41 protein-coding genes and 1 tRNA gene (1 of these 42 cut by a window edge) are annotated in these 48,403 nt (G+C 72.2%); 20 read left to right on the plus strand and 22 right to left on the minus strand.

What is annotated here, in order from left to right; translation table 11 throughout:
- Positions 1-937, minus strand: the 5' end (the start) of a protein-coding gene (gene lanL, locus WN71_RS31790) for a class IV lanthionine synthetase LanL (protein WP_046583802.1). It extends 1,754 nt beyond the left edge of the window; 937 of the gene's 2,691 nt are visible here — the first part of the coding sequence; its start codon is at positions 935-937; its stop codon lies off the left edge, out of view.
- Positions 938-1,570: 633 nt separating this feature from the next.
- Here lanL and WN71_RS31795 point away from each other — a divergent pair.
- The gene (locus WN71_RS31795) at positions 1,571-2,308 is read left to right on the plus strand and encodes a phosphotransferase (protein ID WP_046583801.1); all 738 of its coding nucleotides are present in this window, start codon (positions 1,571-1,573) and stop codon (positions 2,306-2,308) included.
- A gap of 514 nt (positions 2,309-2,822) precedes the next feature.
- Here the strand turns inward: WN71_RS31795 and WN71_RS31800 are convergent.
- From WN71_RS31800 to WN71_RS31815, 4 genes are all read right to left on the minus strand, one after another.
- Positions 2,823-3,560 (minus strand): glucose 1-dehydrogenase, encoded by a 738-nt coding sequence (locus tag WN71_RS31800; RefSeq protein ID WP_046583800.1) that lies wholly within the window; start codon positions 3,558-3,560, stop codon positions 2,823-2,825.
- A gap of 116 nt (positions 3,561-3,676) precedes the next feature.
- A complete protein-coding gene (locus WN71_RS31805; RefSeq protein WP_052742929.1) occupies positions 3,677-4,240 on the minus strand; it encodes a hypothetical protein in 564 nt (187 codons plus the stop codon).
- A 132-nt stretch (positions 4,241-4,372) separates the two neighbouring features.
- Positions 4,373-4,843, minus strand: a complete 471-nt coding sequence (locus tag WN71_RS31810; RefSeq protein WP_046583798.1) for a hypothetical protein — start codon at positions 4,841-4,843, stop codon at positions 4,373-4,375.
- Positions 4,844-4,961: 118 nt separating this feature from the next.
- Entirely contained in the window at positions 4,962-5,885 is a 924-nt protein-coding gene (locus WN71_RS31815; RefSeq protein ID WP_046583797.1) for an AraC family transcriptional regulator, read from the minus strand.
- A gap of 104 nt (positions 5,886-5,989) precedes the next feature.
- Here WN71_RS31815 and WN71_RS31820 point away from each other — a divergent pair, with 104 nt between their 5' ends.
- Entirely contained in the window at positions 5,990-6,982 is a 993-nt protein-coding gene (locus tag WN71_RS31820; RefSeq protein WP_046583796.1) for a zinc-dependent alcohol dehydrogenase family protein, read from the plus strand.
- A 67-nt stretch (positions 6,983-7,049) separates the two neighbouring features.
- On the opposite strand, the gene WN71_RS31825 is transcribed toward WN71_RS31820, so the two are convergent.
- Positions 7,050-7,364 (minus strand): DUF6980 family protein, encoded by a 315-nt coding sequence (locus WN71_RS31825; RefSeq protein ID WP_046583795.1) that lies wholly within the window; start codon positions 7,362-7,364, stop codon positions 7,050-7,052.
- Between the two features lie 372 nt (positions 7,365-7,736).
- On the opposite strand from WN71_RS31825, the gene WN71_RS31830 reads away from it, so the two are divergent.
- Positions 7,737-8,348 (plus strand): DUF6058 family natural product biosynthesis protein, encoded by a 612-nt coding sequence (locus WN71_RS31830; protein ID WP_046583794.1) that lies wholly within the window; start codon positions 7,737-7,739, stop codon positions 8,346-8,348.
- Here the strand turns inward: WN71_RS31830 and WN71_RS31835 are convergent.
- Positions 8,343-9,353 (minus strand): NADP-dependent oxidoreductase, encoded by a 1,011-nt coding sequence (locus WN71_RS31835; protein ID WP_046583793.1) that lies wholly within the window; start codon positions 9,351-9,353, stop codon positions 8,343-8,345. The two genes, WN71_RS31830 and WN71_RS31835, sit on opposite strands and share 6 nt — an antisense overlap.
- A 101-nt stretch (positions 9,354-9,454) precedes the next feature.
- Here WN71_RS31835 and WN71_RS31840 point away from each other — a divergent pair, with 101 nt between their 5' ends.
- The 5 genes from WN71_RS31840 (at position 9,455) to WN71_RS31860 (ending at position 14,129) form a co-directional block, all read left to right on the plus strand.
- Positions 9,455-10,348: a LysR family transcriptional regulator gene (locus WN71_RS31840; RefSeq protein WP_046583792.1), complete on the plus strand. Its 894-nt coding sequence runs from the start codon at positions 9,455-9,457 to the stop codon at positions 10,346-10,348.
- Positions 10,349-10,458: 110 nt separating this feature from the next.
- Positions 10,459-11,079 carry a dihydrofolate reductase family protein gene (locus WN71_RS31845; RefSeq protein ID WP_046583791.1) on the plus strand — a complete coding sequence of 207 codons (621 nt, stop codon included), beginning with the start codon at positions 10,459-10,461 and terminating at the stop codon, positions 11,077-11,079.
- 88 nt (positions 11,080-11,167) lie between these two features.
- Positions 11,168-11,491, plus strand: coding sequence for a YciI family protein (locus WN71_RS31850; RefSeq protein ID WP_046593098.1), 324 nt, complete (start codon positions 11,168-11,170; stop codon positions 11,489-11,491).
- A complete protein-coding gene (locus tag WN71_RS31855; RefSeq protein WP_071369899.1) occupies positions 11,488-12,723 on the plus strand; it encodes an RNA polymerase sigma factor in 1,236 nt (411 codons plus the stop codon). The genes WN71_RS31850 and WN71_RS31855 overlap by 4 nt, the downstream gene beginning before the upstream one ends.
- Positions 12,724-12,860: 137 nt before the next feature.
- Entirely contained in the window at positions 12,861-14,129 is a 1,269-nt protein-coding gene (locus tag WN71_RS31860; protein WP_052743252.1) for an alpha/beta hydrolase family protein, read from the plus strand.
- A gap of 45 nt (positions 14,130-14,174) precedes the next feature.
- Here WN71_RS31860 and WN71_RS31865 read toward each other — a convergent pair whose 3' ends face one another.
- The 7 genes from WN71_RS31865 to WN71_RS31895 form a co-directional block, all read right to left on the minus strand.
- Complete coding sequence (locus tag WN71_RS31865) at positions 14,175-17,387, minus strand: TIM-barrel domain-containing protein (RefSeq protein ID WP_046592762.1); 3,213 nt, start codon at positions 17,385-17,387, stop codon at positions 14,175-14,177.
- 162 nt (positions 17,388-17,549) lie between these two features.
- Positions 17,550-18,635, minus strand: a complete 1,086-nt coding sequence (locus WN71_RS31870; RefSeq protein ID WP_046592779.1) for an aldose epimerase family protein — start codon at positions 18,633-18,635, stop codon at positions 17,550-17,552.
- A gap of 118 nt (positions 18,636-18,753) precedes the next feature.
- Complete coding sequence (locus WN71_RS31875; protein ID WP_046592763.1) at positions 18,754-19,779, minus strand: LacI family DNA-binding transcriptional regulator; 1,026 nt, start codon at positions 19,777-19,779, stop codon at positions 18,754-18,756.
- 61 nt (positions 19,780-19,840) lie between these two features.
- Positions 19,841-20,845, minus strand: coding sequence for an ABC transporter permease (locus WN71_RS31880; protein ID WP_046592764.1), 1,005 nt, complete (start codon positions 20,843-20,845; stop codon positions 19,841-19,843).
- Positions 20,842-21,813 (minus strand): ABC transporter permease, encoded by a 972-nt coding sequence (locus WN71_RS31885; RefSeq protein ID WP_046592765.1) that lies wholly within the window; start codon positions 21,811-21,813, stop codon positions 20,842-20,844. Before WN71_RS31885 ends, WN71_RS31880 begins: the two co-directional genes overlap by 4 nt.
- Positions 21,810-23,549, minus strand: coding sequence for a sugar ABC transporter ATP-binding protein (locus tag WN71_RS31890; RefSeq protein WP_079178258.1), 1,740 nt, complete (start codon positions 23,547-23,549; stop codon positions 21,810-21,812). Before WN71_RS31890 ends, WN71_RS31885 begins: the two co-directional genes overlap by 4 nt.
- Positions 23,550-23,708: 159 nt before the next feature.
- Positions 23,709-24,812, minus strand: coding sequence for an ABC transporter substrate-binding protein (locus WN71_RS31895; RefSeq protein ID WP_046592766.1), 1,104 nt, complete (start codon positions 24,810-24,812; stop codon positions 23,709-23,711).
- 632 nt (positions 24,813-25,444) lie between these two features.
- Between WN71_RS31895 and WN71_RS31900 the strand changes: the two genes are divergently transcribed.
- The 4 genes from WN71_RS31900 to WN71_RS31915 all read left to right on the plus strand — a co-directional run bounded on the left by WN71_RS31900 (position 25,445) and on the right by WN71_RS31915 (position 31,173).
- Positions 25,445-27,697 (plus strand): glutaminase family protein, encoded by a 2,253-nt coding sequence (locus WN71_RS31900; protein ID WP_079178259.1) that lies wholly within the window; start codon positions 25,445-25,447, stop codon positions 27,695-27,697.
- 226 nt (positions 27,698-27,923) lie between these two features.
- Positions 27,924-28,712, plus strand: coding sequence for a hypothetical protein (locus WN71_RS31905; protein WP_240529833.1), 789 nt, complete (start codon positions 27,924-27,926; stop codon positions 28,710-28,712).
- 212 nt (positions 28,713-28,924) lie between these two features.
- A complete protein-coding gene (locus WN71_RS31910) occupies positions 28,925-30,280 on the plus strand; it encodes a COG1361 family protein (RefSeq protein WP_052743253.1) in 1,356 nt (451 codons plus the stop codon).
- A 74-nt stretch (positions 30,281-30,354) separates the two neighbouring features.
- Positions 30,355-31,173, plus strand: a complete 819-nt coding sequence (locus WN71_RS31915) for an isocitrate lyase/PEP mutase family protein (RefSeq protein WP_046592767.1) — start codon at positions 30,355-30,357, stop codon at positions 31,171-31,173.
- Positions 31,174-31,180: 7 nt separating this feature from the next.
- Here WN71_RS31915 and WN71_RS31920 read toward each other — a convergent pair whose 3' ends face one another.
- Both WN71_RS31920 and WN71_RS31925 read right to left on the minus strand, forming a co-directional pair.
- Complete coding sequence (locus tag WN71_RS31920; RefSeq protein WP_240529834.1) at positions 31,181-32,332, minus strand: serine hydrolase domain-containing protein; 1,152 nt, start codon at positions 32,330-32,332, stop codon at positions 31,181-31,183.
- Positions 32,333-32,424: 92 nt separating this feature from the next.
- Entirely contained in the window at positions 32,425-33,114 is a 690-nt protein-coding gene (locus WN71_RS31925; protein WP_338058713.1) for a TetR/AcrR family transcriptional regulator, read from the minus strand.
- Positions 33,115-33,179: 65 nt separating this feature from the next.
- Between WN71_RS31925 and WN71_RS31930 the strand changes: the two genes are divergently transcribed.
- The 6 genes from WN71_RS31930 (at position 33,180) to WN71_RS41595 (ending at position 37,833) form a co-directional block, all read left to right on the plus strand.
- A complete protein-coding gene (locus WN71_RS31930; RefSeq protein WP_046592769.1) occupies positions 33,180-34,871 on the plus strand; it encodes an FAD-binding oxidoreductase in 1,692 nt (563 codons plus the stop codon).
- 71 nt (positions 34,872-34,942) lie between these two features.
- Complete coding sequence (locus WN71_RS31935) at positions 34,943-35,779, plus strand: alpha/beta fold hydrolase (RefSeq protein WP_240529835.1); 837 nt, start codon at positions 34,943-34,945, stop codon at positions 35,777-35,779.
- Positions 35,776-36,288 (plus strand): GNAT family N-acetyltransferase, encoded by a 513-nt coding sequence (locus tag WN71_RS31940; RefSeq protein WP_046592771.1) that lies wholly within the window; start codon positions 35,776-35,778, stop codon positions 36,286-36,288. The genes WN71_RS31935 and WN71_RS31940 overlap by 4 nt, the downstream gene beginning before the upstream one ends.
- A gap of 73 nt (positions 36,289-36,361) precedes the next feature.
- Positions 36,362-36,436, plus strand: a tRNA-Met gene (locus WN71_RS31945).
- A 108-nt stretch (positions 36,437-36,544) separates the two neighbouring features.
- Positions 36,545-37,060 (plus strand): putative immunity protein, encoded by a 516-nt coding sequence (locus WN71_RS31950; RefSeq protein ID WP_046592772.1) that lies wholly within the window; start codon positions 36,545-36,547, stop codon positions 37,058-37,060.
- A 113-nt stretch (positions 37,061-37,173) separates the two neighbouring features.
- Positions 37,174-37,833, plus strand: a complete 660-nt coding sequence (locus tag WN71_RS41595; protein ID WP_046592773.1) for a hypothetical protein — start codon at positions 37,174-37,176, stop codon at positions 37,831-37,833.
- Positions 37,834-37,920: 87 nt separating this feature from the next.
- On the opposite strand, the gene WN71_RS31960 is transcribed toward WN71_RS41595, so the two are convergent.
- A complete protein-coding gene (locus WN71_RS31960) occupies positions 37,921-38,580 on the minus strand; it encodes a TetR/AcrR family transcriptional regulator (protein WP_046592785.1) in 660 nt (219 codons plus the stop codon).
- A 148-nt stretch (positions 38,581-38,728) separates the two neighbouring features.
- Between WN71_RS31960 and WN71_RS31965 the strand changes: the two genes are divergently transcribed.
- Together WN71_RS31965 and WN71_RS31970 are read left to right on the plus strand one after the other, a co-directional pair.
- Complete coding sequence (locus tag WN71_RS31965; RefSeq protein WP_079178260.1) at positions 38,729-40,117, plus strand: MFS transporter; 1,389 nt, start codon at positions 38,729-38,731, stop codon at positions 40,115-40,117.
- Between the two features lie 11 nt (positions 40,118-40,128).
- Positions 40,129-41,907, plus strand: coding sequence for a glycoside hydrolase family 3 protein (locus WN71_RS31970; RefSeq protein ID WP_046592774.1), 1,779 nt, complete (start codon positions 40,129-40,131; stop codon positions 41,905-41,907).
- A 447-nt stretch (positions 41,908-42,354) separates the two neighbouring features.
- Here WN71_RS31970 and WN71_RS31975 read toward each other — a convergent pair whose 3' ends face one another.
- The 5 genes from WN71_RS31975 to WN71_RS31995 all read right to left on the minus strand — a co-directional run bounded on the left by WN71_RS31975 (position 42,355) and on the right by WN71_RS31995 (position 48,314).
- Positions 42,355-42,699 carry a hypothetical protein gene (locus tag WN71_RS31975; protein ID WP_046592775.1) on the minus strand — a complete coding sequence of 115 codons (345 nt, stop codon included), beginning with the start codon at positions 42,697-42,699 and terminating at the stop codon, positions 42,355-42,357.
- A 312-nt stretch (positions 42,700-43,011) separates the two neighbouring features.
- Positions 43,012-43,530 carry a DUF1203 domain-containing protein gene (locus tag WN71_RS31980; RefSeq protein ID WP_046592787.1) on the minus strand — a complete coding sequence of 173 codons (519 nt, stop codon included), beginning with the start codon at positions 43,528-43,530 and terminating at the stop codon, positions 43,012-43,014.
- Between the two features lie 165 nt (positions 43,531-43,695).
- Positions 43,696-45,204 (minus strand): APC family permease, encoded by a 1,509-nt coding sequence (locus tag WN71_RS31985; RefSeq protein WP_240529836.1) that lies wholly within the window; start codon positions 45,202-45,204, stop codon positions 43,696-43,698.
- A 124-nt stretch (positions 45,205-45,328) separates the two neighbouring features.
- On the minus strand, positions 45,329-46,681 hold the full coding sequence (locus WN71_RS31990; protein WP_046592776.1) for an aminotransferase family protein: 1,353 nt from the start codon (positions 46,679-46,681) through the stop codon (positions 45,329-45,331).
- A 154-nt stretch (positions 46,682-46,835) separates the two neighbouring features.
- Positions 46,836-48,314 carry an aldehyde dehydrogenase gene (locus tag WN71_RS31995; RefSeq protein WP_071369900.1) on the minus strand — a complete coding sequence of 493 codons (1,479 nt, stop codon included), beginning with the start codon at positions 48,312-48,314 and terminating at the stop codon, positions 46,836-46,838.
- Positions 48,315-48,403 lie beyond the last annotated feature (89 nt).

The following is a 48,403-nucleotide window of genomic DNA, read 5'->3' on the forward strand; positions in this document are numbered from 1 at the left end:
CGACCCAGGTGCGCAGGGGAACGCCCGGCACCTCCTCCTGGGCGAGGAACAGGTGCCCGCCGGTCTCGAACATCGCGAGCGGTTCCGGTGCGAGGCCCGTGCCCTTGAGCTTGGCCAGCGTCCTGGCCTCGGCCCGCAGCCAGTCGCGGACGTCGGAGCCGGACGCGTCGCCCTCGACGTGCGGCCGGGCCTCCTTGATCACCACAGGTGCGCCCGAGGTGACGTCGGTGCCGCGGTAGACACCGCCCTTGTTGGTGTGGCGGATCGCCTCCCGGACCGCGAACCGGCCGCCCAGCACCACAGGACGGCTCGCCGCCTTCGTCTGCCGGGGCGGCAACGGCACCGAGGCGGGAAAGGGGCTGACCGCCCAGGAGGGCGGGGCGTACTGCCCGGTGCGTTTGTCCTCCACGGGATTGCCGTCGGGGTCCTCGATGAACCACACCATCAGCCCCTGGTCCGACAGCCGCCGCCGGCCGACGAAGGCGCCGTAGCGGTAGTGCACCAGGCTGTGCGGGGCGTACGGCTGGTCGGAGAGGATGCGGGGGCCGGGCAGTCCGGCCGTGGCCCGGTGCAGTTCCAGCGCGATGCGCGCCGCGTCGCCGTCGGAGGCCGGGTACACGGTGATGAACTTGCCGGAGCTTCCCCGCGGAGTGGCACGGGAGTTGAGCACGCCCACCTGGTCGAGCGTCCGGACGAACTTGAATCCCGACTCCTCGCGGAGCAGGACTCCGAGGGCCTTCACGAGCACTTCGGGCGCGGAGGCGGCCGTCGCGGACACATGCAGCTTCCAGCCCTGCCGGCGCCGGATGCCGGACTCGGGGGTGAGGCGCCACCACATCTCGTCCGCATCGGCTCTCCAGTGCTCGGCCGTGTCCGCGGCGTGCAGCGCCTCACGGAGTAACCGTTCGAGGTCGACATCGGTTGCATGGCTCGTCATGGTTTCCCTCCCCACGGTGAGAACCGCCAACGGTGAGAACCGCCGGCGATGAGAACCGCCGATCGGAATATGCCTTCATCAAGAAGACACGCACAATATGCACCCGACATACGTCACCCGGTTCGACGAGCGCCCGAGGTTTTCACGACGACGGATCGCACAGTCCGGCGCACATCGGAGCGCGCGTGCGCCCCGGTCCGAAATACACCGCCCGTTCGACGAATTGACGGCCCGACCGGCGTTTTTCCGTCGTCGCCCCGGATGCCTGACCCGCAGCCGAGACGCCTGCCGACCGACCGCGGCCGCCGACCCCGGGAATTTCGAGAAAACCCCGCCCGGGCCTGCGCACAGATCGGAAATAATGGATCCCTACGCCGAGTACCGGCTCCATGGATTCAGAAGAATAGCCATGACTCGCCAGTCCCAGCTTTCCCGCACGTTCCGACGTACTCCGCGGTAATGACACGCGTATTGACGATGCGAAAGGCGGGAAACAGACCGTTTGACATCCCGGCCGCCTGGATTTCGGCCCGGAATGCCAGGCCTCGTACGGTGCCGGTACCGGGGAACTGCGGACGCGGACGGAGCCGCCGTTCCCGCCGCCGCGAGGTACCGGTCGTGCAGGATGGAGGGATGCCTGAGTCGTCCCTGCCCGGAGGGTTCGTCAATGCCGTCGTCCGTGTCGGCGACACGGTGCGCCGTCCCGCCTCCGCTCGCACGGCGTTCGTACGTGATCTGCTGAGGCTGCTCGAAGCCGGGGGCTGGAACGGGGCTCCGCGGTATCTCGGCGTGGACGACAAGGGCCGCGAGGTGCTCGACCACCTCGACGGCCACGTGGCGTGGGAACCACGGCAACCCGCTGAAGTGTCGTCCGACGAGAGCCTGTTGGCCGTCGCCCGGCTCGTGCGCGAGTTCCACGACCTGACCGCCGGCACCCCGCTGGCCGAAGACCACGAGGTGGTCTGTCACAACGACCTGTCACCCAGGAACACGGTCTACCGGCCGGCCGGTGGCCTCCTTCGGCCCGCGGCATTCATCGACTGGGACCTCGCAGCACCGGGCGCCCGGATCCACGACGTCGCCCATGTCTGCTGGCAGTACCTCCGTCTCGGCCCCGCCGTGACCGACGTCGGTGAGGCGGCCCGGCGTATACGGCTGATCGCCGACGCCTACGAACTGCCGGACCGACAACGCCTTGTGACCACGGTCCTGTGGTGGCAGGACCGGTGCCGACGGGGCATCGAGGCCGGGGCCGACGCGGGAGACGTCGCCATGGTCCGGCTGCGTGAGGCCGGGGCGGTACGGGAGGTCGAGAGGGCGTGGAAGTGGGTCTCCGACCACCGGGGCACTCTGGAACGCGCGCTGCGCTGAGCGCGCGGATCGGCGTCGTCGCGGCAGGGTGGCGGCGGTACCGGGCCGCCCGTCGCGTTCACATGACCGGGCTCGCCGGTCCACGTCGCCCCTGTGCCAGTCGCGGATCGCCGAGTAGCGTCCGTGGCCGCCGATGGCGACCGTGACCTCCACGCCGCAGTGCGGGCAGGCGACCTGGTAGAAGTCGTCCGAGAAATCGCCGAGCACCGCACTCCAGTGGTACTGCTCCTCGACCGCGAGCAGGGCGACGAAACTGGCGGGGAACACCAACTCGCCCTCGAGAACGAGTCGGCGCCCCAACTCGTCCCATGCGGCCACGTCCTGCTGCCGTTCGACCCGAGCGAGGAGTTCGGGAACGCGGTCGACGTCCCCGCGACAGTCGTACATCTGGGCCCAGTCCACGGCTCGACATTCAACCAGCCCGAGCCGGGCGGTCGATCAGTCAGCGGCCGACGGCCGAACGGGCGCGCATCCGGCACCGCTCGACGGGTTGCCGACGACGCCCGCACCGACCTCAGCCGAGTCCGCCCGTCGCCCGCAGGTTCTGACCGGTGATCCACCCGCCGTCCGGGCCCGCGAGGAACGCGACGACGTCGGCCACGTCGGAGGGTTGCCCCAGGCGGCCGAGGGGGGTCATGCCGGCGACCGCCTGGAGGGCTTGCGGGGGATTCGTTCCACGGAGCAGTTCCGTGTCGGTGGCGCCGGGAGAGACGGTGTTGACCGTGATGCCACGCGGCCCGAGTTCCCGGGCGGCGACCGCGGTCAGCTGCTCGATCGCGCCCTTGCTGGCGGCGTAGGGTCCGATGCCCGGTACGGGTCGCACGGTGTTCAGGGTGGAGATGTTCACGATCCGCCCGCCGTCGCGCAGGTGCCTGGCGGCGTGACGCATCGTCAGGAAGACCGACCGGGTGTTGACCGCCATCACGCTGTCGAACACCTCGACTTCGGTCTCGGCGATCGGGGCCGGGCTGAAGGACAGCGCGGCGTTGTTCACCAGGATGTCCAGGCCGCCGAGATGCTCCTCGGCGACTTCCATCAGCTGCTCCGGCGCATCCGGCTCCTTCAGGTCCAGACGTACGGCGCGGACCTTCCCGCCGTCGGCCTGGACGGTGCGGACGACGTCGGCCGCGGCCTCCTCGCTGGTGGCGTAGTTGAAGACCACGTCCGCTCCGTCACGGCACAGCCGTTCGACGATCGCCCGGCCGATCCCTCGGGATCCACCCGTGACGACGGCGGTCTTGTCCTTGAGCACGGTTCCTCCGCGTCGACGAGAAGCAGATCCGGGAGGTCGACCGTACTGGTGCCGCTGCTCCTGTTCGAGGGTGTTCGCCGAGCGCGATACGAACCGTCGACCCGGTCCGGGCGCGGTCAGAGGGAGGGCGACCGCTGCGGCTCAACAGCCTTGAGCAGGCACTCGCGGTCGTCCGCGCCCATCAGTCCCTCCGGAAGAGTCTCCTCCGCCAACAGCCCGCGCAGCGCGGAAGCGTGTGCGGCGAAGGCGGCCCTGCACCGTTCACGTTCCGGGTGGTCGCGATCGTTGCCGAGCAGCAGGACCTGACGTTCGTTGTCCGCGTCGACAGGTTGAGACAGCTCCGCGGCAACGATCAAGAGGTCGACCAGGCCGGAACGCACCGAGAGGTCAGGCAGGGCCGCCAGCCGGATCAGGAAGGGCAGGGCCGGCGCCATCGCGCCGCTCACGTGAACAACGCCGTTCATCAAGACGTTGCCCAGCACGCGCAGAGCCTCGGGACCGGCTGCCGGATCGAGGAGACCGCGGAACAGGAGCGGGATCCCCGCGGGACACCCGGGAATCCGCGACCAGGCGACATCGGCGCAGCCCTGCAGCGCGTGGTGGCCGCCTTCGGCTTGCTCCAGCCGCGGATACTCGCGGAGGAACCGAGCGACGGCAGCCTCCTTGGCCGCCGCATCCACTGCGCACATCCCTCTGCCCCACCGCCATCGCGCACGACATCGCCCCGAACGACGTCCGCCGGGTGGAACTCTTCCCGGGGCGGGCGTCGAACGCAAGCGGCGAGATCGACGGACTCGACCGGACGCAGTCGTTCAGCAGCCCTTGCTCGGGTGGGTGACCGGCGGTGCCGTTGCCTGGAGGTCCCAGTCGGGTGGCTGCGTGTGGGGGCCTCCGAGCAGGTGGGCCGACGCCCGGGCGCCGTCGGTCAGCTTCTTGTGCCAGGTCCACTCGCCCTGAGCGAGCGAGCCTTCGTCGAGCGTCCATCCCAGGCGCCGCATGGCGGCCTCGACCTGCGCGGCCACCTGCCGCGCGGACCCGCCTCCCGTGAAGTCCACGGCGACGGTCGCCGGATCCCAGCCGTAGGTCGACTTCATGCCGTCGCAGGAGTCCCATCGCGGCGCAACACTCTGTTTCAGCGTGACGTGCGCACCGGGCGGCACGACGGACAGCACCGGCTGGATCGCCTTGAGCCGCCGGTGCCCGGGATCAGGGTCCCCGACCGGCCGCGGACTCCCGTCGCATCCGGTCAGTGACATGACGGCGACGACCACGGCGGCGGACATCACACCGTGCGCCGGACGAGACGCGACCCCCCACATGCAGGCCATGATCACACGCCCGGGGAGAAGAGTCGTGCCCGGGGACCCCTCGGCGGTCGTGACCTGCCGGGACGGGCCGCCGTCAGGCCGCGTGTCTGCGGTACTGGCCCGGTGCCACGCCGTACTCCCGTTTGAAGGCCTTGGCAAAGGCGAACTCCGAGGTGTACCCGGTGCGTTCGGCGATCTGGCGCAGGGAGAGGTCGTCATGGCGCAGCAGCCGGCCCGCCATGGTCATGCGCCACCAGGTGAGGTACGTGAGCGGCGGCTCGCCCACCAGGGTGGTGAAGCGGCGGGCGAAGGCGGCGCGGGACAGGCCTCCGACGGCGCCCAGTTGCTCGACCGTCCAGGCGTGCGCCGGGTCGCCGTGGATCGCGCGCAGGGCCGCGGCGACGGCCGGGTCGGTGAGGGCGGCCGCCCAGCCCCGCCGCCGCCCGGCCTCGCACTCGCTGTGCCACCAGGCGCGCAGGATGTAGAGCAGCAGGGTGTCCAGGAGCGAGGTGACGATCGCCTCCGAACCCGGGTGGGCCTCCTCCAGTTCCAGTCCCAGCAGTTCCACCGCCGCGTGCAGCGAACGGTGGGTGCCGACCCGGGCGGGCAGGTGCATCACCTCGGGGAGTTCGGCCAGCAGTCGGTGGGCGCGGGAGCGGTCGAAGCGGTAGGTCCCGCACAGGGTGACGGTGTCGGGGCACCGTGACGGCGCTTCGGCCGACGCCGCGGGCCGACTCCAGGTGCCGTCCGGGAGCAGTCGTACCTCCTCCATCGGTACGTCGGGACTGCTGGCCAGGGCGTGTGCCTGCCCGTGTGCCAGGAAGACCACGTCCCCGGGGGCCAGTGCCACCGGCTCGCCGTCCGCCGGGATCAGCCACGCGGACCCGCGCAGCACCACGTGGAAGCCGGCCTCCTCGGCCGCCGCGAAGCGCAGGCCCCAGGGCGCGTGGTTGTCCCGGCGGGCCGAGTGCGGGCGCCCGGTGCGCATGGCGGCGATCGCGTCGCTGAGCACGTCCATGGCCTCAGCGTATCGAGGGGCGGGAGCGGGCGAAGACGTACGGACATGAAACCGAGGCCGGTGGACATGGATCGCCTCGTCGCCCGCGGCATAGCGTCCTTGGCATGTCAACCACCGCACGCACAGTGCTCTTTCATGAAATCGGCGGCCCCGACGTCCTGACCGTGGAGGACGTCGAACTGCCCGCACCCGGGCCGGGCGAGGTGCTCGTGAGGTTCGAGGCGCTGGGCCTCAACCGGGCCGAGGCCATGTTCCGCGCAGGCACGTACTTCTACCAGCCGGCCCTGCCGGGCTCCCGCAACGGCTACGAGGCGGCGGGCGAGGTCGAGGCGGTCGGTGAGGACGTGACCGCGTTCGCCCCGGGCGACCTCGTCCTCGCGGCGGCCAACTTCGAACTGAGCGCCCACGGTGTCCACGCCGAGCGGGTCGTGCTGCCGACGAGCGCGCTCGTTCCGCGGTCCGCCGGGACCGACGCGGTCACGGGGGCCGCCGTCTGGCTCACGTACACCACGGCGTACGGCGCCCTGATCGAGCGGGCCGGTCTGGTCCCGGGCAACCACGTGCTGATCACCGGCGCGTCCAGTGGCGTCGGCACAGCGGCGATCCAGGTCGCCCGCCGGGCCGGCGCGGTCCCGATCGTCACCACCCGCACCGAGGCCAAGCGGCAGGGACTGCTCGACCTGGGCGCGGAGCACGTCGTCGTCAGCGGCGAGGAGGACGTGGTCAAGGAGGCGAAGCGGCTGACCGGCGGGCGGGGCGTGGACATCGTCCTGGACGCGATCGGGGGCTCCGGGTTCGCCGCCCTGGGCGAGACGGTGGTCCCCGGCGGGACGCTGGTCAGCTACGGCTGGCTGGACGAGCAGCCCATCCTGCTCCCGAGGCAATGGCCCCTCACGGTCCACGGATACGCCAACGTCGCCCTCACCGCCACCGAGGCCGGGCGCCGGCGCGCCGCCCACTACGTCGACTCCGGCCTCGCGGACGGCACCCTCCGCCCCGTCATCGGCGAGGTCTTCGACGGCCTGGACCGCATCGGCGACGCCCACCGCCTGATGGAGTCCAACCTGCACACGGGGAAGATCGTCGTACGGGTCTGAGGACGATCACGGGGTGCGGTCGGGGCGACTCGGCGCCCCCCGGTCCGGGTCCGGGACGGCCGGCTCGTCAGGCCTGGGGCGGAGCGGCGAGCCAGCGGCCGTCACGGAACTCGGCGGGCAGCTCGTCCTCCCAGGGGTCGATCCCCCGGCGCTCCAGTTCGTCGAACCATCGATCCCGCTGCGACTCGGGCAGGCGCCGTCCGCACCAGGGGCAGAAGTCGATCGTGATGCTCGACGTGCCGCCGTCATGGATGATCAGCCCGTACTCCTGGAACTGGGGGCTGAAGTCGACCAGTGCGTCCGGGCAGGCGTAGGGGTCGTCGTGCTGGTCGCAGCCGACGTTCACGTGGGTCGTCATCGCCTCGCAACAGTGATCGGTCATGGCCTCGGCTTCCCGTGATCGGCGGCGTGGGCTGAAGTAGACCACGGCGGCTGGTACCCACCGCGGGCGTACTGTATGATTGATCTTGAAGCCGCCGCCGGAGAAGTCCGGGGGACGGCCGATGCGTTGGTGGTCCAAGGAAAGACGCCCCGCTTCCTGCGGGGAAATGCAGGTGCAAGGCCTGCCCGGCGCTCCACAAAGAGATCCCCGCCCCGGTCACCGGGGCGGGGATCTCTGCGTTCACGGCCGGCTTCGGGTCGTCGTCGCTCAGGTGCTGTGGCGACGCTTCGGTGAGGGCCGAACGATACAGCGGATAGCGTGCGGCGACCCGCGCGGAGGCCCCCGCGCCGACACGCCGGAGGTACCGCCCCCATGCCGGACCCATCCCTGAGGCACCAGCTCGCCGCACGCTTCCGCGAGGTCAACGGAGACCACCCGATGACCGACGCCGACGACGTCTACGTCGACACGCAGTGCGTCCCCCTGGAGGATCTGTGCGCACTCCACGGCCGCGACAGCGACGCGGTCCGCCGGCTGATGCTGGGGAGGCGGCTGCCGCTCCCGGGGTATCTGCGTTCCGACGGCACCGAGATGGTGCCCGCCGACCTCTTCGCCCTCGCCGACGCGGCGGGCGGAGTGGACCGGCTCGAAGCGTGGTTCACCGCGCACTGGTCCGATCCGGCGACCGGGAGTTCCGAGTGGAGTGCGTATCTCAGCGGGCAGTACGTCTGCCTGCACTCGGTGACCCCTGCCGCCATCCAGCGCAAGGACCTTCTGACGGCCGCGATCACCGACGCGGCGAACGCACTCGACACCGGTTCGACGCGGTCGACGGAGCGGCTGCACACCCTGATCGATGAACTCGACGCGCTGGAACCGGCCTTCACTGCCTATGACCGGCTGCGGTTCGGCGGGCCCACGTCCCGGGACACCTGCGTCACCGCGATGCGCGCCCGTTTCCCGCGCTCGCGAACCCGGTCATGACGGTGCGGGGTTCCGCACGATGGTCTTCCCGCTGTTCCGGCCGCGCAGCATGCCGAGGAACGCGTCCACGATGTGCTCGAACCCGTCGACCACCGTCTCGTCCAGAGCGAGCCGGCCGCTCTGCAGGTGCGGTACGGCGAATTCGTACAACTCGTCCTGCACGTCGAGGTAGTTGCGGACCAGGAAGCCCTCCATGCGCAGGCTCTTCTCCACGATGTCGGCGTGGTCGAAGCGGGGCACCGACCGGGTCGGGGTGTTGTACTGGCTGATCGTGCCGATCCGCACGATGCGCCCGAAGTCGCGCAACGCCCCGACCGCCGCCGCCAGTTGTTCGCCGCCGACATGGTCGACGAAGACGTCGATGCCGCTCGGCGCGGCTTTGGCGAGGAGTTCGACGGCGGGGCCCTCGTGGTGGTCGAAGACGGCGTCGTAGCCGACCTCGCGGGTGAGCCGGTCGGCCTTCGCCTTCGTGCCCGTGCTGCCCACGAGCCGCCCCGCGCCGAGCAGGCGGGCGAACCGCCCGGTGGCGGTGCCGACCCCGCCCGCGGCCGCGGACACGAACAGGTCCTCGCCCTCCTGGAGCCGGGCGATCCGGGTCAGGCCCACATAGGCAGTCAGCCCGGTGCCGCCGAGGACGCTCAGGTAGGCGGTCAGGGGCACCCCGTCGAAGCGGGGCAGCCGCCGGATCTCCTCCGGCGTCACCACGGCGAGGGTGCGCCAGCCTTTCCGGTGGAACACGACCTCGCCCTCGGTCAGGCGGGGCGTGCGCGAGGCGACGACCCGGCCGAGGGCACGGCCCTCCAGCGGTGCGTGCAGCGCGAACCCGCCGGGCAGGTCGTCCATCATCTCGCGGTGGTAGGGATCGACGGACCAGTAGAGGTTCTCCACCAGCGCGCTGCCCGCCTCGGGGACGCGGAGCGGCGACTCCACGAACGCGAAATCCGCTGCGGTGGGAAAGCCGTGGGGACGGGCGGTCTGGTGCACGGTGAGCGCGGTCTGCTGCATGACCGGGACCGTAGGACGGGAATGCCGTGCCCCGGCAGTCCGTTGGGCTCATGCGACGGCCCGTTCCATGAGCAGTTCTCATAGTGTGAGGTGAACGCCCCGTGGCCCGCTCGGCCAACTCCGACCTCGCCGCGCACGAACTGCGCGTCCTGGTGGCGGTCGCGGACAGCGGCGGCTTCTCGGCCGCGGCCGCGGCCCTCGGTCTGACCCAGTCGGCGGTCTCCCACTCGGTGCGCGGCAGCGAGCGGAAGATCGGCGCGGTCCTCTTCGCGCGCGGCCGCACCGGGGCCCGCCCCACCGCGGCGGGAAGGGTGGCCGTCGCGCACGGCCGCCGCGTGCTGCGCCTCCTGGACGCGCTGACCACCGAGGCCCGCGCGGCGGCCCGGCCCGACACCGTCGAGGGCCCGCTGCGCATCGCGGCCTTCCGCAGTGCGGCCCTGCACCTGCTGCCGCCCGTCCTTCAGCGGCTGCGCGCCCGCCATCCGCGCATCGAGCCGCAGGTGCGGATCGTGCGTGAGGTCGGGCGCGGCACCGCGGGCGAAGTGGCCGACGGGAAGGCCGACTTGGCGATCGCCACCCTGGGCGGCTCCCCGCCGCTGCCCCCGGACCTGGTCGCCGGCGCGCTCTTCGAGGAGCCGTACGCCCTGGTGCACCCGGCGGGACATCCCACCCCGCGCTCCCTGCCGTTGATCGACTGGGCCGAGAACTGCGGCTCGTACACCCGCACTTGGTGGGCCGACCAGGACTGGATCCCGAAGGCGACCGTCGAGGCCGAGGACGACGGCGCGGTCCTGTCCCTGGTGAGCGGCGGGCACGGCATGGCGATCATGCCCGCGCTCTCCCTGACGGCGGCACCGGAGTCGGTCGACATCCGCGATCTGGGCCCGGCGCGCCCGACCCGCCGGGTCGGCTACGTGACCACCGCGGAACTCGCCGCGTCCGCGGGGGTGCGTGCGCTGGTGAGGGAGCTGCGGGGCGCGGCCGGCGCGAGCTGAGCACGTCCGCGAAAAAATCCGGGAGGCGGTGTCGGATCGGGACGGTCGCGTTCGTAGCAGGGGTGAAGGCGCCCACCAGCGGGCTCCACCGAGACCGAGGAGACGCGATCATGAAGCTGACCACCATGACCCAGGTCACCGTCGACGGTGTGATGCAGGGAAACGGTCACGCGTCGGACGAGGACCGCAGGAACGGATTCGAGCGGGGCGGATGGGCCAGGGGAAAGGGCGACCACGACACCCACGCGTTCATCAACGAGACCTACCGGCGCGCCGACGCGTTCCTGCTCGGCCGGCGGACCTACGAGCTGTTCGCCGACTCGTGGGGGACCTTGACAGAACAGGACGTACCCGGCTGGGAACCCGTCCTGCGGGCGCTCAACGCGCGGCCCAAGTACGTGGCGTCGACCACGCTCACCGACCCCGGGTGGTCCGGCACCACCGTCCTGTCCGACCGGCTCGCGACCGCCGTGGCGGAGCTGAAGGCCAAGCCGGGGGGCGAGGTGCAGGTGCACGGCAGTGGCACCCTGACCCGGTGGCTGCTGGAGAACGGTCTGGTCGACGAGATGACCCTGCTCGTGGTCCCCGTCGTCCTGGGCCAGGGCGCACGCCTTTTCCCGGAGACCGGCCCGGATCTCGCGCTTCAGCTGGTCGAGTCGCGAATCGATTCGAAGGGCGTGACGATCCAGGTCTACCGCCCGGCCGGACGCCCGACCTACGCGGCGGCTTGAAGTCCCTGGCACAAGGACACGCAGGCACCCTCTCCCCCGGCAACGCACACCGCACCGCACCGCCCCGACACCAGGAGATGATCTCCCCATGCAGTATCTGGTTTCCGTGATCGACGACAAGAGCAACCCCGGCCGCACGGACCGGCAGCCCGCCATCAGCGCGTTCAACGAGCGGCTGATCGCCGAGGGCCACTGGGTCTTCGCGGGCGGACTCGCGGACACCACCACCGCCACGGTCGTCGACAACCGGGGCGAGCAGGCGGTCTTCAGCGACGGGCCGTTCGTGGAGTCCAAGGAGTACCTCGCGGGCGTGTGGGTGTGGGAGGCGCCCGATCTGGACGTGGCGCTCGGGCTCGCCACCGAGGCGTCGCGGGTCTGCGACCGGAAGATCGAGGTGCGGCCGTTCCTGTGAGCGACGTCGAGAAGGCGATCACCCGGGTGCACCAGGAGGAGTGGGCCCGCGTGGTCGCGGCGCTGACCAGGCGTTTCGGCGATCTCGACATCGCCGAGGAGGCCGCGGCGGAGGCGTTCGCGGCCGCCGTCGAGCGGTGGCCGGGCGACGGCGTGCCACCCAATCCCGGCGCCTGGCTGACCACCACCGCGAACCGCAGGGCCATCGACCGGATCCGGCGCGAGAGCAAGCGCGAGGACAAGCACAGGGAGGCCCGGACGGTGTACGACGACGACCCGCCGGAGCCCCTCGGCGCCATCGACGACGACCGGCTGCGGCTGATCTTCACCTGCTGTCACCCGGCGCTGGCGACGGAAGCCCGTCTGGCGCTGACGCTGCGCATGGTCGGCGGTCTGACCGTGGCCGAGATCGCCCGCGCCTTCCTGGTGACCGAGGCTGCCGTGGGACAGCGGATCACTCGCGCGAAGGCCAAGATCAAGGCGGCTCGCATCCCCTACCGCGTGCCGTCCGCCGAGGATCTCCCGGCACGCGTGTCGGGCGTTCTCGCCGTCCTCTATCTCGTCTTCAACGAGGGCTATCTGGCCACCGGCCCGGACTCCGGTCCCCTGCGGCACGACCTGACGGCCGAGGCGATCCGGCTCACCCGCCTGATCCGCGCGCTCCTGCCGGACGACGGTGAGGTGGCCGGGCTGCTGGCGCTGATGCTCCTCACCGAGGCCCGCCGCCCGGCCCGGGTCTCCGCGGGCGGCGAACTGGTCGCACTCGACGAGCAGGACCGCGGCTCCTGGGACGCGGCCCTGATCGCCGAGGGGCACCGGCTGGTGCGCGAGCGCCTGGCCGCTGCCGCCGCCGGGGTGGCGCCGGGTCGCTACCAGATCCTCGCCGCGATCAACGCCGTGCACACCTCCGCCCGGGACATCCGTGACACCGACTGGTCGCAGGTCCTCGCGCTCTACGACCAGCTCGTCCGTCTCGACCCCTCCCCGATCGTCGCCCTCAACCGGGCCGTGGCCGTCGCCGAGCTCGACGGCCCGGAGGTGGCCCTGGCGGCCGTCGACCGCCTCGAACCCCGGCTGGCGGGCTACCACCCCTACCACGCCACCCGCGCCGACCTGCTGCGCCGGCTGGGCCGCAGCCAGGAGTCCCGCGCGGCGTACACCAGAGCCATCGAGCTGGCGGGCAACACCGCAGAGACCGCCTACCTGACCCGCCGCCGCGACCAGCTGGGGTAGCCCCCGGGGACCAGGTGGGGCTGGGGTATGGCTTTCCCCAGGGGTGAAACGCCTGGTGGCACGATGGCTCGCGGGGACGCTCGTTGCGAGGATCGAGGGGACCGAAGCCCGCAGCGCCGTATCCGAGGGGTCCTCGTATGCGCAGTTCCCGTCTCCGTCTCGTCGCCGTCTCCCTGGCCGGGATCGTCGTCTCCGGACTCGCCCTGTCGGGCGCGGTGCCGGCCTCGGCCGCGTCCGCCACGCCGGCGCCGTCCGCGTCGCAGGCTCCCGCCGACGGCCGGACGCTCACGCTGCCCGCGCCGCGGGGCCGTTACGCCACGGGCGTCTCGACGTTCCGGCTCGTCGACGACCGGCGCGCGGACCCGTGGACGCCCGGCCGGTCGTATCGCGAGCTGATGATCAGCGTCTTCCACCCGGCGGCGCACACCGGCGGCCGGCCGTTCACGCACCAGTTCCCCGCGGCGGTGGCCGCGGCGTTCGGTCCGGCGGTCGAGCAGGGCGACGATCTGCCCGCCGGTCTGGTGGACTGGTCCGAGACCAGGACGCACTCGGTGCGGGACGCCGCGACGGCGCCGGGCCGCTTCCCTGTCGTCCTGTACTCGCCCGGCGCCGGGGACCCCCGGGACTGGAACGTGTCGCTGGTCGAGGACCTCGCCTCACGCGGTTACGTGGTGATCACCGTCGACCACACCGGGGAGGCCCCGGCCACGCAGTTCCCGGACGGCCACGTGGTCGGCAACCAGCCGATGCTGGCGGCCTGGGCCCAGGCGTACCGGGACGGCACCACACCGGCGTTCTTCACGAAGCTGATGGACGCGCGCACGGCCGACACCCGACTGGTGCTGGACCGGATGGCAGGCCTGCCGCACCGGCTGACCGCCGCCATGGACCCGCACCGGATCGGCATGTTCGGGCACTCCGGCGGCGGGTTCACCGCGGCGAGCACGATGTACGGCGATCCGCGGATCACGGCCGGTATCGACATGGACGGCACCCTGGCGTACTCCTCCGAGCCCGACGGCAGCAACCTGAGCGAGGTCGCGCTGCACGGACTGGACCGGCCGTTCCTGCTGATGGGCAGCAGCTCCGCGGACGGCGGGAGCGACGTGCGCCGCGAGCCCTCCTGGGCGTCGTTCTGGCGGCACCAGCGAGGCTGGAAGGCCGACGTCACGCTCGACGACTCCGTGCACGCGTCGTTCACCGACGCCGAGGCGCTGCTGCCGCAACTCGCCGACCGGGTCCCCGCGGCGACGCTGGCCGCCGCGGTCGGCACCGTCGACCCGCACCGGGCCGTGTCGGCGAACCGGGCGCTGGTGTCCTCGTTCTTCGACCGGTTCCTGAAGGGCCGCGACGACCACCTGCTGGACGGTGGTCCGTCGCGGTACCCGATCAGCTTCGTGCGGTAGCCCGGTTCCCCGCGCGGGGTGGCCGGACCGGGGGCGAATCCGGCCCTACTCGTCGTACGTGACCGTGATCGGCGCCCGCACCGTCTGGCGTGGCAGGGTGATCGTGAGGGTGTCGGTGGCGCTGTTCCAGTGGTAGGCGGACGCGGCCAGGCGGGTGCCGGCCGCGGTCACCGCGGTGGGGGCGTGGGCCGTGCCCAGTAGGGACAGGGTCCACCGGCGCGCGGTGACCTGGCCGTGGAACGAGCCCCGCGCCGGGCCGATCGTCACGGTGTGACGCGAGCCCTCGGCGCCGTAGCGGATGGTCGTGGTGGCGCTGTGCCCCTTGCGGCCGGTCGTCGCCCCGTCGTCCTCGTAGAGGTGGTACGTCCCCGGGGCGCCGGTGGCGACGGTCAGGGTGACGTCCGTCAGCGGGGCCTTGTCGGCGGCGGCGACGTCGTGGGTGCGGGTCGGGAGGATGCCGCCGGCCTTGAGGAACACGGGCATCGTGTCCAGGCCGGTGGTGATGTCCTGGGTGGTTCCGCCCTCGTACGTCTTCCCGGTGAAGTAGTCCGTCCACCGGCCGGGCGGGAACCACACCGAGGTGGTCGCGGTCGTGCCCGGCGTCGTCACCGGGGCGACCAGGACGTCGGAGCCGTAGAAGTACTCGCTGTCCGCGGTGGCGTACGCCTGGGCCTCGTCCGGGTACTCCAGGTAGGTGGCCCGGACGACCGGCACTCCGGTGCGGTTCGCCTCCTCGGCCAGCGAGTACGTGTAAGGCAGCAGGTTCTCGCGGAGGTTGAGGAACGCGTCGGCCGACGCGCGCGCCTGGTCGCCGTACTGCCAGGGCAGCCGGTCGCTGTGGTTGCTGTGCAGGCGGTCGATCGGCTGGAAGGTGCCGAACTGCACCCAGCGGGCGTACAGGTCGTCGGGCAGCTTGTGCGTGGTGCGGGTCTGCCCGCCGTCCGTGTAAGTCTCCGAACCGGTCAGTCCCGTCGTGTCGTTGTGGCCGCCGATGTCATGGGTGACGGCCGACATTCCGGTCGCCGCCGACTCCCCCGGCGTGTAGCCGACCTCCAGCTTCAGGGTGCCCCAGGTGGAGGAGGTGTCGCCGGTGAAGTGCACGGTGGTGCGCTTGTCCGCCCACGGCCCGGTCGGCAGCGCCTGCTGGCCGCTGTATCCGCCGGCCTGGAGGGAGCCGTAGGCACGGGAGAGGACGAAGCCGCGGCCGAGGCTGCCGCCGGTGAGGGTGGCGTAGTGCTGGTTGATCCACGCGTCCGGCGTGACGCCCGGCAGCGACGACTGCGAGGAGTCGCAGCACCAGTCGAGCCACCAGAAGTCGTTGCCCTGCTCGTCCATGGTCCGGTGCAGGTCCAGGTAGGCCTTCAGTTGGTCGGGGTCGCCGAAGTCGAAGGTGTAGCAGTCGTCGCCGGTCGAGGCAGCGGAGGCACAACCGCCTTTCGTGAGCTTGCCCTTGGCAGTGGCCTGCGCCTGGGCGAACTGGGGATCGGAGGCGAGGATGCTCGGGTGCACGTTGAGGGTGTTGTGCAGACCCTGCGCCGTGGACCAGTCGAAGAACCCCTTCGGGTCGGGGTACTTGCCCGGGTCCATCTCCCAACCGCTCCAGGTGTTCCCGGCCTTGAAGTCGGTGTCGGTCACCAGCACGTCCAGCGGGACGCCTTCGGACCGGAACGCGGGCAGGATGGTGTCCTCGTAGTCGGCCGCGGTGCGGTCGATGTACTCCGAGTACCACACGCCGTAGGCCCACTCGGGCAGCAGCGCGGACGGGCCGGTCAGCGTGGCGAGGTCGGTGAGGCCCCGCCGGTAGTCGTGGCCGTAGCCGAAGACGTAGCCGTCCTGGTAGGGCGCGCCGCCGTGCCCGGGGCGGGGGGTCGCTGTGCGTGTCCCGGTGTCGTAGAGCGCCGAGGGCGTGTCGTCCAGCAGGTACCAGCCGTCCTTGTGGAGCAGGCCGGGGGTGGTGGCGGGGGCGTCGCCGTTGCCGGTCACGCCGTCCAGGCCGCGGCGGTAGCCGCCGAGGGCGAGGTGCGGCTGCGGTACCGCGGCGCCGGTGGGCGCGACCGAGACGGTGTCCAGGTTGATGTGGCAGCTCGCCGCGTCGGGGCAGCCGAGGGTGACGTCGCTGTCGCCCGCCTTCAGGGTCACGGGCACGGTGGCGGTCTGCCAGTCGTTCCAGTCCTTGGTGGCCGGCAGGGTCAGGGTCTCGGTGCCGGCGCCCGTCGAGACCGAGGCGGTGCGGGTCCGGTGCAGGCCGTCGGAGCCCGTGCCGTCGGCGTAGCGCACGGCCAGGGTGTAGGTGCCGTCGGCGGGCACGGAGACCAGGTGGGTGGTCAGGCTCGATCCCTGGTTCAGCTCGGCGACGAACCCGCTGCCCGCGTAGCCCTGGTGGTCGGTGGCCGTGGTGGCGGTTCCCTCGATGCGTCCGGCCTCCGCCTCGCAGCTCGTGCCGAGCAGGCAGCCGGTGACGGCCGTGGTCGACACGGGCGGGTAGGGATCGCCGGGGTGTACGAGTGCCACGCTGTCGAGGTTGACGTTGCCGCTGTCGGCGGCGGTGCGGGTGAGCGCGATCGTGTGGTGGCCCGCGCCGAGTGAGAGGCTCGCGGTGGCGAGCTTCCAGGTGTTCCAGTCGGCGGTGGTCGGCAGGGTCAGCGTCTGCCGCGCGCCGCCGTCGACGGAGAGGGTCAGCGTCCGGCTCTGGTTCTTGCCGTCGCCGCCGACGGAGTTGGCGTAGCGCAGGTCGAACTGGTAGGTGCCGGCGCTGTCGACATCGATGTCGGCGGTCGCCGAAGCGCCGGTCGCGGTGAAGCCCGCGACGAAGCCGGTACCGGTCCGGCCGGTGTGGTCGGACGCGACGGACACGCCGTCGAGCCGCAGGCCCTCGGCCTCGCACAACTCGCCCACCGCGCAGGTCAGTCGCTGCCAGGGAGCCGCGGTCACCGGGTCGTCGCCCGCCGTCAGGCGCACCGAGAGGTTCCGGGCGTCGAACGGCCCGGAGCCGATCTTGTAGCGCAGGGTCAGCGCGCTCGTGGTCAGGGTCAGCCAGCCGTCGGCGGTGCGGGCGGTGTAGGAGGCCGGGGTGAAGCCGTCGCGGCCGACGGCGTTGAAGGTGGGGGCGTCGGTGAACGCGTGGTCGCCCGCGTACTCGGTGCGGATCAGTGTCGGGGAGAGCACCTCGAAGCGGGCGTCGCCGGAGGTGACCGTCGGGACGCGGTGGCTGTGCCGTGTCCCGCCCGCCGGGGCGGGGGCGGCACCCGTGATCGTCATGGCGGCGGCTACGGCCAGGGCGACGGCCGCGCCCGTGCGGCGCCCTGGGCCTCTGCGCCGTCGTCTCCTCGCGACACGTGCCGTGCCGTGCTCGCCCGTTGTGCGTGTCGTGCCGCGTTTCCCCGGTGCGCGTGTCATGCCGACTCCTTGTCCTTCGGATGGTCAGTCCGTCAGGTGCGGAAAACGGAACTCGGTGCGGGTGCGGTACTCCTCGCCCGGCCGCAGGACCGTGCTCGGGTACTCCGGCCGGTTCGGCGAGTCGGGGAAGTGCTGGGTCTCCAGGCATACGGCGCCATGGCGTTCGTAGGGCTTGGCGTCGGCTCCGGCGAGCGAGCCGTCGAGGGTGTTGCCGGTGTAGACCTGGATGCCCGGCTCGGTGGTCCACACCTCCATGCGCCGCCCGCTGCCCGGGTCGCCGAGCACGGCGGCGCGGCGCAGCCTGTCCGGCGCCCGGGCGGGGGCGAGCACCCAGCAGTGGTCGTAGCCCCCGGCGTCGGTCAACTGCGCGTCGTCCTCGTCGATGCGGTCGCCGATCGGACGCGCGGTGCGGAAGTCGAAGGGGGTGCCCGCGACGGGCGCGGCGGGCCCGAGCGGGATCGCCTCGGGGCTCACCGGGAGGTAGGCGTCGGCGTCCAGCTCCAGGGTGTGCCCGAGCACGTCGCCGTGGCCGGCTCCGGCGAGGTTGAAGTAGGAGTGGTTGGTCAGGTTCACGACGGTCGCCCGGTCGGTGCGCGCCCGGTAGTCGACGGCCAGGGTGCCGCGCCGGTCGAGGCTGTAGGTGACCTGGACGTCCAGGGTGCCGGGGAACCCCATGTCGCCGTGGACACTGCGCAGTTGCAGGCTGAGGGCGGCGAGCCGGTCGCTGTTGGCGGTGGCCGGGGCGCCCGTCCACAGGCGCCGGTCGAAGCCGTCCGGGCCGCCGTGCAGGGCGTGACCGCGGTCGGTGACGGGCACGCGGTGGGGCTCCGCGTCGAGGGTGAACGCGCCGTGGGCGATGCGGTTGGCGTAGCGGCCGACGAGCGCGCCGAGGAAGGGGTGGGGTTCGGCGTACCGCTCCATGCCGGACAGTCCGAGCACGATGTCGCCGGCGTCTCCGGACCGGTCCGGCACCCGCAGTCCGGCCACGATGCCGCCGTAGGTGAGCACGTCGGCGCTGACTCCGTTGCCGGAGGTGAGCCGCCAGCGCTGCACCGGTCTGCCGTCGGGCGCGGTGCCGAACGGTGTGCCGGTCAGGGTGCAGTGGGACATCGACATCCTCGTCCTCGGTCGTCGGAGGTGTACGGTGGGTGCGCTCGGGGACTGCACGACGGCGGCGCCGCGGGTGCCGCACGGCACCGGCGTCGAAAGGAGGGTGTGGCCGGGCGGGTCAGGCCCGGCGGATCGCGGTGGACTCGCGCACGATCAGCCGGTAGCCGGGCTGGATCAGCCGCGGCCCCAGCGGTGTGCCGGTGCCCCGGGCGGCGATCCGCTCCACCAGGCAGTCCACGGCGAGGCGGGCGATGTCGCCCTTGTCCGGTGCGACGGTGCTCAGCGAGACCGCCCCGTAGCGCCCCTCCTCGATGTCGTCGAAGCCGACCACCGCGACGTCCTCGGGCACCCGCAGGCCGCGTTCGACGAGGGTGCGCATGGCGCCGAGCGCGATCAGGTCGTTGTACGCGAAGACGGCGTCGGGGCGCTGGTCGCGGTCGAGCAGATCGGCCATGGCGGCGGCGCCGTCGGACCGGTCGTAGCCCTGGGTGGCCACCACCAGGGACTCGTCGGGGACCAGTCCGGCCGCGGTGAAGGCCTCGCGCCAGCCGCGCAGGCGCAGGTGGGCCGGCTGGCGGACGCTCTCGTGGCGGGCGCCGAGGAAGGCCACCCGGCGCCGGCCGAGGTCGAGCAGGTGGCGCACCGCGATCCGGGCGGCCCCCACGTTGTCGATCATGATGTGGTCGTACGGCCCCTCGTACTCGCGCTCGCCGAGCAGGACCATGGGCGGGCCCTCGGGCCGTTCCAGCAGGTCGCTGCGTTCGAGTCCGATCGGGCTGAGGATCAGGCCGTCGATGACGTGCGAGCGGAAGCCCTGCGAGACCACCAGCTCCTTCTCCCGCAGCCCGGCGGTGTGGTCGAGCAGCACGGTGAGGTCGTGCCGGGCGGCCGCGTCGATCACGGCGCCGGCGACCTCCGCGAAGTAGGGATTGCCCAGTTCGGGGATGGCCAGGGTGATCAGACCGGTGCGCCCCTTGCGCAGGTGACGCGCGGTCAGGTTGGGGCGGTAGCCCAGTTCGTCGATGGCGCGCTGGACCCGGTCGCGGGTCTGGGGGGTCACGTGCGGGTAGTCGTTGACGACGTTCGAAACGGTCTTCACCGACACGCCGGCGCGCAGCGCGACATCCTTGAGGCTGACGCCCACGGCGATCCTTTCTCGGAGACGGAGGGTGGTCCGGCCGTCGGCCGGAGTCGGTGGGGGGTGCTCATTCCAGCTGCTGGGTGCGGCTGAGCAGGGCCTGCATCAGAACTACCACAGCCAGAAACGCCCCGTTCACCGTGTCGGTGAAGGCGGAGCCGTACTGCGAGAAGTAGTGGTCGATGAGGTTGTGGATGACCGCGAGCAGCAGGACGCCGCTGACGGTGCCGCCGACCGAGCCGCTGCCTCCGGTGAGCAGGGTGCCGCCGATGACCACCGAGGCGATGGCGGTCAGTTCGTAGCCGACGCCGAGAGTGGTCACACCGGAGCCGAGGCGTGCGCCGCCGAGCGCGCCGGCCGCCGCGGCGAGCGTGCCGGAGAGCAGATAGACCAGGACCTTCGCGCGGGCGACGGGCAGGCCGAGCAGCAGCGCCGCGTTCTCGTTGCCGCCCATCGCGGTGAGGGTGGCGCCGAAGCCGGTGCGGTGCAGCAGCAGGGCGCCCAGCGCGAAGAGCGCGGCCACGATCAGTACCGGGGTCCAGGTGCCGGCGCCGAGCGAGCGGAAGGCGGAGTGCTGGGGCACGAGGTAGGTGGTGGCGCCTTCGTCGGTCACGGCCTGGAGCAGGCCGCGCAGTCCCAGCAGTCCGACCAGGCTCACGATGAACGGCGCCATGCGGGCACGGGCGACGAGCAGTCCCTGGACGGTTCCCCAGGCGGCGCCGACGGCCAGGGGCAGCAGGATCGCGAGCCAGGTGCCGTGGGTGGAGCCGTACGCCCCGAGCACTCCCCCGAGGGCGTACATGGATCCGACGGACAGGTCGATGCCGCCGGTCATGATGACGAAGGTCATGCCGAGGGCCAGCAGCCACACGAACGCGTTGTTGCCGAGGATGCTGCTGATGTTGGACCAGGTCGGGAAGGTCGACGAGGTCGCGGAGGCGATGGCGACCACCAGCACCAGCACGGCCAGCGCGCCGCGCCGCTGGATCTGCGGGGCGATCCGCTCGCCGAGGGTGAGCGGCGAGGCGTCCGCCGCGGTCCGCGCGGGGGTCGTCAGGGCGGTGGAGGTCATCGGGTACCACGCTCCTGGGAGGCGTACACGGCGAAGCAGATGATGGCGGCCTCGACGATCTGGGTGTACGACGTGTGCACGTTGTGCTGGGTGAGCACGGCGGTGATCAGCTGCATGAACAGCGCTCCGGCGACGGTGCCGAGCACCCGGACCCGGCCGCCCGACAGCGGGGTGCCGCCGACGACGACCGCGGTGATGGCGTTGAGCTCCATGTTCAGGCCCTGGTTGGCCGGGTCGGCCTCGGCGCCGTGGCCGACGACGAGGACACCGGCCAGTGCGGCGAGCACCCCGGAGATGACGTACACGGTGATCAGGACGCGCCGCACCGGCAGCCCGGACAGCCAGCCGGCCCGCCGGTTGTCGCCGACGGCCACCAACTGCCTGCCGAAGGTGGTACGGCGCACCAGCAGGCCGGTGAGCAGCGCGCACACCGCGGCGATCCACGCCATCTCGGGGATCCCGGCGACGGTGCGCGAGCCGAGGGCGAGGACGCCGGACTGGGTGACGGCCTTGGCGGAGTTGCCGTTGACGATCTCGGCCAGGCCGCGCACGCCGATCATCAGCGACAGGGTGGCCACGATGGGCTGGATCCGGGCGAAGGCGACCATCGCGCCACCGACCGCGCCGGAGGCCGCGCCGAGCAGCAGGGCGGCGAGGAGGACCCCGCCGAGTCCGTAGCCGGCGTACAGCGGCACGACGGAGGCGGCCAGCGCGATGACGGCGCCGACCGACAGGTCGATGCCCTCGGTGCCGATGACCAGCGCCATGCCCAGCGCGACCAGGAGGGTGGGGGCGAGCTGGAAGAGCTGGACGCGGATGTTGCTCATCTCGACGAACGAGGTGTCCAGGCCGACGGCGACCAGGAACAGCACGACCAGCGCGGCGTAGACGCCGTACTCCTGGAGCAGGCGCAGCATGCGGGTCCGGTCGGCGGTGAGGCCGCTCCACGCGAGGGTGTTCGTACTCATCCGTGGTTCTCCTTCACGGGGGCCGGGTCCTCGGCCGCGGGCTCCGGTGGTTCGTGGGGCGCGGGAGGTTCGCCGGCGCCGGACTCGGCGGGGTCGGGGGACGCCCGCCGTTCGCCGGCCTCGGCGGGCTCGGGCGCCGTACGTCGTTCACCCGGCCCGGCCGGATCGTCCGGCGCGCGCTCCTGTGCCGCCCCGGCCAGCGTGCCGAGCAGGCCCTCCTCGGTGACCTCGTCGCCCGCGAGGTGCCCGACGACGCGGCCGTCCTTGAGGACCACGACACGGTCCGAGCCCTCGATCAGCTCCTCAAGGTCGGAGGAGATGAGCAGCACGCCCAGGCCGTCCCCGGCGAGTTCGTCGATCAGCGCCTGCACCTCGGTCTTGGCGCCGACGTCGATGCCCCGGGTCGGCTCGTCGAGCAGCAGCACCTTGGGGCCCAGGCACAGCCATCGGGCGAGCAGTACCTTCTGCTGGTTGCCGCCGGACAGGTCGCCGACCCGCTGGTCGGGGCTCGACGCCTTGATCCGCAGCCGCTTCATGAAGAAGTCGACGACCTCGTCCTGCTTGGCCTGGGAGACCACGCCCGCGCGCGAGAGGCGGGGCAGCGCGGCGATCGAGATGTTCTCGCGCACCGACAGGCTGGGGATGATGCCCTCGAGCTTGCGGTCCTCGGGAAGCATGACGACGCCGTTGCGGATGGCCGCGGCGGGGCTGCGCCGGTGCAGGGTCTCTCCCTCGACCTCGACGGAGCCGGCCTCGGTGGGCAGCGCGCCGACGATCGCCTTGGCGGTCTCGCTGCGGCCCGCCCCCAGCAGGCCGCCGAGGCCGACGACCTCGCCGGGGCGGATGTCCAGGGAGACGTCGTACAGGCGGTGACGCACCGACAGATTCCTTGCCCGCAGGACGGGTTGGCCTTCGCTGTGGTCGTGGCGCGCGGTGTCGAAGGCGGTGGTGCCCTTGTCCCGGACGGTGGCCATCTCCCGGCCCAGCATCAGCGAGACCAGGCGGAGTTGTTCGAGGCCGGCCATGTCGCCGGTGTGCACGACCGCGCCGTCGCGCAGCACGGTGACGCGGTCGCAGACGGCGTAGAGCTCGTCGAGCCGATGGCTGACGTAGACCACCGCGATGCCCTGTTCCTTCAGGCCGCGGATGACGGAGAAGAGGGTGTCCACCTCGCGTGGTTCCAGCGAGGAGGTGGGCTCGTCCATGATGACCACCCGCGCCTCGATCTGCACCGCGCGGGCCAGCGCCACCATCTGCTGGGCGCCCAGTCCCAGGGTGCGCAGGGGGCGGGTGACGTCGACGTGGACGCCGTAGCGGCCGAGCACCCGGACGGCCTCGCGGTTCATCCGGGCGACGTCGACGAGCCCGAAACGGCGCGGTTCGCGGCCGAGGTACAGATTGCGCGCCACGGACATCAGGGGGACGAGGTTGACCTCCTGGTAGATGGTGGAGATCCCGGCCGCCTGAGCCTCCAGCGGGTTGCGGAAGGCCGCCGGGCGGCCGTCGAGGCGTACCGTGCCGGAGTCCGGCCGGTGGACGCCGGTCATCACCTTGATGAGCGTGGACTTGCCCGCGCCGTTCTCGCCGATGAGCGCGTGCACCTCGGCGGGGCGCAACGCGAAGTCGACGTCGCGCAGGGCGTGCACGCCGGCGAAGCTCTTGTTCACCCCGCCGACGTCCAGGACGAGATCGCCACGGGGATCGGGGGCCTGCTCGGCCACGTCTAGCCTCCTCATACGGAACTGCCGGGTGCGGTGACGCCTCACGGCCGCAGGTGCGCGACGTCCGGTGGCCGCGGAAGCGGTGTCTTCCGCGGCCACCGGACCGGGTGCCGCGCCGGCCGGGATCCGGCCCTCACGCGAACCTCGACGGGCGCGGCACGGACGGGGGACCGGTCAGTACACCAGGCCCTGGGAGAGTGCCTGCTTGGCGTTGTCGGCCGTGAAGTGGCCGTCCTTGATGATCACCTTGGGCTGAACGCCGGTGGTGCCGTAGAAGTCCTGGAGGGACTGGAAGGCCAGCGGGCCGAACCGCGGGTTGGTCTCGATGTCGGCGACCGCGAGGCCGTCGGCGACGTCCTGGACCATCTGCTGGATGCCGTCGATGGTGACGATCTTGACGTCCTTGCCGGGCGTCTTGCCGGCCGACTTGATGGCCTGGATGGCGCCGAGGGCCATCTCGTCGTTCTCGGCGTAGACCGCGTCGATGTCGGGGTGCGCCTGGAGCAGCTGCTCCATCACCTTCTGGCCGTCGGCCTGGGCGAAGTTGCCGGTCTGCGAGGCGACGATCTTGACGTTCGGGTACTTGGCCTTGACCTGGTCCTGGAAGCCCTTGGTGCGGTCGGTGGTGACGTTGTTGCCGGGACTGCCGGTGAGGATCGCCACGTGCGCCTTGCTGTTGGCGGCGGCGAGGTCGTCGGCGGCGATCTGGGCCTGACCGTAGAAGTTCGAGCCGATGAAGGCGATGTAGTCGGTGCAGGCGGTGCCGGTGACGGTGCGGTCGATCGTGAGGACCGGGATCTTCTTGGCCTTGGCCTTGGCGAGCGCGGGGCCGAGGCCGTCGGAGTTCTCCGGGGCCACGATCAGGACCTTGGCGCCCTGCGCGATCATGTCCTCGATCTGCGAGTTCTGCGTGTTGACGTCGGCGTTGGCGTTGCGCTGGATGAGCTTGACGCCGAGCTTCTTGGCCTGGTCGGTGATGCTCTTGGTCTCGGTGGCCCGGAAGGGGTTGCTGGTCGACTCCGACTGCGAGAAGCCGACCACGGTCTTACCGTCGGTGATGTCGAGCTTCGGGACACCACCGCCGTACGTCTGGTACGTGCAGCCCGGCCCGGTGGCGGAGGCGCTGGGCGAGGCGACCTGCTGGGCGGCCGCGGTGTTGTCGGCGGACTTGCCCGAGGACGAGTCGTCGCCGGAGTTGGTGCAGGCGGTCGCGGACAGGCACAGGCCGGCGGTCACCACCGCGGCGGACACAGCCTTGGCCCGGAAGAAGGAGTACATGCGCCGATCACATCCTCGTCGGAAACGGTCAGGAAGTGCGGAGTTCTGGATGTACGCAGAGGGGAAAACCGGCCGGGCGGGCTTGTGGGGCGACCTGGCCTGACGGGTTCGTACAACGTTGCAGAGGGAACAGTGGAGGAAGCCCGGGAACCTGTCAAGACGTCAGGTGAAGTCTGTGTCAGCGGACTTGGGATGCGCGCAGGTGGGCCGCGCGGGAGGGCTTGAAATCGCTCTCACGAGGGCGGCCTCGACGCGGGTTCCGACGCTCCGCATTTCCTGAACTCCCAGGTGAGAGCGGCAACTTGAAGCCCACGAGGGTCTGTCCGTAACCTCCGGGAAATACTCGCGTTCCGCGGTCTAGACATGACAACCGGCCTGTGTTGTCATCGTCCTGCTCGTCTTTCCATCGTTATAAGCGATCCTCGACGAAGCTCAGCGATCCGCCTCTGCCGTGTGGTCGATGCCGGGGCCTTCGCGCCGCTTCCATGGCTCCCACCAGCAAATCGACGGACCCGTCCCCGTGTCTCCGGCCCGTCCGTCAGCGTCCGGCCCGTCCGCCGGTGCCCGGCCCGTGCCCCACGCGTCCGGCCCGTCCCCCACCCCCGCCCGAACGGCTCCTCCAGGAGAACCGCATGCCCCGAAGGAACGACAACTCCGAGCTGCCCTCGCACCCTTCGCCCACCCCTGGCTCCCCGGCCGAACCGGGCGTCCCCGCTCGAAGACTCAGCCGCCGCGGTCTGATCCAGTGGACCGGCGTCGGCCTCGGCGCGGCGGGGGCCGGCCTGCTGCCGGGCATCGCGCAGAGCGCGCAGGCCGCCACCTCGCCGGAAGCGACGGCGGTGCCCGCCTCCTTCACCAGCGGGTCCGCCGGGACGGCCGCCGCCGCCTTCGACCCCATCCGGCCGCCCTCCGTCCCGCTCGCCGTCCGCTCGCCCTACCTGAGCACCTGGCTCAACGCCGATCTGCCGAACGGTCATTGGCCGGTCTTCTGGACGGGCCACACCACCGCGATGACCGGCGTCATCCGGGTCGACGGCACCAACTTCCTCTTCCTGGGCGCCCCGAGCGTCGCCGACCACCCGCTCTCCCGCGGCGCGGTGCAGCGTTCGCTGACCATCACCGCGACCCGCTCGGCGTTCGTCTTCGAGGCCGGCGGCGTACAGCTGGACCTGACGTTCCTCTCCCCCGTCGAACCGGGCGACCTGCGCCGCCAGTCGATGCCCCTGTCGTATCTCGTCGCGGACGTGCGCAGTGCGGACGGCAAGGCGCACGACGTCTCGCTGTACTTCGACATCTCCGGCGAGTGGGCCCACGGCGACACCGGAACGAAGATCGGCTGGGACCAGGAGCAGCTGTCCGGCTCCGGCGGTACGACGGTGACCTCGCTGCACTTCGCCCCGGACAGCCCGGGTGTGCTCAAGGAGCACGGCGACATGGCCTCCTGGGGAACGGTGGTGTGGAGCGCCACCAACCGCCCGGGGCTCAGCTGGCAGATCGGCTCGGACACCGCCGTCCGTGCCACCGCACTGGGCGGGCAGGCGCTGGCCGACTCCGCCGACACCCGACAGCCGCGCGCCATCAGCGACAGCTGGCCGGTCTTCGCCTTCCGTTTCGACCTCGGCAGCGTCCGCGGTACGACCCGTTCGCTGCTGTCGGTCGGGCATGTGCGCGAGCCCGCGGTCGGCTACCTCGACGAGCAGTTGCCGCCGCTGTGGAAGTCGTACTGGTCGAACTGGCAGGAGATGACGGCCTACTTCCACTCCGAGGCGAGCGCGGCGCAGAAGCGGACCGCCGCCCTGGACCACAAGGTGCGCACGGAGGCGACGGCCGCCGGCGGGGCCAAGTACGCGGCCCTGTGCGCGCTCGCCCTGCGACAGGCGTACGCGGGAACCGAGTTGGTCAGCCGCAAGGGCAAGCCATGGGCGTTCCTGAAGGAGATCTCCTCCGACGGCAACGTCTCGACCATCGACGTGACCTACCCCGCCATGCCGGTGTTCCTCTACCTCGACCCGGAGTACCTCGGCCTGCTCCTCCAACCGCTCTTCGAGTACGCGGAGAACGGCGGCTGGCCCAAGACGTTCGCCGAACACGACCTGGGCTCCAGCTATCCCAACGCGAGCGGGCACAACGACGGCAACGAGGAGGACATGCCGGTCGAGGAGTCCGCCAACATCGTGCTGATGACCGCCGCCTACCTGGCGCGCAGCAGCACCGCGACGGCCGCCGCGTTCGCCTCCGCGCACTACACGATCCTCAAGCAGTGGGCCGACTACCTGGTGGACAACGCCCTGGACCCCGGCTACCAGAACCAGACCGACGACTTCACCGGCTTCATCGCCCACAGCGCGAACCTCGCCCTGAAGGGCATCGTCGCCATCGGCGCCATGGGCAGGATCGCGACGGCGGCGGGCCACTCCGCCGACAGCGCCCACTACGCCGGTGTCGCCCGCGACTACATCGCCCAGTGGGTGGACAAGGCCCAGGACACCGACAAGGACCATCTCAAGCTCGCCTACGACCAGCCGGGCACCTGGAGCCTGAAGTACAACGGCTACCCGGACGCGCTGCTCGGGCTGAACCTCGTACCGCGCGAGGTGGCCCAGCGGGAGGCCGACTGGTACCTGTCGCAGGCGAACCAGTTCGGCGTCCCGCTGGACCTGCGGCACAGCTACACCAAGGGCGACTGGGAGATGTGGACGGCCGCGTGGCTGCGTGGCCATCCGGTCAGCGACCTGCTGATCTCCTCGCTCTACCAGTTCGCCCACACCACGCCCTCACGGGCGCCGTTCAGCGACTGGTACGACACGGCGGCGAACACCCAGAGCGGATTCCAGGCGCGTCCGGTGGTCGGCGGCGTCTTCGCGCTGCTGAGCCTGCGCGGATAGCGGCCACCGCAGGGACCGGGCACCTGCCGGCACCGACTCGGTGCCGGCAGGTGACTGCAGGGTGCCTGCGGGTGCCTCCGAGCGCAGGTACGTGCCGGGGGCCGGCGACCGCTCCACGGACGCCGCTGCGACGGGTACGGTCTTCTCCGGCAGCTGCGGGTACGGGGGCGGCGGCCGGCACCGTGCGGGGCCGGCGGCCGTCGGGGGTCTGGGGTCTGGGGGGCACGTGTCGTTTCTGCGTCGCATACGGTCGGACCTGAGCACGGGCAAGAACCTCGAGGTCTACGTCACGATGGCCGTCTCGGGGGTGCTGGCCGTGCTCGGCGTCGTGGGCACGGTCTCCATCCCCGTCCTGATGGCCGCCACACTGGCCACCCTCACCCTGCTCGCGGGCAGCGCGCTGGGCACCCGCCGCCATATCGACGACCTGAGCCAGGAGTTGCGGCAGCGCGGCTCGGACCAGGTCCCCGCCACGAACTATCTCTCCGCCGACAGGCCCGGCCTGCCCGCGGAGGTCGCCACCGCGCAGGAGATCCGCGTCATGGGGGTGACCCTGGCCCGCACGCTGCGCAACCTCTACAGCGTGCTGGAGGAACGCGTCGCCGCCGGGGCGCACGTGCGGATCGTCCTGATCGACCCCGAGACCACCGCACCCCTCGAAGCGGCCCGACGCAGCACCGTCTCCGACCGGCCGGACATGTTCGAGAACCGGGTGCGGCCCTCGATCGACCTGCTGCGCGTCCTGGCGGCCGGGTCGTCCGCGGCCGGGCGGGTCGAGGTGCGGCTGGTGCCCTTCGTCCCGGCGTTCGGCCTGGTCGTCCTCGACGGCGGCGGCGCGGCGGGACGCCTCTACCTGGACCTGTACTCCCACAGTTCCGCCAACGGCGACGCGGTCCTGCGTCTCGTGCCGCATCGCGACGAGCCCTGGTTCGGCCACTACCGAGCCGAGTTCGACCGGGTCTGGGAGCATTCCCGGCCGGTGGGGCCTGCCGACGGGTTTCCCGGCCGACACTGAACTCGGCTGGCGTCCTGTTCGGTTGTGCCGTCCGCCTGCCGCTGCACGCCGCCCCGGCCCCGTCCGGATCCGGCCGACCCGGCGGCCGGATCCCGTCGGCGGCGCAACCCCCGGGCGTTCCCACGGGTCCCAGCTGACGCACAGCGCACGGACATACGGATGCACGGGCATCCCGTCGGCGGGGCAGGCCGGGCGCGGGAAGGGAGACGTGCATGAGCGAGGGTCTCGCGCGGTCCAGGCCGGTGCGACTCGCCGCCGTACTGCTCGTGCTGCTCTCCCTCGGGCTCACCGGGTGCACGGACGACGACGAGCGCACCGCCGGCCTCACCCTCACCGCCCCGGCCCTGCACTATCTGCGCCCCCACGGCGACAAGAAGGGCATGGCGGACGCGCCGGCCCTCGTCGTCGCGGCCACCGGACCGGACGCGGAGGGCGCCCACCCGATCGTCGTCGAGGTCGCCAAGGGGTCCGAACACATCGTCCGGCTGCGCGAGTCGGTGGCGTCGGACTGCACCGGCAGCGCCACCCGCCTCGTCTGCCTGCTCGACCGCGGCCCGCAGCCGCAGACCCGCGTCCCGCTCGCCGCCGTGAAGGGCGGCCGCATCGGCGACACCGGCCGGATCCGGTTCACGTACAAGAGGAGCGACGGCAACCAACTCACCACCCGCACCGACGTCGTCGTGGGCGAACCGGTCCTGGAGGTGCTCAAGACACCGGCCCGGAAGGACCTGCGGCCCGGTTCGGCCTTCACTGCACCCGTCGCGGTACGCAACACCGGAGAGGTGCCGGTCCTGGGCCTCGGCCTGCAACTGTCCGCCCACGGCGTCGACTTCGCCGAGCGGTACGCCAACTGCCGCTATCCGACACCGCCCGCGCGCGCCGCCGTATGCCGGTTCGCCGGTCTGCGGATCGCGCCGGGCCAGACCGTCGTCGTCCTCCCGGCCATGCGCCTGCGCGCCTCGAAGACAGGGATGTACGGGGACTACACCGTGCAGGCGTGGCCGCTGGACGTGGGCACCACGCAGGAGAACGTCTACGCGAACGCCCCCGCGAGCGGTGACGGACCGACCCTCACCGCGGGCGTCGAGGACGGCGTCCGCGGCACGTTCACCCAGGGCGTCGTCGGCACCGACCTGTCCATCGACACCACGGCCGACTACCAGGTGACCGGCGCCGACCTGCACGGAGCCCCCGGCAGCCGGCGCACGCTGCGCCTGACCGTGCGCAACAACGGACCCGGTGATCCGGGCTACTCGTCCGAGCTGGTCTTCACCCCGCCCCCGGGCTCCGGGGTGGTGAAGGAGCCGATGCGGGAGACCGACGTGGACTCCTACGAGCCGTTCTGCGACAGCACGGACGGCACCTACCGCTGCCCCATGGACAGGCTCGCCCCGGGCGACTCCCGCACCTTCACCTTCACCCTCCGCCTGGGCGAGCCCGCCGAGGGCACGGTGCGCGTCGAGGACATCCGATCCCCTGATACGGAGGGAACCGACCCGCCGGGCCGCACCGGCCGCCGCGATCCCGACCCCGGGAACGACCGGGCCACCGTCAGGGTCCTGCGGTAGGGACGGCGGACGCGTCGACCTCGACGTCGGATTCCTGCCAGAACCCGGGCGGCGGACGCTGTTTGACTGTGCGTATGACTTCCCCGCAGCCGGACCAGACCCAGCTCTTCCGCTCCCTGCACACGGCCGCCGAGCCGCTCCTGCTGGCCAACGCCTGGGACGTCGCGAGCGCCCGCGTCATCGAGGCCGCGGGTGCCCGGGCGATCGCGACGACCAGTGCCGGGGTGGCCTGGTCACTGGGCTCCCCCGACGGCGACACCCTCACCCGCGAGCAGGCGCTCGCGCTGATCTCGCGTATCACCGCCGCGGTCACCGTCCCGGTCACCGCCGACATCGAGGGCGGGTTCGGGCAGAACCCGTCCGAGGTCGCCGACACCGTCACCGAGGTGATCTCGGCCGGGGCCGCCGGGGTCAACATCGAGGACGGCACCCGGCCGCCGGAGCAGGTCGCGGCACGGCTGGCCGCCGCCCGAGCGGCCGCCGACCGGGCGGGCTCCGGACTCTTCCTCAACGCCCGCGTCGACACCTACCTGTTCGGCCTCGGCGCCGAGGAGACCCGGCTGGAGGACACCCTGGGGCGGGCGCGCGTCTACGTCGACGCGGGCGCCGACGGCGTCTTCGTCCCCGGTGTCACCGACACGACGACCATCGCGGCCCTGGCCAAGAACATCTCCGCCCCACTGAACGTCCTGGCCGGTCCGGGCGCCCCGTCCGTCGCCGAGCTCTCGGCGCTCGGCGTGGCCCGGGTCAGTCTCGGGTCGAGCGTGGCCGAGGCCGCGTACGCCGTCGCCCGCCGCGCGGCGCAGGACCTCTTCACCGGCGGCGGGTACGACGCCCTCACGGACGCGGTCCCGTATCCGGAGCTCAACGCGCTGCTGGCCGGGCCCCGTTGACCCGCGCTCAGTCGTCGATGGCCTGGTAGACGGCGGTCCACAGGTCCTGCCACATCGGCAGCCTCTGGTCGCCCGCGTGCGCCCGCTGCATCATGAAGATCGCCGTCATGTCCTCGGCGGGGTCGTTGTACCAGGCCGTGCCGTAGAAGCCCGGCCAGCCGTAACTGCCCACCGAGGGACCCAGATGCGTACGGCGGGTGCGGACCGACATCCCGAAACCCCAGCCCATGGAGTCGAAGTACCCCGGCCAGAACCCGGAGACCGCCTTCTGCTCCGGGGTCAGGTGGTCGCTCGTCATCAGCGTCACCGCCGGCCGTGACAGCACCCGCCGGCCACCGCGCCGGCCGCCCGCGAGCAGCGCCGAGGCAAAGGCGAGATAGTCCTCGGCGGTCGAGACCAGGCCGCCGCCTCCTGATTCGAACACCGGCGGCCGGGTGAACCGGCCGCCGGGGCCGTCCTCGACGACCGCCCGGCCGTCGGCGCCGTCGTCACGCTCGTACGCCGTCGCCAGCCGGCCGGTGTTCCCGCCGGCAACGCTGAAGGCGGTGTCCTTCATGCCGAGCGGTTCGCAGATCCGCTCGCGCAGGGCGTCCCCGAAGGACCCGCCCGTCGCGCGGGCGATCAGCACGCCGGTCACGTTCGCGGCGGTGTCGTACATCCAGCGCTCGCCGGGCTGGTGGACGAGGGGAAACCTGCCCAGTCGGCGCGCCCACTCGTCCATCGGCGCCGGGCCGAGCGCGTCCAACGCGTCGGCGATGGGCACCGTCCCCGGCTCGGCGGGGACCATGCCGGTGCCGAGGGTGCCGGTCAGCAGGTCCCGCGTCGTGATCGGGCGTCGCGCGGGGACGGCGTCGTCGAGCGGCCCGTCGACATCGGCGAGCACGGTCATGTCCGCGAGTTCGGGCAGCAGGTCGTCCACCGGGTCGTCCAGGCGCAGGGTGCAGTCCTCGACGAGGGTCATCGCGCAGGCCGCCACGAGCGGCTTGGTCATCGAGCCCAGGCGGCAGACGGTGTCACCCGCCATCGGCGTCGCCGAGCCCGCGCCCTCGAACGCGAGGGTTCCCGTCGCCTCGACGTGCACGTGACCGTGCCGGGCGAGGACGGCGACCATGCCGGGGACGAAGCCGGAATCGACCTGCCGCTCCGCCAGCTCCCGCACCCGAACCAGTCTCCTGGAGGAGAACCCACCGGCTGTCACCCGTCTCCTCCTCGGTCTCGGCCCGTTGGCACGCTACACGCGGGGCGCCGCGCTCACGCTCCCGAAGGCGGCGCGTCGGGGTACAGGACCGCGAAGATCCGGCGGAACCGGCGGATCATGTCCTCGGCGGTCTGCTCGGGATGGTGGTCCCACCAGGCCACCGCCGCGCCGACGTTCCCGTACCAGAGGTGCGTGGCGAGGTCGGCGTCCAGCGCCTCGTCGTCCCCCGAGAAGCGCAGGACTTCCGCCACGCCGACCGCGCCCAGCCGGTTGAGTTCCCGCCGGTGGACCGTGGCCGCGTCACGGAGCGGGCCGTCGGCGGGCAGGGTGGTGTCGTAGACCAGTGCCCACTCGTGCACCCGCGACTCCAGCGCGCGGAAGACGGCCTCCAGCGTGCGGGCGGCGCGGGTGATGTCCGACGGCCCCTCCTGGGCGGAGCGCACGGCTGCCACGAGCCGGGAGCCCGCGCGGTCCAGGCAGGTGAGGTACAGGCCGTCCTTGGACGTGAAGTACTCGTAGATCATCGGCTTGCTGATCCCAGCCCGCGCCGCGACGACCGCGGTCGAGCCGCGCGCGTAGCCCCTGCGTCCGAACTCCTCCGCCGCCGCGTCCAGGATGAGTCGCTCCCGCTCCTTGCGGGGCATCCCCTTGGTTCCCACGGTGCGTGCGGATCGCGCCGCGCTCGCCGGTCCCTCCGTGGTTGCCGGTCCCACCGCGTGCTCGGGGTTCGCCTGCTTGCTCATGGTGCCACCCTATGCCAATCTGACCGCTCGGTAACTTACCTCGCGTTCAGATCGGTGGTGCGGCAGTGGGCGGCAAGACGCGTTCATGGTGGGGATGGGGAAACGTCGAGGACGCGGTACGCGGGGCGGAGCGCGAGGAACTCACCCGCCGCAGCGCCGCGTTGCTGCCGGACGCGGACCTGACGGTGCACCGGCCCCCGCCCGTCGAGGCGTTCGGCGTCGGGGCCGCCCGCGTCCGGGCACCACGCTCCCTGGAGCCGATCGTGTCGTACGACGTACGCGACCGGCTGGCGCACGGGCACGGCCAGGCGTTCCGCGATGTGGTGCGCGCCCTGCTGGGCCGGCTGCCCCATGTGCCCGACCTCGTGGTGCGCCCGGCCTCGGAGCATCAGGTGATCCAGGTGCTGGACTGGTGCACCGAGGCGAACGTCGCCGTCGTGCCGTTCGGGGGCGGCTCGTCGGTCGTCGGCGGTGTGGAACCCCGCACAGGCGACGACCACGCCGGAGTGGTCAGCCTGGACCTCACGTCGATGAACCGGGTCCTGGAGGTCGACACCGTCAGCCGCGCCGCGCTGGTGCAGGCGGGCGTGCTGGGACCGCATCTGGAGGAACAGCTGCGGCCGCACGGATACACGCTGCGCTTCTTCCCCCAGTCCTTCGAGTTCTCCAGTCTGGGCGGCTGGCTGGCGACGCGGGCGGGCGGTCACTTCGCGACCGGTCCGACCCATGTCGACGATCTCACCGAGTCGTTGCGCGTCGTCACCCCGAGCGGGGTCGTCGAGAGCAGGCGGCTGCCGGGGTCGGGCGCCGGACCGTCACCGGACCGGCTCTTCCTCGGCTCGGAAGGGACGCTCGGCGTCATCACCCAGGCCTGGATGCGGCTCCAGGAACGGCCCCGGTGGCGGGCCGGCGCGTCGGTGTCCTTCGCCGACCACGAGGCCGGCGTGCGGGCGGCGCGCGCGCTCGCGCAGTCGGGGCTGAACCCGGCCAACTGCCGCCTGCTGGACCCCATGGAGGCGCTCATCAACGCGGGGTCGGCCACCTCGGTCCTGGTTCTCGGATTCGAGTCCGCCGACCATCCGGTCACGGCCTGGATGGAACGGGCGCTGGAGCTCGCGCAAGACCACGGCGGTGTCCTGTCGGAGCCGCCGCGCCACTCCGACACCTCGGCGGGCTCCGGTGGCTCCGATCACCCCGGCGGCCCCGGCGGCGGTGCGGGCGGCCGCGGTACGGCGGCCGACACCTGGCGCTCGTCGTTCCTGCGGATGCCGTACCAACGGGACGCCCTCGCGGCCCAGGGCATGATCGTGGAGACCTTCGAGACGGCGTGCACCTGGGACCGGTTCGACGCGCTGCGCGCGGCGGTCGGCTCGGCCGCCGAAGACGCGATGCGCCAGGTCGGCGCCACCGGGGTCGTGACGTGCCGCTTCACCCATGTCTACCCCGACGGCCCGGCACCGTACTTCGGTGTCTACGCCGCGGGGCGGTGGGGCAGGACCGTGGAGCAGTGGGACGAGATCAAGGCCGCGGTCTCCGAGGCCCTGATCTCCCACGGCGCCACCATCACCCACCATCACGCGGTGGGCCGCGACCACCGGCCCTGGTACGACCGCCAACGGCCCGACCTGTTCGCCGCCGTCCTGCGGGCGGGCAAGTCCGTCCTCGACCCGGCCGGGATCCTCAACCCCGGGGTGGTCGTCGACCCCGTACCCGGCCGCGCCCGCCGCCCCGACCTCCCGATTCCCCTCGACCGGTGAATCCGCGACTTGACAGGTGAATCCGCGACCCGAAAAGCTGACCGTCCAGTCGGTATGAACGGAGCCTGATGATGGCCGAGTTGAGCATCTCCACCCCCGCCGGCGTGTTCGACGCCACCACGGCGGGACCGCCCGAGGGCCGCCCGGTCCTGCTGCTGCACGGCTTTCCGGAGACGAGACTGGCGTGGCGGCACCAGATCAAGGCGCTGGCCGCGCAGGGCTACCGCGTGGTGGCACCCGATCAGCGCGGCTACTCCCCGGGCGTTCGGCCCGAACGGCCGGAGGACTACCGCATGAGCCTCCTCGTCGAGGACGTCGCCGCCCTCGCGGACGCCCTCGGCTGGACGTCGTTCGACCTGGTCGGCCACGACTGGGGAGGAGCGGTCGCCTGGTGGACCGCCGACGCCCACCCCGGCCGCATCCGCACCCTGACCGTCGTCTCGACCCCGCACCCCGGCGCGCTGGCCGACGCCCTGCGCACGGACCAGGACCAGCAGGCGCGGTCGTTCTACATGCGTGACTGGCGCGAGACGCCCGCCACCGAGAACGCCATGCTGGCCGACGACGCCGCCGTGCTCCGGTCCCTGTACGCGGGCCCGGTCCCGCAGGCCAGCGCGGACGCCTATGTCCGGCACCTGTCCCGGCCGGGCGCACTCACCGCGGCCTTGAACTGGTACCGCTCCGGCCGCCCCGAGCGCGCCATCGGCACCATCGCCGTACCCACGCTGTACGTCTGGAGCACCCAGGACACGGCGTTCGGCCCCACCGCCGCGCGGGAGACCGGGCAATGGGTCAAGGGGCCGTACCGCTTCGAGACCCTTCCGGACATCAGCCACTGGATCCCCGAGGAGGCACCGGAACTCCTGAACGGCCTGCTGCTGGAGCACCTGGGGACGGAACACGAGTGATCGTCACGGAACGCCTGCGGTTGCGCCCGCTCACCGAAGCCGACGCCGACTGGTGGGTGCGTCTCCATTCCGACGGCGAGGTCAACCGGTTCGTCGGCGGCTACACCCTCGACCAGGCCGCCACGCGCCTGCGCGACATCCAGCGGCAGTGGACGGGGCGCGGGCACGGACTGTGCGCGGTCGAACTGCGCGGCACCGGCGAGCCCATCGGGCGCTGCGGCCTGAACTGGTGGGAGCAGTTCGGCGAGACCGAGATCGGCTGGACCTTCGCCCGCGCCCACTGGAAGCGGGGCTACGCCACGGAAGCGGCCCAGGCCGTTCTCGCATGGGGCTTCGGTCCGCTGGGGCTCCGTCGGATCACCGCCATGATCCACCCCGACAACACCGCTTCGGCCGCCGTCGCCAAGCGCCTCGGATTCACGGCGCTGCGCGAGGACACGGTCCTGGACCGCCCCTGCACCGTCTACGCCCTGGCCCGGGACGACTACCTCGCTCCTGGCCCGCGCTGACCACAGCCGACCCGCGGTCCTCACGAAAATACCGCGCGCGGGCCGCCGCCATCGCCTACGCTGGTCCTACCGACGCGGGGTGGAGCAGCTCGGTAGCTCGCTGGGCTCATAACCCAGAGGTCGCGTGGTTCAAATCCCGCCCCCGCTACGACGATCCGGCCCCTTGCGCCTCAACGACGCAAGGGGCCGGAGCCGTTCCGCCCGCCGGTCGTCAACGGGAACCAGCCGTGGGGCCGCCGACACGCAGGACCGAAGAATGATCCTCCCGAAGGTCAGGGACCCGCGCTTCGTGACGATCCGCCGCGGCGGGAGCCTCACCGACGCGGATCACCATCTCCTCGCCCTCTGGGCGGCGGACTGCGCGGAGCACGTGCTCCCCCTCTTCGAGGCGGCCCGGCCCGAGGACCCACGACCGCGCCGGGCGATCGAGCACGCCCGCGCGTGGGTCCGGGGCGAGGTCGGGATGATGGAGGCCCGCGCGGCGGGCGGCCACGCGATGGGCGCGGCCCGCGCCCTGCGGGGCGCGCCACGACATGCCGCCTACGCGGCCGGCCAGGCCGCGGTCGTCGCACACGTCGCCGCGCACGAACTCGGTGCGGCCGCCTACGCGATCAAGGCCGCACGCGCTGCCGCACCGCCGGACGAGAGCCAGGCCTCAGGCCGGCGCGAGTGCCGCCGGCAGCGCGACCGGCTCCCGGAGGCGATCCGCGCGCTCGTGCTCGACGACCAGAGAATGCGCAACGAGATCTGCTGGTCGGTGTTCGACTGCTGAGCCGGGCTCCCCCGGCCGCTGGTCAACCAAGACGGTTCCGGATCAACCCCGTGAGTGATCGCCGGGTCGCGCGATGGCGAGGCGGGGGCGGCGATCATGGGTAGGCTGGCTTCATGATCGTACGGGGGCGCAGGGTCAGGTGGGTCGTGGTGTCGGCGATGGTTGTGCTGGCCCTGACCGGGTTCTCCTCGGGGCGGGGGCACTCCGGCCGCAGTCGACACAGCGGCGTCGGGAGCGGGAGCGGGGGCGGCTGCAGCAACTCGCGCCAGGACCACGACAGTTCGTCCTCCGCGTCGGGCGGCGGCGGATCATCCGGTGGCGACTCGTACGAGGGTTCGACGAGTCGGCCGTACGACGATACGCCGAGCCGCTCGTCCGACGGCTACGACTCCGGCTCCGGCTCCGGGGCGAGTACCGGTGGCGGCAGTGCTGCGACCCGCACCCGGCCCACGCACCGCGCAACCCCCACGGCATCCCCCTCCGGCGGCACGGCACGCCCCCTCGACGACGGTTCGGCGGTGCTCGTGCACTGCGCGAGCGTGGCGGATCCGTACGCGACGGTCGTGGTCGAAAATCCGAACGGACGCAAGGGCACCTTCACCGTCTCCGTCACCTTCCAGGACAGCCACGGCCGCACCCTGACGACCGGCACCGGGCGGGCGCTCGTGCCCGCGCAGGACGACACGACGATCCGGGTGGCCGTCACCGCCACGGCGGACGTGGAACGGATCAGTCACTGCGTCGTCGCCCCGAAGGCCACCGCCGAGCGGTGACGGACCGGCCTCCGGCCGCGCCCGTCGTACGTCGGCGCGGGCGGCCCGGCGGAGTTCACCGGCCGTCGACGGCCCACGCCGCGTGCCTCAGGGGCGCTCGGGCATCCCGGAGCCGTCCGTGGTCAGCGAGCGGAGCAGCCGGTCGAAGTAGGTGCGCAGGCGGCCCACCATGTCGTAGGTCTCCGGGGCGAGCGCCCACTGGAGTTGCAGGCCGTCCATGATGGCGACCGTTTCGGTGGCGACGGCCTCGCAGTCGGTGTCGGGGGCCAGTTCGCCGCGCTCCACGGCGGCGCGCAGCGGCACGGTGGCGTAGTCGATCACCTCGCGATAGCGGCGTACGAAGTGGTCGTGGGCGGGGTGGCCCGGATCGCCCGCCTCGGCGGCGAGGGTGTTGAACATCATCGTGCGTCCGCGCCGGGCGGCGTTGTGGGCGGCGAGGTCGAGCAGCACGGTGAACGCCTCCGCGGCCGAGCGGGGCTCGCGGGAGAAGAACCGCTCGCGGTCCTGTTCCTCGCTGTGGCGCAGGACCGAGACCAGGAGGTCCTCCTTGCCGCGGAAGTGGTGCAGCAGGCCGCCCTGGGTGATGCCGACCTCCTTGGCGATGCGCGCGAGCGACGAGGCGTGGAAACCCCACTGCGCGAAGTGCTCCACGGCGGTGTCGAGGATGCGTGCGCGACGTTCGTCGCCCACCGCGTAGCTGCCGCGCGGCGCGGATCTGCGGGGCTTCGGGCCCGGGGTGCGGTCCATGACGATCACCTTAATCCGCCTTCCGGCAAGCCCTCGGATGGTGTGATTCAAGCCACTTACGAAAACCTATCACCTACTCGGTTTTCGCGTTTACGGTGTCGTCGCCGGGTGGGCAAGGAAGCCACCCCATCCCCTCTGGAGAGCCGCCATGGCCGTTGTTCCCGACGCCGTTCCGGATGCCGAAGCCGCCTCGGCGGTCCAGCCGGCCGACTCACCACCCGCCTCGACGGGCCCCTCCGCCGGCTCCACACCCGCCTCGGCGGTCCCCTCCGCCGGCTCCACACCCGCCTCGGCGGTCCCGTCCGCCGACCCCGAACCCGCCTCCGGGCGGCTCGTTCTCGGCCTCGCCCTCGCCCAGTTCGGCGTGATGCTGTCGCTGCTGACACCCGTGATGGTCACGCTCGCCCTGCGGGTCGACCAGATCGTTCCCAAGGACGAGCGCGGGACCGCGCTCGGGCAGGTGCTCTCGCTCGGCGCCGTCCTGGCGCTGATCGGCAACCCGGTCTTCGGCTCGCTCTCCGACCGCACCCGGGTCCGCTTCGGGCGCCGCCGCCCCTGGCTCGTCGGCGGCATGGCCGTCGGCCTCGCGGGTCTGCTCGTGGTCGCGGTCGGCGGCAGCGTCCCGGTGCTGCTGCTCGGCTGGGCGCTGGCCCAGCTCGGCGGCAACGCGGCACTCGCCGCGACCGTGGCCAGCATCCCCGACCTCGTGCCCGCCCGGCAGCAGGGCAAGGTCTCCGGCCTCGTCGGCGTGACGACCTCCCTGGCGATGGTCGTCGGCACCCTGCTGGCCAACGCCCTGCACGACCGGCTCGCCCTGGCCTTCGTCGTGCCGGGCCTGTTCGGACTCGCCGGCACGATCTGCCTGGCCCTCGTGATGAAGGACCGCCCCGCCGCGCCGGGCGCCTTCGCCCCCTACAGCCTGCGCGAGTTCCTGCGCTCCTTCTGGGTCAGCCCGAAGCGGCACCCCGACTTCGCCTGGAACTTCGCCGGCCGGTTCCTCGTCTTCACCGGCGTCTCGTGCGTGACCAGCTACCAGGTCTACTTCCTCATGGACCGCCTCGGCTACAGCGAGTCGGAGGTCTCCGGGAAGGTGGCCGTCGGCACCGTCGTCATGGTGGGGGCGGTCATCATCGGCTCACTGCTCGGCGGCACGCTCTCCGACCGGTCCGGCCGACGCAAGCCGTACGTCCTCGGCGCCTCCCTCGTCCTGGCCGTCGGCCTGCTGCTGGTGGCGCTCGCCCACAGCTTCTCGCTCTTCCTCGTCGCCGTGGCCGTCTTCGGCTTCGGCGAGGGCCTCTATCTCTCGGTCGACGTGGCACTCGCCGCCGCCGTCCTGCCCAACCCCGAGGAGTCCGCCAAGGATATGGGCGTCCTCAACATCGGCAACGCGCTCCCGCAGTCCCTCGTCCCGATCCTCGCCCCGGCCCTGCTCGCGATCGGCGGCGGCGACGAGAACTACGGCGCGCTCTTCCTCTTCGGCGGCGTCGCATGCGTACTCGGCGCGCTCGCCGTCCAGTTCATCCGCAGCGTCAAGTGAGGTACCCCAACGTGAATGCCGCCCCCAAGGTCCGCGACGACGGCCACCCGTACCAGAACCCCGAACTCCCCGTGGAACAGCGGGTCGAGGACCTCCTGTCGCGCATGACCCTCACCGAGAAGGCCGGTCAGCTCTTCCACACCATGCTCGCCATGCACGCCGACGGCTCGACGGTCGAGAAGGGCGACCCGAGCATGGTGCCGATGGACACCACGGGCCTGCTCCAGGACCAGTATCTGACCCACTTCAACCTCCTGGGCACCGGCGACCCGGCCGCCATGGCCCGCTGGCAGAACACCCTCCAGACGATGGCGGCCGAGACCCGCCTCGGCATTCCGGTCACCCTCTCCACGGACCCGCGCCACGCCTTCACCGACAACGTGGGCGCCTCCTTCAACGCGGGCGCCTTCTCCGCCTGGCCCGAGCCGCTCGGCCTCGCCGCCCTGCGTGACCCGCAGCTCGTGTACGCGTTCGCCGACACCGTCCGACGCGAGTACCTCGCGGTCGGCTTCCGCGTCGCGCTGCACCCCCAGATCGACCTGGCCAGCGAGCCCCGCTGGTCCCGCCAGAACGGCACCTTCGGCTCGGACGCCGCACTCACCTCACGACTCGTGCGCGCCTACGTCCGCGGCCTCCAGGGCGAACGGCTCGGCACCAAGTCGGTGTCGGCCATGGTCAAGCACTTCCCTGGCGGGGGTCCCCAGAAGGACGGCGAGGACCCGCACTTCCCCCACGGCAAGGAGCAGATCTACCCGGGCGGGATGCGCGATCTGCACCTGGAGCCCTTCAAGGCGGCGATCGAAGCCGGCTGCGCGCAGATGATGCCGTACTACGGCCAGCCCGTCGGCACCGACTGGGAGGAGGTCGGCTTCGGCTTCAACAAGGACGTCGTCCAGTCGCTCCTGCGCGACCGGCTCGGCTTCGACGGCATCGTCTGCACCGACTGGGGCCTGGTCAGCGACGCCGAGATCTTCGGCGAGGTGCACCCGGCCCGCGCCTGGGGCCTGGAGTCACTGCCGGAACTGGACAAGGCGGCCCGCATCCTGGAGGCCGGCTGCGACCAGTTCGGCGGCGAGGCCCGCCCCGAACTCGTCGTGGAACTGGTCGAGTCGGGCCGTGTCCCCGAGTACCGGCTGGACGCCTCCCTGCGCCGCGTCCTGCGCGAGAAGTTCGTCCTCGGCCTCTTCGACGACCCGTACGTCGATGTGGACAGGGCCGCGGAGACCGTCGGCCGCGCCGATTTCACCGAGGCAGGCGAACGCGCCCAGCGCCGCTCGCTGACCGTGCTGACCAACTCCCGCCACACCCTGCCCGCGGCCGCACGCCGCAAGCTCCACGTCGCGAACGTACAGCCCGAAGTGGCGAGTCTGTACGGCGATGTGGTGGACGATCCGGCCGACGCCGAGCTGGCGGTGCTCCGGCTGCGCACCCCGCACGAACCCCGCGCCAACGTGTTCGAGTCGCTCTTCCACTCCGGCCGGCTCGCCTTCACCGAGGAGGAACTGGAGCCGATCCTCGCCCTGTTGGACGCCGTCCCGACGGTGGTCTGCATCAACCTGGAGCGGGCCGCGGTCATTCCGGAGATCGCCGAACGGGCGGCGGCGCTGATCGCCGACTACGGGGCGAGCGACGCCGCCCTGCTCGACGTCGTGTTCGGCCGGGCCACCCCCGAGGGCCGGCTGCCGTTCGAGCTGCCGAGCTCCATGGCGGCCGTCGAGGCATCCCGCCCCGACGTGCCCAACGACACCGAGAACCCGCTCTTCCCGTACGGAGCCGGGCTCAGGCTCTGACGGTCACGGAGCGCGGCGGCGGCCGCGACCGGCGGGCCCGCACCGGTTGTCGCCGGGCAGTCTCACGGCGACAACCGGGTGGAACGGGCCATACCCGTCCCGCGAGGGTCGCGGCTGCCTGCCGAACCACTGACCTCACGCGAGCGGGGTCGGACGTGCGGCCCGCCACCGACCGAGTGCCGGTTCCTCGCCATTCCAACCCACGAACGGCCGACGAATCTCCGCGGCCGACAGATGGTCACCGGCCGAACGCGTCCTCGACGGCTCGGGGGCCTGGTGGGCGGGGTTCCACAAACGCGCCCGCGCCACCGGGGCGTGCCGTGCCGCCGCCGGCGGGCTCTTCGTCGTACCGCTTCGACCACGAAGACATCAGCACCGTGCGGCCCGGTGCCTCCCGGGACGCGAGTGCCGCGGAGGGGCGGGCCGGCCGCCCCGGCCCGTGGTCGTCTACGCCTGCAACAGCCTTCGGGTGAGTTCCCGGTACTCCCGCAGCGCGCCCCGGAGTTCGGCGGAGTCCGTTTCGGGGTCACGGCCCTGCCAGCCGGCGCGCAGGGCCTGCCGCGCCTCGGCAAGAGCCTTCGCGAGACCGGCGGCGGCCTCGTCGAAGGCGCCTTCGGCCTCCTCCAGCGCGCCGAGCGGTGTGTCGGTGAACGTGTTCACGGCATGTCCGAGGCGGCGCACGATCTCGTCCCGGTCCTTCGGGGCGAGCAGTGGCTCCGGCCCGGTGGTGCGGGAGGCGCCAGGACTCCGGGGCCGGTCCGCGGGCTGCTGGGCGCGTGTCTGGTCGTACATCGTCGTGTGTACCGCTTTCGTTCGCGATGTCACCGCCTGGAGGCGCCGTTCGCCTTCTCGACGGCCCGCTTCAGGCTTCCCGGGACCGCTCCGCCCTGCCCTCCGTGCCCCTTGGCCGTGCTGCCAGTCAACGTCCGGGGACGGTCCATGTCAACGCGGCGTCCACCCGCGCGCCGTGGGCCGCGGGGCGCCGACCCGCACGGTTCCGGATATCGCCCTGCCAACGGAGTAGGGTGGAGGAACGGGTCCCACGACCACCTCAGTGCACCCCGGGACGCCGTCCGGCGATCGCGGGACCGGACGCGCCCCCGGCTACGGAAGCGGCCGCTCCGGTCGTCGTACCTCGAAGTGGAAGCAGCCGTACTCCAGGGCGCGCACGTGCACGAGCACCACGTCCGGGTCGCCGAACGCCTCGTCGAAGGCCGCGTCGAAGCCGGCCGTGGGCTCTTCCGGGATCTCCAGCAGGCGACCGCCGGCGATACGGCCCCGGGCGTCGTAGCGGCGCACCGTGCGCAGGGCGCCGGGCCGGTCGAAGGGGTAGCTGTCGCCGGAGGCGAACCCGCCGCAGTCGTCGGCGTGGATGAAGACGGGGCCCTGTTCGTCGTACGCGCCCGGGGCCGCCCCCGTCGCGGCCGCCCAGCGGCGCAGCGGGGCGTACGAGACGAGAGCGATCCGCTCGCCGGACCGGATGGGGGTCAGGCAGCAGCGCAGCGGCGAGCCCTCGTCGTCGCGGGTCGCGGAGTACGGGACGCACGGTCGGCCGGCGTCGTCGGCGACCCGCAGTTCCTTGAGGGTGGCCGGGTCGATGGGGAGCACGGTGTACCTGGTCATGGACCCATGCTGGCCGGACGCGCCGGTGCCCGCTGGCAGGAAACGGACGTCGTACTGGTGTCCGGTCACACGGCGGCGCGGCCTTCGCCCGGGTACGGGGCCGGGCGAAGGCCGCGATGACGCGGTGGGGCAGCCCGGCGCGGGGCCGGGATGGATCTGGTGGGCTCAGTCGGTCTCGCCGGGAGCCGTACGCGCCGCGCCGGTGGCGGAGAAGCCGCCCGCCACGGCCATGCCGGCGGCGCCGACGAGCAGCAGCACCGCGACGGTGCCCAGCGTGAACGCCTCGAACGCCCCTCGCGACACGCCCCACACGTCCTGGAAGTCGTAGGAGATGCCGAAGAGATGCTCGATGACGCCCGGGAACAGCGCCGACCACGAGCCGACGGCGATCCAGGCGTAGACGAGCCCCGCGCAGACCAGGAATCCGGGGGTGCCCAGAGGCACTCGGTACGGCCGTACGACGTCGGGGCGGCGCAGGCGGAGCAGGACGAGGGACGGGATGATCACCAGGTAGGACAGCAGCAGGGTGGTGACCGCGACGGTCAGCACCACGGAGAAGACGGCGGCGGCATCGCCGTCGGCCAGCCACATGGCGGCGAGCATGAACACCGTGGCCACGGCGCCGGACAGCAGGTTCGTCCGCACCGGGGTGCCCAGGCGGGGGTGGAAGGCGCCGAGCGCGCGGGAGAAGAAGCCGCCGTCGGCCGCCGCCATCGCCTGCATGCGGTCGCTGACGATCATCCAGGCGCTGCCCTGGGTGAGCAGGGCGAAGACGAACATCACCGCGGTCGCCTTCAACAGGGGCCCGGCGGCGGGGCCGTAGACGCCGAAGACGAGTCGTGCGCCTTCCATGAACCCACCGATGCCGGTGACCTTTCCGGCGGGTACGACGGCGAGGATGGCCACCACGGGAAGCAGGTAGCAGGCGGCGGCGATCGCGGCGGAGCGGCCGAGCGCGGCGGGCACGTCCCGCTGCGGGTCGTCCATCTCCTCGCCGGCGGCGTTGGGCGCCTCGAAGCCGACGTAGGCGAAGAGGAGGACCGGCACGAGGCCCAGGAACCCGGCGGTCGTCGGCGCGAAGTGGGCGCCGTCCAGGCCCTGGAAGCCGTGCCGCAGCCCGTACGCGACGGCGGTGCCGGTGAACAGGGCGAGGGCGAGGACCTTCACGGCCGCGCCGGCCGTCGTGATCCACTTGCCGCGGCGCAGGGACACCACCGCGGTGAGGATGGCCACCCACACGAACAGCAGCTTGAAGGTGTAGTCGGCGACGGTTCCCGAGCCCAGGTGGAACACGAACCCGTCCCAGGTCTCCGCCGCGATGAAGACGAGGGAACCGCCGAGCCAGATCGGGTTGGTGACCCAGTACAGCAGTGTCGTCAGCGCGGCCGCCGGGCGGCCGAGAGCCAGCTTCACCCAGACGTAGGGGCCGCCCTCCTGCGGGAACGCGGCACCGGTCTCGGCGAACAGCAGGGCGTAGGGCACGAGGAAGAACACGGCGATGACGGCGGTCCAGGTGGCCGCTTCCCCGCCGCCGGTGGCGATCTGGCCGACCGTGTCGAAGGAGATGACGGCGGCGACGCCCATGGCGGTGATGTCGAAGCGTTTCAGGCTGCGCTGGAGAACGGTGGTGTCGGCGGCGGCGTGCTGGTCTGATGTCGAGATCTTGGAGGACACAGGCAGTTCCTGGGGAGGTGGGCGGACTGCGGAAGAAGGGCGTGCGGGCGCTTCGGCGGTGCGGGGTCCGTGTCACATCGCGCCGGGGAGGCCCGGGTCGGGGCCGGGCCTCCCCGCGAGCGGGTCAGGCGGCGCGGATCTCGCCCGAGGGGTCGGTGCGCTCCAGGACGCCGCGCAGCGCCGCGGCCGCTTCCTTGGCCTCGCCCTCGGTCATGATCAGCGGCGGGGAGAGCACCAGGCTGTGCGCGGAGTCACGGACGATCACGCCGGTCTCGCGGCGGATGACGTCGTGGGGCATGCGCTCCGGGTGCAGCGGCAGCGGGATACGGGTGTCGCGGTCGGCGACGAGTTCGACGGCGAGCATCATGCCGACCGAGCGGATCTCGCCGACGATCGGCAACTCGCCCAACTGCGACTCCAGTTCGCCGTGCAGGTAGGCGCCAATCGTCTTGGCGCGGCCGAGCAGGCCCTCCCGGTGGATGATGTCCAGGTTGGCGAGGGCGACCGCGGTCGCGACGGGGTGACCGTTGTAGGTGTAGCCCATGGGGAAGCCGTGCTCGCGCAGCAGCACCTCGGCGACGTGGTCGCCGACCAGGAGCGCGCCGAGCGGGACGTAGCCGGAGGTGATGCCCTTGGCGGTGACGATGATGTCCGGGGTGACGCCGAAGTGCTGCGCGGCGAACCACTCCCCGACCCGGCCGTAGGCGGTGACGACCTCGTCGAAGATGAGCAGGATGCCGTGCCGGTCGAGAACTTCGCGCACGCGCGGCCAGTAGTCGGCCGGCGGCACGAGCATCCCGCCGACGCCCATGATGGGCTCGCCGATCATCGCGGCGATGTTGTCCGGACCGATCGCCGCGATCCGCTCCTCCAGTTCACGGACGAGGAAGTCGGTCGGGTCCTCGCCGCCGTACAGCTCGTCGCGGTAGGGCCACGGCGGGGTGAGATGCGAGACGTGCGGCATCATCGGGGCGAACCCCTCGTGGTAGACCGGGAATCCGGTCGCCGAGCCGCCGCCGTAGCCGATGCCGTGGTACGCCTTGTCGCGGGCGAGGATCCAGGTCCGGCCGGTGTCGCCGCGCCGGTGGTGGTAGTAGCGGGCCATCTTGATGGCGGCCTCGTTGCCCTCGGAGCCGCCCGAGGTGAAGTACACGTGGTTGAGGGGGTCGGGCGCCATCTCGGCGAGGCGCGCGGCGAGTTCGATGGCGGGCTCGTTGGAGAACTCCCAGAAGCTGGTGAAGTACTCCAGCTTCGCCATCTGCGCGTGGGCGACGTCGGCGAGTTCGGTGCGCCCGTGCCCGATCTGGGCGAGCCACAGACCGCCGGTGGCGTCGAGGTAGTCGCGGCCCTCGGTGTCGGTGAGACGACAGCCCGAACCCGAGGCCATGACCACGCGTTCGGTCCAGGTGCCCGGCAGGTAGGGGTGGATGATGTGGGCCCGGTCGAGATCGGCGAGCCGTTCGGAACTGTGGGTCATGGTGTCGTACGTCCTTTGCGGTGCGGGTGCGGAGCTGCGGCGGACCGCGGATGCGGGTCGGCCGTGGACCGCGGTTGCGTGAGTGGGTGGATGGCTCGCGGGCCGGCCCTGGACGGTGTTGCGTGACCGCGTGGGCGGCGGCGCGTGCGGCGGCTCAGCCGTAGGCGATCCAAGTCGTCTTCAGGCCCGTGTACTTGTCGAAGGAGTGCAGGGAGAGGTCGCGGCCGTAGCCGGACTGCTTGAACCCGCCGAAGGGGGTCAGCGGGCTCAGCGCGTCGACGGTGTTGACGGAGACGGTGCCCGCGTGCAGGGCGTCGGCGACGCGGTGGGCGCGGGCCAGGTCCCGGGTCCACACCGAGGCGGCCAGGCCGTAGGCGGAGTCGTTGGCCAGCCGGAGCGCCTCGGACTCGTCCTGGAAGGGCAGGACGGTGAGGACGGGGCCGAACAACTCCTCACGGACCAGCGGGGCGTCGGGCTTGAGTCCGGTCACGACGGTCGGGTCGAGGAAGGCGCCGGCGCGGGCGGGCCGGCTGCCGCCGCACACCAGGGTGCCGCCGGAGGCGTGGACCGCGTCGAGGATGCGGTCCACCTGGGCCTCGTCGACGAGAGGGCCCAGCCGGGTCGCGGGATCGAGCGGGTCGCCGGGCTGCCAGGCGCGCGCGTGCTCGGCGACGCGCGCGGTGAACTCCTCGGCCACCGAGGCCTCCACCAGCAGCCGGGTGTTGGCCGAGCAGACCTGCCCGGAGTTGTAGGCGAAGCCCCACGCGGCGCGCTCGGCCGCGGCCTCCAGGTCGGCGTCGGCGAAGACCAGGTTGGGGCTCTTGCCGCCGGCCTCGGGCCAGACCTGCTTCAGGTTCGACTCGGCGGCGTACGCCAGGAAGCGGCGGGCCACGGCCGTGGAACCGGTGAACACCAGGGTGTCGACGTCGGGGTGGAGGCCGAGGGCCCGGCCGGTCGTCTCCCCCGGTCCGGTCACGACGTTCAGCACGCCGTCCGGCAGACCTGCCTCGGCGGCGAGTTCGGCCAGGCGCAGGGCCGACAGGGGGGACTGCTCGGCGGGTTTGAGGACGACGCTGTTGCCGGCCGCCAGGGCGGGAGCCACCTTCCAGGCCGCCAGGTCCAGCGGGAAGTTCCAGGGCACGACCGCGCCGACGACGCCGAGCGGCACCCGGCGCACCAGGGCCAGATTGCCGGGCGGTACGGGGGCGGCCTCGTCGTAGAGCTTGTCGCAGGCCTCCGCGTACCAGGCGAGGACGCCGGCCGCGCCGGGCACGTCGGTGCCGTGGGACTCGGCGATCGGCTTGCCCATGTCGAGGGTGTCGTAGAGGGCGAGCTCCTCGCCGTTCTCCTCGATGAGGCGGGCGAGGGCGAGCAGCACCTTCTTGCGGTGGGCCGGGGCCGCGCGCGACCACCGGCCGTCCTCGAACGAGGTGCGGGCGGCGCGGACGGCCCGGTCCACGTCGGCGGCGGAGGCCGCCGCCACCTGCGCGGTGGTCCTGCCGGTGGCCGGGTCGACGGTCGGGAACCAGGTGTCGTCGGCCGGGTCGCGCCACGCGCCGTCGACGAACAGGCGGGTGGGCGGGGCGAGCCGGGCGGCGCGCTGCCGCCAGTGGGACTGCGGGTGCGTGGTCATGCGGAGAGCCTTCGGATCGCGTCGGTGGGAGACGGTGCGGTGCAGACGTGGGCCGTCGGGATCGCGGCGGTCGGTGTACGGCGGCGGGC

The sequence above is a fragment of the Streptomyces mangrovisoli genome (assembly GCF_000974985.2).
GTDB lineage: Bacteria > Actinomycetota > Actinomycetes > Streptomycetales > Streptomycetaceae > Streptomyces > Streptomyces mangrovisoli.

Coding starts and splice junctions, on each gene's coding strand:
- WN71_RS31900 (WP_079178259.1), top strand. CDS start 25,445: ATGCCCCGAAGGAACGACAACTCCGAGCTGCCCTCGCACCCTTCGCCC.
- WN71_RS31860 (WP_052743252.1), top strand. CDS start 12,861: ATGCGCAGTTCCCGTCTCCGTCTCGTCGCCGTCTCCCTGGCCGGGATC.
- WN71_RS31850 (WP_046593098.1), top strand. CDS start 11,168: ATGCAGTATCTGGTTTCCGTGATCGACGACAAGAGCAACCCCGGCCGC.
- WN71_RS31865 (WP_046592762.1), bottom strand. CDS start 17,387: ATGACGATCACGGGTGCCGCCCCCGCCCCGGCGGGCGGGACACGGCAC.
- WN71_RS31830 (WP_046583794.1), top strand. CDS start 7,737: ATGCCGGACCCATCCCTGAGGCACCAGCTCGCCGCACGCTTCCGCGAG.
- WN71_RS31950 (WP_046592772.1), top strand. CDS start 36,545: ATGATCCTCCCGAAGGTCAGGGACCCGCGCTTCGTGACGATCCGCCGC.
- WN71_RS31925 (WP_338058713.1), bottom strand. CDS start 33,114: ATGAGCAAGCAGGCGAACCCCGAGCACGCGGTGGGACCGGCAACCACG.
- WN71_RS31965 (WP_079178260.1), top strand. CDS start 38,729: ATGGCCGTTGTTCCCGACGCCGTTCCGGATGCCGAAGCCGCCTCGGCG.
- WN71_RS31960 (WP_046592785.1), bottom strand. CDS start 38,580: ATGGACCGCACCCCGGGCCCGAAGCCCCGCAGATCCGCGCCGCGCGGC.
- WN71_RS31895 (WP_046592766.1), bottom strand. CDS start 24,812: ATGTACTCCTTCTTCCGGGCCAAGGCTGTGTCCGCCGCGGTGGTGACC.
- WN71_RS31910 (WP_052743253.1), top strand. CDS start 28,925: ATGAGCGAGGGTCTCGCGCGGTCCAGGCCGGTGCGACTCGCCGCCGTA.
- WN71_RS31975 (WP_046592775.1), bottom strand. CDS start 42,699: ATGTACGACCAGACACGCGCCCAGCAGCCCGCGGACCGGCCCCGGAGT.
- WN71_RS31915 (WP_046592767.1), top strand. CDS start 30,355: ATGACTTCCCCGCAGCCGGACCAGACCCAGCTCTTCCGCTCCCTGCAC.
- WN71_RS31935 (WP_240529835.1), top strand. CDS start 34,943: ATGGCCGAGTTGAGCATCTCCACCCCCGCCGGCGTGTTCGACGCCACC.
- WN71_RS31870 (WP_046592779.1), bottom strand. CDS start 18,635: ATGTCCCACTGCACCCTGACCGGCACACCGTTCGGCACCGCGCCCGAC.
- WN71_RS31795 (WP_046583801.1), top strand. CDS start 1,571: ATGCCTGAGTCGTCCCTGCCCGGAGGGTTCGTCAATGCCGTCGTCCGT.
- WN71_RS31995 (WP_071369900.1), bottom strand. CDS start 48,314: ATGACCACGCACCCGCAGTCCCACTGGCGGCAGCGCGCCGCCCGGCTC.
- WN71_RS31885 (WP_046592765.1), bottom strand. CDS start 21,813: ATGAGTACGAACACCCTCGCGTGGAGCGGCCTCACCGCCGACCGGACC.
- WN71_RS41595 (WP_046592773.1), top strand. CDS start 37,174: ATGATCGTACGGGGGCGCAGGGTCAGGTGGGTCGTGGTGTCGGCGATG.
- WN71_RS31810 (WP_046583798.1), bottom strand. CDS start 4,843: ATGTCCGCCGCCGTGGTCGTCGCCGTCATGTCACTGACCGGATGCGAC.
- WN71_RS31845 (WP_046583791.1), top strand. CDS start 10,459: ATGAAGCTGACCACCATGACCCAGGTCACCGTCGACGGTGTGATGCAG.
- WN71_RS31880 (WP_046592764.1), bottom strand. CDS start 20,845: ATGACCTCCACCGCCCTGACGACCCCCGCGCGGACCGCGGCGGACGCC.
- WN71_RS31825 (WP_046583795.1), bottom strand. CDS start 7,364: ATGACCGATCACTGTTGCGAGGCGATGACGACCCACGTGAACGTCGGC.
- WN71_RS31815 (WP_046583797.1), bottom strand. CDS start 5,885: ATGGACGTGCTCAGCGACGCGATCGCCGCCATGCGCACCGGGCGCCCG.
- WN71_RS31890 (WP_079178258.1), bottom strand. CDS start 23,549: ATGAGGAGGCTAGACGTGGCCGAGCAGGCCCCCGATCCCCGTGGCGAT.
- WN71_RS31990 (WP_046592776.1), bottom strand. CDS start 46,681: ATGACCCACAGTTCCGAACGGCTCGCCGATCTCGACCGGGCCCACATC.
- WN71_RS31980 (WP_046592787.1), bottom strand. CDS start 43,530: ATGACCAGGTACACCGTGCTCCCCATCGACCCGGCCACCCTCAAGGAA.
- WN71_RS31820 (WP_046583796.1), top strand. CDS start 5,990: ATGTCAACCACCGCACGCACAGTGCTCTTTCATGAAATCGGCGGCCCC.
- WN71_RS31835 (WP_046583793.1), bottom strand. CDS start 9,353: ATGCAGCAGACCGCGCTCACCGTGCACCAGACCGCCCGTCCCCACGGC.